The organism is Arthrobacter sp. NPDC090010 (genome assembly GCF_044748305.1).
In the GTDB taxonomy this organism is placed as follows: domain Bacteria; phylum Actinomycetota; class Actinomycetes; order Actinomycetales; family Micrococcaceae; genus Arthrobacter_E.
The window spans coordinates 276,876-334,546 of the sequence record NZ_JBIVFT010000003.1; the positions used below are offsets into that span (position 1 = coordinate 276,876).

The following is a 57,671-nucleotide window of genomic DNA, read 5'->3' on the forward strand; positions in this document are numbered from 1 at the left end:
CACGGGCCGTGCCCAGCAGGAAGTGCCGTCCCAGTCCTGGTTCCAGACCCAGCCAGCGGGCCGTGAGGATGCGGCAGAAGTGCCCATGAGCCACCACCAGCACGTCCCCGGGGCCGCCGTCGCGCACCCGCTGGACGATACGGTCGGCGCGCGCCGCCACCTGCTCGATCGTCTCGCCGTTCGGCACGCCGTCGTTCCAGATCAGGTAGGAGGGGTTCTGCGCCCGGACTTCGGCCGAGTTGACGCCTTCGTAGTCGCCGTAGTCCCACTCCATGGCGTCGGGTTCCGGTTCGGCGTGCGGGAACCCCGCAAGCTCCGCGGTCCGGCGCGCACGCTGCAGCGGTGAGGTGAGCACCTGGCGGAACTTCACGTCCTGGAGCACACTGCCGGCACGTACGGCCTGACGTTCGCCCTCCTCGGTCAGCGGAAGATCCGTACGGCCCGTGTACTGGCCGCTGCGGGACCACTCGGTCTCACCGTGCCGCAAGAGCCAGAGACGGGGAAGGTCGTGCTCCAGGGGGATCTCCATCACTGTCCTTCAGTTCTCAGAGCCGTCGACGCCGGCATCCGGTGAGGCGGGCTGTTGTGCTTCGGGCTGCTTCCCCCACCATAGGCGGAGCTCGTCCTCGGCCCGCTCAGTGCTGAGGGGGCCGTGCTCCATCCTCAGCTCGAGGAGGTGCTTGTACGCGCGGCCGACCACCGGGCCGGGGCCGAGCTGCAGCAGGGCCATGATCTGCTGGCCGTCCAGATCCGGACGCACGGCGTCCAGGGCCTCTTTTTCCTTCAACTCGGCGACGCGCCGTTCCAGATCGTCATAGGCGAATGCCAGACGCTCCGCCTTCCGGCGGTTCCTGGTGGTCACATCGGAACGGGTCAGCCGGTGCAGACGCTCCAGGAGCGGACCTGCGTCGGTCACGTAACGACGCACGGCGGAGTCCGTCCAGCCCGCCTCGCCGTAACCGTAGAACCTCATGTGGAGCTCCACCAGACGTGCCACGGCCTTGATGGTGTCGTTATCGAAGCGCAGCGCCTTCATCCGCTTGGTCACGAGCTTGGCGCCCACCACATCGTGATGCCGGAAAGACACCGAGCCACCGCTCTCGAAGCGCCGGGTCGCAGGCTTGCCGATGTCGTGCAGCAGCGCGGCGAAGCGCAGCACGAAGTCCGGCCCCGGGACGGGCCCGTCCTGATCGCTCTCCAGCGCTGCGGCCTGTTCGAGCACCTGCAAGGAGTGCTGGTAGACGTCTTTGTGCCGGTGGTGTTCGTCGGCTTCGAGCCGCAGGGCCGGAACTTCCGGCAGAACTCGGTCCGCGAGTCCGGTCTCTACGAGGAGGTCGACGCCGATCCTCGGCCGGGCACCGTTGATCAATTTGACCAGCTCATCCCGGACCCGCTCCGCGGAGATGATGTCGATCCGCTCGGCCATGTCCGTCATGGCGGCCTTGACGTCCAGGCTGACGCCCACGTCCAGCTGGGATGCGAAGCGTGCGGCCCGCATCATGCGCAGCGGGTCGTCGGAGAAGGAATCCTCGGCGCGCCCCGGAGTCGAAAGCACCCCGGCATGCAGATCCTTCAAGCCTCCGAACGGGTCCACGAGTTCCAGATCCGGGAGTTTCAACGCCATGGCGTTGATCGTGAAATCCCTGCGGAAGAGGTCGTCCTCCAGGGACGTCCCGAAAGCGACTGCAGGTTTGCGGGACTGCGGGTCATAGGACTCGGCCCGATAGGTGGTGATTTCGATCTGGAAACCGGACTTCCGCAGGCCGATCGTTCCGAACGCCTTGCCGATCTCCCAATGGGTGTCCGCCCACGGTTTGATGATCGCCAGGGTCTGTTCCGGGGTGGCGTCCGTGGTGAAGTCGAGGTCGAGGGACCGCCGGCCGAGGAACAGATCGCGGACAGGACCTCCGACCAAGGAGAGTTCGTGACCGGCTGCCACGTAGAGCCGTCCCAGTTCCAAGATCACGGGGTCGAGGTCGAAGCCGACGGAGGCGGCCGCACCACCCTGATTTTCGCGCACCATAGTGGCTCAAGTTTGTCACGTTTCAGGCTCCAGCCCCGAATGCCTCGGCCCGCCTCCGGCTGTCCCCGTGGCGCATGGCCCGTCCTCGGGTTCCAGGAAAGATCGTTAGAGTTATGCCCATGGCCAATCCAGTACCGAGCGCTCCGAACAGGAGGAACAACGCCCCCCTGCCTTCGGCGATCGGTGCCCACATTGCCCCCGCACACCAGAATCTTCCGGCCACTCTGCCGACCGTGGAAGAGGTCTCCGCAGGCGGCGTCGTCGTCGACACCTCCTCTCATGAACTGCTCGTGGCCATCATCGCCCGCATCAACCGCGGCGGACGTCTCGAGTGGTGCCTTCCCAAGGGCCACCCCGAGGGTGTGGAGAGCAATGAGGAGGCCGCGGTCCGGGAGATCGCGGAGGAGACGGGCATCGAAGGGGACATCCTGACCCCGCTCGGAAGCATCGACTACTGGTTCACGGTCAGCAGCCACCGGGTCCACAAGACCGTGCATCACTATCTGCTGCGTGCCACGGGCGGAGAGCTCACCATCGAGAATGATCCGGATCATGAGGCGGTCGACGTCGCCTGGGTCCCGCTCGGTGAGCTGGCCCGGAAACTTTCTTTCCCCAATGAGCGCCGCATCGCGGATCTGGCCCGGGAACTGCTGCCAGGCCACCTCCCCTCCTGATCGCCCAGGCTCGCTGGCGGAGTTCGCCGTGCCCGGCGGGGTTCAGCCGCTGCCTCGGCCGGGAATGAGACGATACTAGGGATGTCACAAGCCAAAAACGCCGTCGGCGCCCAGAATTCGACCCCGTCCGCGAGACCCGCTGCCATCCGGGCCAGCGATTCCCGGTCCAGCGCGCTCATGGCGGTCGGGACCCTCATCTCCAGGGTCCTGGGCTTCGTGAAGTCCTGGCTGCTCATCGCGGCCCTGGGACTCGGTTCCACCGTCACCGACACCTTCGTCAACGCCAACAACCTCCCGAACATGGTGTTCGTGCTGGTGGCCGGAGGTGTCTTCAACGCCGTCCTGGTGCCCCAGGTGATCAAGGCCAGTCGTGCCCCGGACGGGGGAGCGGACTACGTCAGCCGGCTCCTGACGCTCGGCGTGATCGTCATGTTCTCCCTCACGGCGCTCGTGACTCTCTGTGCGCCGGTCCTGATCCAATGGACCACCTCGGACTACGGCCCCGCGCAGATGAGCCTGGCCGTCACGTTCGCCGTCTACTGTCTGCCGCAGATCTTCTTCTACGGGCTCTATGCACTGCTGACCCAGGTACTCAACGCCCATGGAGCCTTCGCCCCGGCGATGTGGGCGCCCATCGTGAACAACGTCGTGGCCATCGCCGGCCTCGGCATGTTCGTGTTCATCTTCGGCAGCAACGCCGCCCATCCGCACACCATCGAAAACTGGGGCGTGGGCCAGACGGTCCTCGTGGCGGGTTTCTCCACGCTGGGCGTCGCCATTCAGACAGCCCTGCTGTTCATTCCCGTCCTGCGACTGAAGCTCGGGCTCCGGCCCCGCTTCGGCTGGCGTGGGGTGGGTCTCGGGCACGCCGCGAAGCTCGGCATCTGGGCCCTGCTCACCACCGTGGTCAGCCAGCTGGCGTTCCTCTACGTCATGAAGGTCGCAACGATCCCCGGTGCCGCACGCGCGGCCGCGCCGGAAGGATCAGCTCCGATCGCCGGTAACGCGGTGCTGGACCTGGCCAGCCAGCTCTACTTCCTGCCGCACTCGATCATCGCGCTCTCACTGGCCACAGTGCTGTTCAACCGGATGGCGCAAGCCGCCCTGGACAACAACCTCCAGGCCCTCCGCTCCGCCCTCTCCAACGGGCTCCGCACGGTTGCCGTCGCCATCGTCTTCACGGCCATCGCCTTGCTCGTGCTCGCGGGCCCCATCGGCATGTTCTTCTCCGCGGGCAAGCCGCAGGACGGCGCGCTTCTGGCGATCACCCTGTCGATCCTGGCCCTGACCAGTCCCTGTCTGAGCATCAACTTCATGATGACCCGGGTCTTCTACTCTCGTGAGGATGCCCGGACGCCCTTCTACGTCCAGGCGATGCTGGGCGTGGTCAATCTGGTGGGCGCTTTCATCATCCAGTTCCTGCCGCCCGACGTCATCATCTACGCCATCGCCGTGCTGTACTCGGTCGGAAACATCCTCTCCGTGGTGATCAGCGCTTTCTTCCTCCGCCGGTTCCTCGGCAACCTGGACGGTCCACGCATCGTCAATTCCTACATCCGCATGGGCTACGCCGGCGTCGGCTCAGCCATCGTCGGCGGCGTCGTGCTCTGGCTTTTCGGCGGGTACCGGTCCGACGGGTTCCTCTGGCACAACCAGCTGTCCGCCCTGCTCACGATCTGCGTGACCGCACCGATCATGCTGGCTGCCTACATCGTCCTGTTGCGGGTCTTCCGTGTCGAAGAACTGCGCGATCTGCTGAGGCCGCTGCTCGCACGCTTCATCCGCCCTGCAGCGCCTCAGCCGTCAGCGGCATCCCCTGCTGAGCCGACGACGGCGGCCGCGCCGGCGGTGTCGATGGACACCGGACTGCTCCCCAGGATCTCCGGGGGCTTCGATGCGGAGTCCTTCCGCGCGGCACCCAGCCCGGAAGACGTGGGGGAGACCGTCACCTCCGGTGGCACGCACCGCGCGGCCCCGTCTTACGACGACGGCCCGGTCCAGGAGGCACGCGGCGCCGGACGGATGTTCGCGGCCTTCCGCGACTGGCTCTGGACGGATCCGTCCCAGCCGCCCATCGGCCGGCACGCCTATCAGGGCAAGTCCGGAGAAAACCCGCATTTCCCCCCGGGGCTTCATTGACAGTCAGCCTTCGATAGGATCGGTGTTCGGAGCAGTCCCGCGTCGTCTCGGGGCTTGAGGAGGTACAGATGTCCCAGCAGATCGAGGTCGGTTCCGTATTGGGTGGCCGTTACAAGGTCACCGGTTCGGTGCTGATGTCCCACGACCAGGATCAGGTCCTGGACGGAGTGGACCAGGTCCTGAACCGCCCGGTCAGCATCCTGGTGGCCAGCGAGCAGAACGCCGAGCGGCTTTCACTCAGCGCGCGCGAAGTCGCCACCGGCGAACGGCCCGGCGCCATGCAGATACTGGACCTCGGCGTCACCGAAGGCCTGACCTACCTGATCACGAGCCACTCGAACGCACCGGATCTGCTGGATCTGCTGGTGGAGACGAATGCCCCCTATGTCGAACCGTTCTTCACGGAGACCCTGGGAAGCGAGATTTTCGGTGAGGCGCGGTCCTCGGAACCGGAGACCTATGGCGGACGCTACGAGGACGACGGCTCGGTCATCCACTACGATTCTCCAGAGCCTGAGGACGAATCCCCGGAGCCCGCAGAACCTCAGCAGGCGGAACCCGCCGCTCCACAACCCGCTCCTCCTGCCAGGCAAGCCGTTCCTCCTGCCGCCCCGGCGACAGAGCCGGTGCAGCGCACTCCGGACGTGACGCCGTCCCGCGAGCCTTCCGCTCCCGTCGTCGACCCTGAGCCGGCCGCCGCGACGGCGGCATTCGCCCAGGCTCCGAGCGAGGACGAGCAGCGCCGCGAGGCGAGCCATTTCCCTGCCGCGGCACGGGGCGAGATGCTGGGGTTCGACACCGAGCCCGAAGAAGAGACCGAACCCATCGCGGAGAACCGAAGCACTCGGTGGATCGTCGGGGGAGTGCTCGTGGTGGTCCTGATCGCCGCACTGATCTTCGCCGTGAACAGCCTCGGAAGCATCTTCAGTTCTGGTACACCGGCCGCGACATCGAGCAGCAGCGCCCCGCCGTCAACGGCTCCCTCCCCGAGTCAGCAACCTCAGACCTCGGCGCCGCCGGTTCTTCCGGCCCCCGCGATCGATTCCCTGACCCGGCTCGGAACGTTCGACTTCGCCGCCGAATACGACAAGGACCTTACAAAGGCGATCGACGGTAACAACGCCACGTACTGGTCCAATATGGAATTCGCCACGGAGAACTGGGGCGGTTTCGTCAAGAGTGTCCCCCTGGTGGTGAAGCTCAAGGAGGCCGCGCCGATCAAGTCGGTCACCCTCGCTCAACTGGGGGGTTCCGGCGGCTCGGTCACCGTGTACACGAATGACAAGCCCAGCCTGGACGGTGCCAAGCAGGTGGCCAGCAACTCGTTCACGGGCCCGAATCTGAGCATGACGGTCACCGGCAACGTCACAGCCCAGTATGTGATCGTGGACATCACCGCGCTGCCCCGCCTGGCGGCACCGAGAACGCAATATCCGTACGGTTTGAGATTGTCGGAAATCAAAATTCAGTAGCGCGACGGCCCCAGGTACTCTGAGAAGAGGCCTGGGGCCACTTCGTTGACGGAATAGTTCGATGCTCCGCGTCGTTGTGCCCTCTGCCGCATTCGTACGGCTCGAGCGAGGAAGAGGACTCCACCCACGTGAGCACGCAAGAAACCACCGCCCCTGAGGTCCACGACGTCATCATCATCGGCTCGGGCCCTGCCGGCTACACCGCGGCGATCTACACCGCCCGTGCCAAACTCAGCCCCATCGTGTTCGCCGGTTCCGTGACCGCCGGCGGCGAGCTGATGAACACCACGGAGGTCGAGAACTTCCCCGGTTTCCCGGAGGGCATCCAGGGCCCGGATCTGATGGACAACCTCGAGCAGCAGGCCAGCCGTTTCGGTGCACGCATCGAGTACGAAGATGTGGTCTCCGTCGATCTCGAGGGCGAGGTCAAGAGTGTCACCCTCGGCAACGGCGAGACTCACCGCTCCCGTACGGTCATCGTGTCCACCGGTTCGGCATACCGCGAGCTCGGTCTGGACAACGAGAAGCGTCTCTCCGGACATGGCGTTAGCTGGTGTGCAACCTGTGACGGTTTCTTTTTCAAGGATCAGAACATCGCGGTCATCGGTGGCGGCGACTCGGCCATGGAGGAGGCACTCTTCCTCACCAAGTTCGCTTCGCAGGTCACCGTGGTCCACCGCCGTAAGGAACTGCGTGCCTCGAAGATCATGGCCGACCGTGCACTGACCCACGAGAAGATCAACTTCATCTGGGACAGCGAGGTCGTCGACGTCCTCGGAGGTGACAAGGTCACCGGCATCCGGATCAAGAACCTCATCGACGAAGTCGAACAGGACGTCCCGCTGACCGGTCTCTTCGTGGCCATCGGCAACGACCCGCGTACGGATCTCTTCAAGGGGATCCTCGATCTCACCGCCGACGGCACCATCGCCGTCGACGGGCGCACGTCGAAGACCAGCCTTCCGGGTGTCTTCGCGGCCGGCGACGTGATCGACCCCAAGTATCGCCAAGCGATCACTGCCGCAGCCTCCGGGTGCGTTGCGGCGATCGACGTCGAGCATTACCTCCAGAACCACTGATTGATTCCAGGAAAGAAGGAAATCATGAGCAACGCCAAGGACGTTACCGACGCCAGCTTCGAGGCTGACGTCCTGCAGGCCGAAAAGCCGGTCATCGTCGACTTCTGGGCCGAATGGTGCGGCCCCTGCCGCCGTCTGAGCCCGATCCTCGACCAGATCGCCGAAGAGAATGCCGACAAGGTCCAGGTCGTCAAGGTGAACGTCGACGACAACCCGGCCGTCGCATCGAAGTACGGCATCACCTCGATTCCGGCTGTTTACCTCTTCCAGGGCGGCGAAGTGAAGAACACCGTGACGGGTGCCTACCCGAAGCAGTACTTCGAAAAGGAATTCTCCGACGTTCTCGGCTGATTCCCCCACATCCGGAACCCCCGGAAGTTGACTGAGGGCCACACACCTCCGGTGTGTGGCCCTCAGTGTTTCACGTGAAACATCAGAACAGGGGAATCCTTCCAATGAACGCCCCGGCCCGCGGTGCCTCGTCTCCGGCATCGGTCCCTCTGTACACCGCAACCAGACGTGGCGTGCCCGAGCCACACGAGGCCTGCTCCGTCCCCCACGACGACGTCACCGGTGCACCGTGGCAGAGTGTTCTTCTGCGCTGCCTCACCAGGTTCCCGCACGGGTTCACCACAGGCGATACCCGCCGAACACACTAGGAACCTCGGCTCCACTACGAGTCGTCTCCGCAGTCGGCCTTCTTCCTTGTCCTGGACCACTGCCCGTGCGGCATGTCTACGCCCGTATCCACCCAAAGCACTCTCCATGCATGAGATCGCCGTCCCAAAGCACCAGGTCCTTCTATCGGCGCAGCCCATGACAAGTCCTCGGCGATAGCTCGTGGGTTCGACAGGAGGACACGGAAGCAGCGGACACGTCCATACTCGCGACAACCCTTGAGTTCGTCGTTTTCAGACGCTCAACAACAAACAGCATGAGCACCAACCAGTTCCTCCTCGGGCAGTAGATCGCCGAACATCAAAGACGGCCCCGCGGACTTCACGGCACAGCACCGCTCACTGAACGTCCCGTGCCGGCTGCAGACAAACACCACACCAGTCGCCACACCAAGCGACTCCACAGCGCCTCTGCGGTTCAAGCACCACGGCTATCGCAACAAACCTCCTCTGCACGAAGGCGTCCCTTCACCCTGACGAATGCCGCAGAGCACGGCGTCATGGCGAGATCGACGGGCCCGAACGGACGGTGCCTCACGGGCACAATACAGACTTCATGAGTTGCCTTATTCCTATCCACGAGATGGGAGTATCAGCCCACCGGCAATGGCAAACCCAGACCGACCGTCCGGGAACCAGCGATCTCAGAAGGCCAGATCCTCCACCCCAGAAGAGCCGCAATCGACGCTGCTGGACGCGTAATAGGAGCGATCAATGGAGCATCCAGGACTAGCGGAACTGGTCTCTGCATTTCGCGAGATGCCCCGCAGCGCCTCGATGGAAGGATCCGCACGGGCGCGGCCGCTGAAGCCATGAGAACACTCCTGAAGCCCCCCGAGGCTCAGTGCTCCACGCAGGTGCTCAGAAGACCGCATACAAGCCTCAACACCCCCTCCACCACGAGTGCAGCATTCCACCTCTGGAACCACGTCTCCAAGGTTTCCAGAGCCGCCAAGGCTTACAGGACCACCAATCCAGGGCCTCACAGAGTCACCCACGGCGAGCGACGAGTCCCCGCGCTGTCCTAAGAGGTACGAAGTCCACCGCTGAGATCCGTCTTCTGACCTTCTGGATGACAGCAAGTGTCGATTCGCTCGCCCAAACTGGCGCTTACCCCACCCAGAAGACGCAGCGCTTGCCCTCATCCCTTCTCACTTCCAAGTAGGGATCGTTTCACGTGAAACGTCGAGGCCAAGGAAGGCCCTCTTCTGAGCACGGTTTCACGTGAAACATCACGGCCGGCCCGGAAGTGTCGTGTGCGCTCATCGGTCGACCGACGCACCCGCGTCAACGAAACGTCGTCACAGCAAGAGCGTCCTCGATCCATCAGGCATCCACGCTCGGCCCGGCTGCCGGTCTAACGCGCCCTATCGGCTGTCTTAGGCGCCATATCACCGACGGAGACAGCTCACAGAACTCGCTCGTACTGAGCGCCTGGCGGTCCAGCGCCTCCCGCCACGCCAAAAGACACCTTGTCGTGGTTCTCATGATGCCTCTAGCTCTCACGACAGTTCGCGCTCTCATGGTGGTGCCAGCTCGCATGACGGTTCTAGTTCGTACGATGCGCCGCGCTCTCATGGTGACTTCAACTCCCACATAGCAGCGAACCGTTCACGGACCTCAGAGTGACCGCACCCGTCCCTTTCCCGGCCTTGGACCCCCGTCCCAGAATTTCACAACGTCTTCGGCGGCCCCTCAATGGCATCCGAAATCCTGCGCGAGTCCAAGCTAAGTCACCCAACGGCCCGCCGATCAAGCGCGTTAGAAGGGGCGTCGGCGGCTCGGATCACTCTGAAGCGGCCCCACGGCTCCAGGTGTCGCAATCAGCACAAGACGTCCCTCAGATCCAGCCCGTCGTACACAACGCCCGTTCGGGTCTCACATGGTGAATTTCGGCCACTCCGTTCGACACCAAGACCGCATCGCCTCACTCCACGCCGGCGTCCACCGCTGAGAGGGACCTTCTGTGGGGGCAAGCCGGTAACAGCCTATACACCCCCACCGGCGACTGGCCGCTGCTCTCAAGCCTCCGTAGTCCGCCGTTGGATGCAGGAGTACCCACGGATCTGCGAGTCACCGAGCGACGATTCAGTACACTCCGATCTACACGGCCGTCCGAGCGACCATGCGAATCGGTGGAACTGACCTCGACCGTGACTCATACTGACCGCCTGCTTTCGGTCGTCTCACGTGAAACATCGACGCAGTCATTACATCTCGGACTCTCGCCCAAAGTCGGCACTACCGCCCTGTTGGTAAGTACCACTAGACGACTCTCGCCATCTCCAGCCATCAGGAGAACCCAGGCCTTCGTACGGGTGACGGTCGCTCTGTCCACAAAGTTATCCACAGATAGATCCCCAGAACTACGCGGGTTCAGCGTGCAGCTATCCACAGCCTATCGTTGTCCCTGAGTAAGGTCTGCGCGCTCTGGTTTCACGTGAAACATCGGACGCGATGGATGGGCTTGCAGCTTCGCTGACTATTGAGGCCTGAACCAAGAGTAGATCAGTGGGGATTTGCCCGTTTGAATTGCTGAAATTCGTACCTTCTTTGTCTCCAATCCGCAAAATTCGTCTGACGCATGCCCTGATCCAAAAGAACGAACTGTGATCCTTAGGGAAACCGGTTGGGACCTAGAGCCGAAGCACACGCGAAAGCGCATCAAGAACCGCCAGATCCGTATCACGTCAGGTACACCCTGGGGAGATCCTCACCTCGCACTAGTCCACAGACCTATCCACAGGCACGCGACTCTCGGTCCGCGGGAACATGGGCCTGTTCGACACAGCCCCCAGGAATATCCACAGCGTCACTCGCCTCGCCGACCAAGTCCGTTTAGAGACGGTCCCAATCCAAACAGAGCCCAGCTGCTGCTCCGACCTCATTCCGTCTCACGCGGCCAAAGGAGGCGGCCAGCACCAATGTCCGGTCGGTCCGCGCCCGCCATACACGACGTGGATCGCCAGGCCGGTTCGGGAGAGTGCTACGACTGACGTACTCTCTGCAGCCACTCATGACTCCACAGAGGGGACAATGTTTCACGTGAAACCCGAGGTGCGGGGGAGAAGCGGGCTCTCATGAGCAGCTGCCAACACTGCTCGTTCCTGTCCGGCCCGCGAGCTATGTGCGGTCGAACAGATACGAGGTCACGTTCCGTGCCGTTCCCTGAAGCGGATTCGAGCACCAAGGCCAGGGAGGTCTATCCCGCATCTGACAATCACAATGTTTCACGTGAAACAGAACTCGGCCTTATGGTTCCCGCCGCATTAGTCAGGATCGTGCGCCGGTCCTGATGCGAGCATTCAATTAGGTCCTTTCCGGGGCACCGTTACGGCGAGCAAGACGCTCTGCATCAGTCCCGACTCGCCGAGGGTCCCGTAATACCTCGACGAGAGCCTTCCGCGGCCCAGATCAGTGTCGAAACACTCCGATAGTTCATCGATGACCAATTCGTCGTCGCTGTGGAGCTCGTCCAAAGCAAGGGGTGATCGCCGGAGCTGGGGGTCGTATGCTCTCGACGAAGCCTTCCTTGTCCCGCCCCCAAATCCATATCGCCCCTGATTTGCGAAGATGGGATCCTTTTCGAACGCAATGCGCTCTCCCTCACAGCGACCAAGGCTGCGCGCCTGTTCTGACAGCCGGCAGTCCACCGTCGGAATCCCCGCACGGCTCGGACTGCCGCTGAGTCTGGTCAGCAGTTCCGCGACGTCCTTCACAGCCCCGTCGCAGCTGCTCCGTGGCCTTCTCCGGCCGCTTCGGCACAAGAGTGGAGCAGATATCCACCGAACTCTTACAGGAGCGGCTAGCGGCGCACGGCAGGTACCCTTCAGCTCGATGAGAATGTGGCTTCTCATCGACGAGCCGCTGGTCCACTAGTGCGCCCGCGCCCGCGCCGTCCCGCCGCCATCGCGCCTCTACGTCAACGCGCAGCCAGACGACCACTCGGAGTCGTCAGCGGCATGCTCAGCGGACAGCACTGAGGCGGTGGACTACGGGACTGTCAGCATGGCCGGCCGGAGGCATCGCGCCCAGGCGCGCCGCGATTCCCCTCGAGGGGGAGAAGGACGTCCCTTTCAGAGCAGAAAAGCGGCTACGTCGGTATCTTTGGCCAGCGGCAATCCGTTTGGGCAGTCCGAGTACGCGAGCCGCCGAATCCGACGTGCCCGCCTCCACCTGCTAAGAGTCCAATCCGATCCGCTGATCCCGGTACGTACAGCCGTCGTCGCCGTCTCAAGTTCCTGGATCAGGCGCTTCTCTCCACGAACTCTCGGGGCGCCCGCGGACGCATCCAACGAGGCCCTGAGAAGACGTCCTGCGTGCCCCGCAGAAGACCTAGAGCCCCGTCAGCAGCCCCGAGCAGAGGACTGAGTCCCGCAGGCCGTCAGAGGGCCGTCCAGCCGCTCCCACACGAACAACCCAGGACCTCCGGCGTCTGATCTCACCACCCATACCTCTATGACCAGTTTCCTCACAGGGGTATCCATAGGCAGAAGAGGGTGGTGTTTCACGTGAAACACCACCCTCGGTTACTGCTTGGACCGTTCGTCGCTAGGAAGGATTGATGACGTCCATGATGCGGTTCAAATCATCCACACTGGCGAATTCAATGCTCACACGTCCCTTACGGGCACCCAGCGAGATCTTCACATTGGTATCGAGTCGGTCTGCCAGGCTCGATGCCAGGTAATCCAGCCGCTCGTGCCGCGCCGTGTTCCGCGGTACAGCACTCTTCTTCTGATCAGCAGGCTCCTGGAACAGGACCACAGCCTCTTCGGTGGCCCGCACCGACAGACCTTCAGCGACAATCCGCTGCGCCAACCGCTCCATCGCCGGTGCATCCGGAAGCCCAAGCAGCGCACGAGCATGTCCGGCGGACAAGACGCCTGCAGCTACGCGGCGCTGCACCAGGGGAGGGAGGCGGAGAAGACGGATGGTGTTGGAGACCTGAGGACGCGAACGCCCGATACGATCTGCGAGCTCCTCATGAGTGGCGCCGAAGTCTTCAAGGAGCTGCTGGTAGGCCGCAGCCTCTTCAATCGGGTTCAGCTGGCTGCGGTGCAGGTTCTCCAGAAGCGCGTCGCGCAACAGGTCGTCGTCGGTCGTGGCACGAATGATCGCTGGGACGTTTTCAAGTCCGGCTTCCTGGGCGGCACGCCAGCGGCGTTCACCCATAACCAACTCATATCCATTGCCTTCGTCCTTCGTGCGAACCACGATCGGCTGAAGAATGCCGATTTCGCGCACCGAATGAACGAGCTCCGCCATGTCCTGTTCGTCGAACTCCTGGCGAGGCTGCCGAGGATTGGGTGAAATGGAACCGACAGGGATCTCCGCAAAGCGAGCCCCTGGAACGGGGAGAAGTCCGGATTCGGTGCCCGTCTCCACCACGGGCTCCGGGGCCGGAGGTGCCACCGCGGTCGGCGTCTCCTGGGCCGCTGCAGTCTTCTTCGCGACCGTGGCCGAACGCCGTACAGCAGCCTTCTTCACCGGCGCTGCACCGTCCTTCGAGCTCGTCGACCTCGAGGACTTCGTCTCCTTGTTTACAGACGGAGCCTTCTTCACGGGCTCGGCGGTCTTGGAGCTGCCGCTCGTGTCCTCGGACGGAACGGTTTCAGCCTCCGTCGCGGCAGCCCGTTCGCGCTGAGGGGCGGGGAAGAAGAGATCCACCGGGCGGGTGGCAGGCGTCGATCCGCCGGCATCCGCCGAGTTCGGGATCAGTGCACCCAGGCCACGTCCCAGACCACGTCGTTTCTCAGTCATGCGAGGTTCCTCCGTCCGGGGGTCGGCACGAAGTCAATCGTCACCGGGTTCAAATTCGTTTCCGTACGCGAGGTCATTTGCCACGCTCGGCAATCTCCGCGGCAGCTTCCTGATAGGACAGGGCACCGCTGGAATTCGGATCGTAAGTCAGCACGGTCTGCTGATAGCTCGGCGCCTCGGAAATGCGCACGGATCGAGGGATCACCGCGGACAGCACCTCTTGCGGGAAGTGTTCCCGGACCTCCGCAGCCACCTGAGCGGCCAGGTTGGTCCGGCCGTCGTACATGGTGAGCAGGATGGTGGACACCCGAAGATCACCGTTGAGGTGCTTCTGAATCATCTCGATGTTCTTCAGCAGCTGGCTGAGACCTTCCAGGGCGTAGTACTCGCACTGGATGGGGATCAGCACTTCCTGCGCCGCGCAGAAGGCATTGACCGTGAGCAGACCCAGACTCGGAGGGCAATCGATGAAGACGAAATCGAGCCGCTCCAAGCCCTGTTCCGCCCTCTGCTTCGCGTACACGTCGATGGCCCTGCGCAGCCGCTGCTCCCTGGCGACCAGGGAGACCAATTCGATTTCCGCTCCCGCCAGATGGATGGTGGCCGGAGCGCACTGAAGCCGCTCGATATCAGGGCAGTCGGCCACGACATCGCCCAGGGGAAGGTCGTTGATCAGGACGTCGTAGATCGAGTCGACCTCAGCGTGGTGTTCGATCCCAAGTGCCGTTGAAGCATTGCCCTGCGGATCGATGTCGATCACCAGCACGTTCTGGCCGGCCGAAGCCAAGGCTGCGGCGATGTTCACCGTCGTCGTGGTCTTGCCGACGCCGCCCTTCTGGTTGGAGACCGTGAAGACACGCGTCGATTCAGGTTTCGGGAGCGACCTCCCGGCCAGCTTCTCCCGCCGGCGGTTCTCGCTCGCCAACTGACGTGCAATGGGGCTGGACTCGTCAAGGGAATCGATCACAGTACTCGCCTTCTTGGCCGGGGTTTCACGTGAAACCCCCGGATTCGATGCTTTATCAACTGAAATAGCTTTATTTTGAGTCAGAGAAGTCGATGCTGAGGAGGAATCCGTGGAGCGCGCCGATCCCAGCTGCACGAAGGGAGGGATCCGGTGGACGGTGCTCTCACGCTCACTCACGGGACATAACTCTTTCTCCTGACAATCGCTGACCGACTTCTAGCCTAACCGCTACACCCTTGAGCCCTCAGGGTCACACACCAGACCGCCCCACACAGAGCGCCACAGACCCGTACAGGGTCGTGATGAGCAACGTCCAGCTCAACGACGCACGGTCACCCGTACCACCGTCGTCGGCTCCTCCAGCAGTTCATCGCCGCAACTCAGAATTTCCGTCTCTACGGCTCGCAGCTTCTTCAGAACCTTCTGTGCGTTCTCGATCTCGTCCTGCGCGCTGCGTCCCTTGATGGCCACGAGCTCGCCGTTCCCCTGAAGGAGAGGAAGAGTCAATCGGGCCAGCTTGTCCAGGGCACTCACGGCCCGTGCCGTCACCACGGAGAAATCGGTGAGCCCGACCGCGGCTTCGGCTCGGCCTCGCCACACGGTCACGTTATCCAGGCCGAGGTCGTCCACGACCTCCTGCAGCCAGATGCAACGCCGTTCCAGGGGCTCGATGAGCGTGAGAGAGAGATCGGGACGTGCGATCGCCAGGCAGAGCCCTGGAAGGCCCGCACCGGACCCGACATCGGCGACGGTCGCGGCCTGCGGAATGCAGGATTCGATCACCGCGCAGTTGAGCACGTGCCGGCTCCAGAGACGCGGGACCTCACGGGGGCCCAGAAGCCCACGCTCGATGCCGGAAGTGGCGAGATGCCCCACGTAGCGCTCCGCAAGCCCCAGCCGGGTACCGAAGATCTGCTCCGCGGCCTGCAGTTCCCTGCCGCTCAGCACAGGAGGCGTCTCCAAGCCTTCTGCCGTACCGGATCCGTCGTTCACCGTCTCGTCCTGGGTGGGGGACATGCCTTGCTCTCCTTCTTCCGGTCCCTGATGCGCGGAGACCTGTGAGCCTCCATCAAAAAGCGACCCGCCCGGTCCAACAGGATCCGGGCGGGTCATCGGTTCAGCTGGCGCTGACCACGACGTGGCGTCGCGGCCCTTCGCCTTCAGACTCACTGATGAGGCCCAGTTCGGCGACCGCGTCATGCACGATCTTGCGCTCGTACGCACCCATCGGAGCCAGGGCGACCGAACCGCCGTCGTTCTTCACCCGGTCCACCGCGTCCTGGGCGATGCCGGCCAACTCCACCGCGCGACGGCGGCGGTAGCCGTTGATGTCCAGTACGAGACGTGACCGGATGTCCGTGGCCGACAGCACGGCGAGACGAGCGAGTTCCTGCAGCGCCTCCAGGACCTCACCGTCCTGGCCCACCAGGCTTTCGAGGCCCTGATCGTCACCATCGGCCTCGATGGAGATGTAGGTGCGGCCGTTGCGGACCTCGATGTCGATGTCGCCGTCGATGTCAGCGATGTCGAGCAGTTCCTCCAGGTAGTCGGCCGCGACGTCGCCCTCCTCCTCGAGGCGGCTCGGGGCGGACGTCGTCTCGCTGGTCACGGTGCTCTCCTCCGCAGGCGTCTCTACGCTCACTTCTTGTTCTTCTTCCGGTTGTTCTTACGGCTCGGCTGGACACGCTGCTGCCCCTTGGGCTTTTCGGGCTCAGCGGCCTCGATCTGCTCTTCGGTCATCTTCTTGCCGGTCGTGACATCGATCGGTGCCAGGCCCTTGGCCTTGCGGCGATCGTTCAGCTCACGGGCAGCAGGGGAACCCGGGGTGGGCATGCGACGGATGACGTAGAACTGCTGGCCCATGGTCCACAGATTGGAGACGGTCCAGTAGATCAGGACGCCGATGGGGAAGTTGATGCCACCGACGCCGAACACCACCGGCAGGATGTACAGAAGCATCTTCTGCTGACGCATGAACGGGCTCGCCATGGCCTCGTCGGACATGTTCTTGGCCATGATCTGCTTCTGGGTGATGAACTGCGAGGCCGTCATCGCCAGGATCATGATGATCGAGAGAACCCAGACGGTGACCTGGCTGTCGCCGCCACCACCGTGCAGCAAGGACGCGGAGAGCGGGGCGCCGAAGATCGAGGACTGATCGAATTCCACCACCTGCTGGTGGCTCAGGGCGGCGATGCCCTCGCCCTTCTCCTTGGCCTGGGAGATGCCGGAGAGCACCTGGAAGAGGGAGAAGAAGAACGGCATCTGGATCAGCATCGGCAGACAGGCCGAGAACGGGTTGGTCCCGTGCTTCTTGTACAACGCCATCTGTTCCTGCGCCATGGCCTGGCGGGAAAGCTGATCGGTCTTGCCCTTGTACTTCGTCTGGAGCTTCTTCAGATCGGGCTGCAGGAGCTGCATGCCGCGCTGGGCACGGATCTGCTTGACGAACACCGGGATCAGCGCTCCACGGATCACGATCACCAGGCCGATGATGGACAGCGTCCACGTCCAGCCGGAACTGCTCGGCAGGCCGAGGAAGGTGAAGGCTTCGTGGAAGCCCAGCATGACAACGCTGACCAGCCATTTGAAAGGCGTCAGTATCGCCCCAAAGATGTCCATGATGTGTCCCTCAATCAGGCCGCTGAGCGGCGCTCTTCTTCAGTGGTCGTGGGGCCGGACGGCTGCTCGCCGTCCTCCGGTGGGAGATAGTCGTGCGGGTGGTTCAGCATGACGATTCGCGGGACCCGGTCCTCAGGCCAATGGCGCCCGCCACCCGGGACGGGGTCAAGACCGCCCTCGCTCCAAGGATGACAGTGCACAAGCCTCCGGGCCGCCAGGAAGCTGCCTTTCACTGCGCCGTGCACCGTGACGGACTCCAAGGCGTAAGCCGAGCAACTCGGGAAGTAACGACAGACCTGCCCGTACAGAGGAGAGACCGCAAGACGGTAGAGCTTGAGCAGCACGATCAGCGCATTCCGCGGAAGATCCCAGACGGCGCGGCCGACGGCGGTCAGAACGCTCATGCGGATGCCTCACCACTCCGACGGATCGTTTCCCCCGCAGTGGATGAAGGACGGCGCTCTGAAGAGCGGCTCGCCAAACGGCGACGAGCCACTGCGAACGCCTGTTCCGTTTCCGCCACCAGTTCCTCCCACTCCGCTTCCGCCGCAGCGGGCAGCGCGCGCACCACGACGTCGAATCCTGCCGGTTCCTCCTCGAAGAGGCGGGCACCGATCTCCCTCAACCTTCGCTTAACGAGGTTGCGGGCCACAGCGTTCCCCACGGCCTTGGAGACGATGAAACCCATGCGGCTCGGGCGGGCGGGATCCGAAAGGTGTGCAGATAGAACTAAGTTCCGGCGCCCAACGCGGACACCGGAACGAAGCGTGGTGGAGAAGTCGGCGGGGAGCCGCAGGCGGTTACGTGCAGGTAGCACCGTGCGCCAGACCTGGCCCGGTCGACTAGTCGGCTTTACGCCGAGAGCTCAGTGCGGCCCTTGCCACGGCGTGCTGCCAGGATGGCGCGGCCGGCACGGGTACGCATACGAAGACGGAAGCCGTGCTTCTTGGCACGACGGCGGTTATTCGGCTGAAAAGTCCGCTTGCTCACGGTAGTTGCTCCAGTTGTTCGACGGTTCGCGCCATACCTGGAATCGCGGGGAAGCAGAGGCCGACGCTAAGTGTGCAATGCCTACAGGAACGAACGGTGAACGGCTGATGCCATGTCCGCGCCAGGATGTAGGCGGCGTCCCTGTGAGGACACAGGGGACTAGTCAACGTTAGGGCAGATTCAACGCGAGCGTCAAATCCGCCATCCGGCCGCGCCCTTCCACAGGGCAGTGGACAAAGCCATGTGGAAACTGTGGATGAGTCCCATGCCACACGGCGCCTGGGAACAACATCCGTGTAATTATCCACAGGCCCGATGCTGGCTATCTTCTGGATTTTTGATCGTCTACAGTGTCCCAGTAGCCGTTTTCCACCGTCTGTGCATAACACTGTGGAAAAGTGCCGTTCACCACAGTGGGCGTGCGGCGTCGTCGAGGATCCCTAGATCAGGAAAGTCATGGTGAGTATGGACGAGAGCAATCTCGCAGACACGGTCGGCGGTCCTTGGCGGCAGGTGGTCCATCTGCTCGAACGGGATCCCCGGGTCTCCCCGCGTCAGCGCGCTTTCGTCTCCCTCGCCCAAGCACAGGGTCTGGTCGGGTCCACGCTTCTGGTGGCCGTCCCGAACGAGATGACCCGCGATGTGCTCATCAACCAGGTCAAGGAAGCCCTGGACATCGCCCTGCGTGAAGTCTTCTCCGACGAGATCCGCTGCGCCATCGACGTGGACACCAATCTCTCTCCCGTCCCGCAAGCGGCTTCCCCCATGCAGGCCCCGCTGGTCCTCGACGAGGACGAGGAACTGCCGTCCAACGAGGTGCGTCCGCAGCCGGCGCCGCCGAGCAATTCGCAGGAGTTCGGCCGGCTCAATCCGAAGTACCTCTTCGACACCTTCGTGATCGGCCAGTCGAACCGCTTCGCGCACGCCGCCGCCGTCGCGGTGGCCGAGGCGCCGGCCAAGGCGTACAACCCGCTGTTCATCTACGGCGACTCCGGTCTGGGCAAGACCCACCTGCTGCACGCGATCGGCCACTACGCGCGACGCCTGTACAGCGGAATCCGGGTCCGCTACGTGAATTCCGAGGAGTTCACCAACGACTTCATCAACTCGATCCGCGACGACGAGGGCACCAGCTTCAAGCAGATGTACCGGAACGTCGACGTCCTGCTGATCGACGACATCCAGTTCCTGGCCGGCAAGGACGCCACGATGGAGGAGTTCTTCCACACCTTCAACGCCCTGCACCAGAACAACAAGCAGGTGGTCATCACCAGTGATCAGCCTCCCAAGGCACTCGACGGCTTCGAAGACCGTCTGAAGTCCCGCTTCGAGTGGGGTCTACTCACCGACATCCAGCCGCCGGAACTCGAGACCCGGATCGCGATTCTCCGCAAGAAGGCTCTCAGCGAGGGACTCTCGGCTCCCGACGAGGCTCTCGAGTACATTGCATCCCGCATCTCGAGCAACATCCGCGAGCTCGAGGGTGCCCTGATCCGCGTCACCGCGTTCGCCAGCCTGAACCGTCAGCCCGTGGACGTCGCCTTGGCCGAGATGGTGCTCAAGGACCTGATCACGGATGAGGGCGCCCAGGAGATCACCGCGTCCCAGATCCTCGACGCCACCGCCGACTACTTCAAGCTCTCGCTCGAAGAACTCTGCAGCAAGTCCCGCACCCGCACCCTGGTGACCGCCCGTCAGATCGCGATGTACCTCTGCCGGGAGTTGACCGACATGTCGCTGCCGAAGATCGGCCAGGAGATCGGCGGACGGGACCACACCACGGTGATGCACGCCGATCGCAAGATCCGCGAACTCATGAGCGAACGCCGTCAGATCTTCAACCAGGTCACGGAGCTGACGAACAAGATCAAGCAGCAGCAACGCGAGGCCTGAAAAACCCACTCCTTACTTAACTTAAGAGAGCCCTGTGGATAAAGCTGGGGACAGTTAAGTGGAGAAACCCGCTGCATGCCCTTAAAACCCTCGGTGCTCCTGTGGAACAGCACCGGAGCCCGATTTCTTCACCCACAGGCCGTCCCAGCTTGTGAGCATTAACACCCACAACGCGTCAACAGCCCAAAAGACCGGAGCGACGCGGCCAGATCGGGTTATCCACAGAATCCACAGCAGTTATTAACACTACGAATCCCAAAAAATGGCTTTCGCCAGATAACAAGTTCCGTTCCGCCTCCGAGCACCCGGCACCCCAGACCGTCCAAGAGCGCTCCAGGAGGAGCGCATGACGTCCTAGGCCTCCGGGCCGGGTATTCTTGCAAGCTGAATCCGACTAAGCTGGGCGCATCGAGCTCCCGTACATGAAAGGCGGCACCCTTCCGTGAAGTTCAGAGTTGAACGGGACGTTCTCGCCGAGGCAGTGAGCTGGACTGCACGCTCACTCTCCCCCCGGCCTCCCGTACCGGTTCTCTCTGGCCTCCTCCTGAAGGCCGAGCACGGAACCTTGAGCCTTTCGAGTTTCGACTACGAGACCTCGGCACGTCTGGAGATCCCGGCTGAGATCCGCGAAGAAGGCACGATCCTCGTATCGGGCCGACTGCTCGCAGACATCTGCCGCAGCCTGCCCTCGGCTCCCGTGGACATCGAGACCGACGGGTCCAAAGTCACCCTCAGCTGCCGCAGAAGCTCGTTCCATCTGGCGACAATGCCCGAAAGCGAATACCCCGCGCTGCCGGTTCTGCCGGACAGCAGTGGGATCGTGGACGGTGCTTCGTTCGCTCAGGCTGTCAGCCAGGTCATCATCGCTGCGAGCAAGGACGACACACTCCCGATCCTCACCGGCGTCCGCCTCGAGTTCGAGGACGACCTCATCACCTTCCTCGCTACAGACCGCTACCGGCTGGCCATGAAGGAGATCCCGTGGGCTCCGTCGACCCCAGGACAATCGCTGTCCGCACTGGTCAAAGCAAAGACCCTCAACGAGGTGGCCAAGACACTGGCGGGCAGTGGCGAGCTGAAGCTGGCCATCACCCAGGATGATTCCCGTCTCATCGCTTTCGAAAGCGCCGGACGGGCCACCACCTCGCTCCTGGTCGACGGTGACTATCCCAAGATCCGCTCACTCTTCCCCGACACCACGGCCATCCATGCCGTGGTCAGCACCTCGGAACTGGTCGAAGCCGTTCGTCGTGTCTCGCTCGTCGCTGAGCGGAACACCCCGGTCCGACTCGCCTTCACCGACGGACAGGTCAGCCTCGACGCCGGTACCGGTGAAGATGCCCAGGCCTCCGAGGAACTGGAAGCCCGGCTGGAAGGCGAGGAGATCACCGTTGCCTTCAACCCGGGCTATCTGATCGAGGGCCTGAGCGTCATCGAAACAAAATTCGTGCGCTTCTCATTCACCTCCGCCCCGAAGCCGGCGATGCTGACGGCTCAGGCAGACCTCGATGGTGAGGATTCCGATGACTACCGCTACCTGGTGATGCCAGTCCGTCTCCCCAACTGAGACGGACCGGTCACCGCTGACCGACAAGCCGGAGGGTGATCCTCTCCGGCCCATCAGGCGGCGCTCAGCCCACAAGTGAACCAGTAGCCACAAGTGAGTGGAAGAGAGAAGTGGACACACCATGCACATCGGTCTGATCGGTCTCGGCAAAATGGGTTTCAACATGCGGCAGCGTCTGCGTGACGGCGGTCTGACCGTCACCGGCTTCGATCGCAACCCGGAGAAGACCGACGTCGCAAGCGTTGATGAGCTCCTGACGGCCCTCCCCACGCCACGCGTGGTCTGGGTCATGGTTCCTGCCGGGGATCCCACCGACGCTCTGGTCCGCGAACTCGGGGACAAGCTCAGCGAGGGTGATCTGGTGATCGATGGCGGAAATTCCCGCTTCACCGAAGACCAGAAGCACGCTGCACTGTTGGCCGAAAAGGGCATCCGCTTCGTCGACTGCGGCGTATCCGGTGGCGTCTGGGGCCTGCAGAACGGCTATGGACTGATGGTCGGCGGCGCGCCCGACGACGTCGAATCCGTCATGCCGGTCTTCGACGCCCTCCGTCCGGAAGGCCCGCGCGAAGACAGCTTCGTCCACGTCGGCGACGTCGGCTCCGGCCACTACGCCAAGATGGTTCACAACGGCATCGAGTACGGCCTCATGCAGGCTTACGCCGAAGGCTACGAACTGCTCGCGGCCAAGGACATCATCAAGGATGTGACCGGGACCTTCCGTGCCTGGCAGAAGGGCACCGTGGTGCGCTCCTGGCTGCTGGACCTCGCCGTCAACGCCCTCGAAGAGGATCCGGGCCTGGAGAAGATCGCCGGTTGGGCGGACGACTCCGGTGAAGGCCGCTGGACCGTGGAGGAGGCCATCGCCAACTCCGTTCCGGCGCCCGCCATCACGGCCGCGCTCTTCGCCCGTTTCGTATCCCGTCAGGAGGACTCGCCTGCCATGAAGATGGTGGCAGCGCTCCGCAACCAGTTCGGCGGCCACGCGGTCAAGCAATCCGGCGCCGACACGGCACAGTAGTCCTCCCGCGTGTACCTGGCGCACCTTTCCCTGACGGATTTCCGCAGCTATGCCCAGCTGGAACTCCCGCTGGAACCCGGGGTCACAGTTCTGGTGGGTTCCAACGGCGTCGGCAAGACCAACGTCATGGAGGCCATCGGCTACCTTTCGACCCTTGGGTCCCACCGGGTCTCCACGGACCAGCCGCTTCTGCGTTTCGGGACGGAACAGGCGTTCGTCCGGGCCAGGATGGTGCGCGGTGAGCAACAGGCCAGCATCGAGCTGGAGCTGAACGCCTCCCGGCCCAACCGGGCGCGCATCAACCGCGGTAACGCGGTACGGGCGCGGGAGATCCTCGGATTGCTCCGCTCGGTGCTGTTCGCACCGGAGGATCTGGCGCTGGTCAAAGGTGAACCGGCCGTGCGACGGCGCTTCCTGGACGAGCTGCTCGTCACCTTGGAACCTCGTCATGCCGGAACCCGGGCGGACTACGACAGGGTGCTGAAGCAGCGCAACGCTTTGCTGAAATCGGCCCGTGGGGGCAGGTTGTCCTCCGCGCAGGAAGCGACCCTGGACGTCTGGGATCATCATCTGGCGGGAACGGGAGCGGAACTGCTCCATGCCCGGCTGGGCCTGGTCCGCAGATTGCAACCCCACATCGACACCGCGTATGCCTCACTGACGGACGGTTCCAAGATCGCCCGGGCGCAGTATCGTTCCACCCTGCTCCGCCCCATCGTCGAGGGGGTGCCCGCGCCGGCCGAAAACGACGATGCGGAGCTTCTCGCCGGGCTGTCCGCGGGTGAGCTTTCCGAGCGTTACGTCGAGGCATTACGAGAGCTGCGCCAGCAGGAAGCCGACCGAGGGCTGACTCTCGTGGGCCCGCACCGCGAGGAACTCGACTTGTTTCTGGGGCAGGCACCAGCGAAGGGTTTCGCCTCGCACGGCGAAACCTGGTCCCTCGCCCTGGCACTCAGACTGGCGGCGTACTACGTGCTGCTGGATGACGACCTCAGCGGAACGCAGGCGCCGATCCTGATCCTCGACGACGTCTTCGCGGAGCTCGACGCCCAGCGCCGGGCGCGCTTGGCCACGATCGTCGCGGGGGCCGAACAGGTTCTGGTGACGGCGGCCGTCGACGGCGATGTCCCGCCAGAGCTGCACGGTGCACGTGTCCGTGTCCTGCCGGGGACAGTCCAGCTGGGAGAGGGCGATGGCGGCTGAGCGGAAGGACTCATCCCCCGGGGAACCGTCAGCCGAGGACGGGCCGGACGCCGCGCGCGATGCTCTGAGCCGTGTCCGCCGGGCCGCCGAGTTGCGCGGTGAGATCCGGAGCAAGGGCACGACGGGTTCCCTCGAAGGGGGCCGCCAGGCCCGCAAGCGGCCCCGGCCCGGCCGGGAACGCTTCGGTTCAGGCAGGGATCCTCAGGGCGTGGGCGCGATCATGGGCCGTTTCGTGGCGGACCGGGGCTGGTCCTCGCCCGTCGCCGTCGGTTCCGTGGTCAGCCAGTGGGCATCCTTCGTGGGTCCTGAAGTGGCAGCGCACTGCCAGGCCACCGGATTCTCGGGGACGACTCTGACCGTGCGCTGCGATTCCACCACGTGGGCTGCGAACCTGAGGCTCTTGCGCCCCATGTATCTGGAGAAGTTCCGGACCCAGCTGGGACCTGGCATCGTGACCGTGATCGAGATCCACGGCCCGAGCGCCCCGTCCTGGAAGAAGGGTCCGAGGAGCGTCCCCGGCCGCGGGCCACGTGACACTTACGGCTGAGGCCGCCACTGCCTCCAGGAGCTCTGGAAGGCCCGCAAACCGTATCCGGGTTCAGGTGGCGGTCTCTGGGAGGCGTGAGGAGGCCATTACTCGCCGGTCAGAGGTGTTTTTATTTCCTCTGAGGCCCTCAGAAACGCGAATCATGCGAGAAAAACGGGTAGAATGGCCGGGGAGCAGAGCGCCGCTTCGTGACGGATACGGCGCTCCTTCCATGTCATGACCCCTGTTCGGGACGTCCTGGATGCAGGGGTTGAACACCACACACGTCAGCGCTTCATGGCCTTGCCCCGGCAAACGCCGTGAAGACGGTACCGCGAGAGCACCGAAGGAAAGACACGCCTGTGGCCATTGAGAACGCCGAAAACGAAGCTGCTGAACCCCGTGAGTACGGGGCGAGTGACATCACAGTCCTCGAAGGCCTCGAGGCGGTCCGGAAACGGCCCGGCATGTACATCGGTTCCACGGGCCCCCGCGGTCTGCACCACCTGGTGTACGAGGTGGTGGACAACTCGGTCGACGAGGCCCTGGCGGGCTTCTGCAGCCACATCGAGGTGACGCTGCAGGCCGACGGCGGCGTGCGCGTCGTCGACGACGGCCGCGGCATCCCCGTGGACATCCACCCGACCGAAGGCAAACCGACGGTCGAAGTGGTCATGACCATCCTGCACGCCGGCGGTAAGTTCGGCGGAGGCGGTTACGCGGTCTCCGGCGGTCTGCACGGCGTCGGCATCTCCGTGGTGAACGCCCTTTCCACCCGGGTCAACACCGAGGTCCGCAGGCAGGGGCACGCTTGGCGGATGTCCTTCGCCGACGGAGGCAAGCCGACCGGCCCGCTCATCGAAGGCGAAGAGACCGAGGAGACGGGCACCACTCAGACCTTCTACCCGGACCCGGCGATCTTCGAAACGACCCACTTCGACTTCGAGACGCTCCGCGCACGATTCCAGCAGATGGCCTTCCTCAACAAGGGACTGCGGATCACCCTGACGGATGAACGCGAAGCAGTGGTGCCGGATGAAGACCTGGATCTGGACAATCTTCACGAGGACGAGGAATCCGAGACCGGGCCGCGTACGGTCGTCTACCAGTACGACAACGGTCTGCTCGACTACGTCGTCCATCTCAACAAGAGCAAGAAGATCGAGCTGGTCCACCCGGACGTGATCTCTTTCGAGACCGAGGACACCGAGAAGAACATCGCCCTCGAAATGGCGATGCAGTGGACCACCGCGTACTCGGAGAGCGTGCACACTTACGCGAACACGATCAACACGCACGAAGGCGGCACCCACGAGGAGGGCTTCCGTGCGGCGCTGACCACCTTGATGAACCGCTATGCGCGGGAAAACAAGATCATCAAGGAGAAGGATGACAACCTCACCGGTGACGACATCCGTGAGGGCCTGACCGCCGTCATCTCCGTCAAGCTCTCCGAACCGCAGTTCGAGGGCCAGACCAAGACGAAGCTGGGCAACTCCGAGGCCAAGGGCTTCGTTCAGCGTGCAGTCACTGATCAGCTCGGCGACTGGATGGAGCGCAACCCGGGTCCGGCCAGGGACATCATCCGCAAGGCCATCAACGCCGCTCAGGCCCGCATGGCCGCGCGTAAGGCCCGCGACAACGCCCGCCGCAAGAGCCCGCTGGAATCGTTCGGCATGCCGGGCAAGCTTTCCGACTGCTCTTCCAAGGACCCCTCGCGCTGCGAGGTGTACATCGTGGAGGGTGACTCCGCCGGTGGTTCCGCCAAGCGTGGCCGGAACCCGGAGACCCAGGCGATCCTGCCACTGCGCGGAAAGATCCTGAACGTCGAGCGTGCCCGCCTGGACAAGGCCCTGGGCAATGCCGAGGTGCAGTCCATGATCACCGCGTTCGGCACGGGCATCGGCGAGGACTTCGACATGTCCAAGCTCCGCTATCACAAGATCGTGCTCATGGCCGATGCCGATGTGGACGGTCAGCACATCACGACGCTGCTCATGACCCTGCTGTTCCGCTTCATGCGGCCGCTCATCGAGCACGGCCACGTGTATCTGGCCCAGCCGCCGTTGTACCGCATCAAGTGGTCCAACTCCGCGCATGACTACGTCTACAGCGATGCCGAGCGTGATGCCGCGCTGGTCCGTGGACAGGCGGAGAACAAGCGCCTGCCCAAGGACAACGGCATCCAGCGGTACAAGGGTCTGGGCGAGATGGACTACACCGAACTCTGGGACACCACCATGGACCCGGACCACCGGACCTTGCTGCAGGTCACCATGGATGACGCCCTCGCCGCGGACCAGATCTTCTCGGTCCTGATGGGCGAGGATGTCGAATCCCGCCGTAACTTCATCCAGCAGAACGCCAAGGACGTCAGGTTCCTGGACATCTAGCGCTCACGACGGCGGCCGAGAGCCGCCGTCGTACGCCTGATCCGGAACCGATCAACGTGAAACGAAAGACGGAACGATGAGTGACGAAACCCCTGAAGTCCCCGGCATGAACACCCTTGGCGAGGTGTTGGAAGGCACCTTGGTGGACCGCGTCGAGCAGGTCGATCTGCAGACCGAGATGCAGCGCTCCTACCTGGACTACGCGATGGCCGTGATCGTGGGCCGAGCGCTGCCGGACGTCCGTGACGGTCTCAAGCCCGTGCACCGCCGCGTCATCTACGCGATGTACGACGGCGGTTACCGCCCGGAGAAGTCGTTCAGCAAGTGCGCGCGCGTGGTGGGCGAGGTCATGGGCCAGTACCACCCGCACGGCGACACCGCGATCTACGACGCCCTGGTGCGCCTCATCCAGGACTGGACGATGCGGTACCCGCTCGCGCTCGGCCAGGGCAACTTCGGCTCCCCTGGCAACGACGGTGCGGCCGCCCCTCGTTACACCGAGACCAAGATGGCCCAGCTCGCCATGGAGATGGTCCGGGACATCGACGAGGAGACCGTCGACTTCCAGGACAACTACGACGGCAAGAGCCAGGAGCCGACGATCCTGCCGGCGCGTTTCCCGAACCTGCTGGTCAACGGCTCCTCCGGCATCGCCGTCGGCATGGCCACCAACATCCCGCCGCACAACCTTCGCGAGGTCGCGGACGGCGTGCAGTGGTACCTGCAGAATCCCGAGGCGACGCGCGAAGAGCTCCTGGAGGAGCTGCTCCTGCGCATCAAGGGCCCGGATTTCCCCACCGGGGCCACCATCCTCGGTCACAAGGGCATCGAAGACGCCTACCGTACCGGTCGCGGTTCCATCACCATGCGTGCCGTGGTCAACGTGGAGGAGATCCAGGGACGCACCTGCCTGGTGGTCACCGAGCTCCCCTACCAGGCCAACCCGGACAACCTGGCCGTGAAGATCGCCGAGCTGGTCAAGGACGGCAAGATCCAGGGCATCGCCGATCTGCGTGATGAGACCTCCGGCCGTACCGGCCAGCGCCTGGTGATCGTGCTCAAGCGTGATGCCGTGGCCAAGGTGGTCCTGAACAACCTGTACAAGCACACTCAGCTGCAGGAGAACTTCTCCGCCAACATGCTGGCGATCGTGGACGGCGTGCCGCGCACGCTGAGCCTCGATGCGTTCATCCGGCACTGGGTGACGCACCAGATGGATGTCATCGCCCGCCGGACCCGGTACCGTCTGCGCCGTGCAGAGGAGGAAGCGCACATCCTGCGTGCCCTGCTCAAGGCACTGGACATGTTGGATGAGGTCATCGCCCTCATCCGTGCGTCCAGCACCACGGAGGCCGCACGTGAAGGCCTCATGGAACTGCTCGAGATCGATGAGCTCCAGGCCCGTGCAATCCTCGACATGCAGCTGCGTCGCCTCGCTGCCCTGGAGCGTCAGAAGATCCAGGACCGTCATGCGGAACTCGAAGCACTGATCGCCGAATACAAGTCGATCATCGCCTCCGAGGACCGGCAGCGGGAGATCATCTCCGAGGAACTCGCGGGCATCGCCGAGAAATACGGTGACGACCGCCGTACCCAGATCGTGCGCGGTTTCGATGGCGACATGTCGATCGAGGACCTCATCCCCGAGGAAGAAGTGGTCATCACGATCACCCGGGGTGGCTACGTCAAGCGCACCCGCAGCGACAACTACCGCTCGCAGCAGCGCGGCGGCAAGGGCATCAAGGGTGCCCAGCTGCGGGGCGACGACGTCGTCGAGCACTTCTTCGTCACCACGACGCACCATTGGCTTCTGTTCTTCACCAACCTGGGTCGCGTCTACCGGGCCAAGGCGTATGAGCTCGCCGAGGCGGGCCGCGATGCGAAGGGCCAGCACGTGGCGAACCTGCTCGCCTTCCAGCCCGATGAGCACATCGCCCAGGTCCTGGATCTGCGCGATTACCAGCAGGCGCCGTACCTGGTGCTGGCCACCAAGGGCGGCCTGGTGAAGAAGACCCGCCTGGAGGACTACGACACCAACCGCAGTGCGGGCGTCATCGCCATCAACCTGCGCGACGGCGACGAGGTCGTCTCTGCGCAGCTCGTGAGCGAGACGGACGATCTGATCCTGGTCTCCCGCAAGGGACAGTCGATCCGCTTCACCGCCGACGACGAGGCACTGCGTCCCATGGGCCGCGCCACCTCGGGCGTCACGGGCATGAAGTTCCGTGAAGCGGACGAACTGCTCGCGGCCGACGTCGTCACCGAGGACTCCTTCGTCTTCATCGTCACCGAAGGCGGCTACGCGAAGCGGACCGCCGCCGAGGAGTACCGACTGCAGAACCGTGGCGGTCTGGGCATCAAGGTGGCCAAGCTCGCCGAAGAACGCGGTGACCTGGTCGGCGCCCTGATCGTCGGTGAAGGCGACGAGGTGCTCGTGGTGATGGAGGGCGGCAAGGTGGTTCGTTCCTCGGTGGAGGGCGTGCCCGCGAAGGGCCGCGACACCATGGGGGTCATCTTCGCCAAGCCGGACAAGAACGATCGCATCATCGGCGTCGCGCGCAATACCGAACGCGGCCTGGAGGCCGAGGAATCCGATGAGGATTCAGACGGCTCCGAGGGTGATGACGTAACGTTGAGTGAGAACGACGGCGGGGCCACCGGCTCCGCCACCGCCCAGGAGAACGTGACGGACGAGTCCGGCACGGATGCTCCGCACAGCATTGACACCAGTGGAGGTAACGCGTGAGCTCCTCGAACCCGAGCCCTTTTGAGAGCCGTCCCACCCCCGAGGGTGAGGGGTCCAGGAACCCATCCAACGGATCGTCGGGCAGCGACACCCCCGCCTCGCGTCCCGTAGCTTCGCCGTTCCCCGCGCCGCAGCAGCAGCCGCGTCCGCAGTCTGCGCCGACGAAGTCGGCTCCGTCCTCGGCTCAGCCCACTCCGGCCCAGCCCGCCGCGGCACCGGCATCGCGTCCCACCTCACCGAAGGTTTCAGCAGCCCCGCAGCCTCAGGCCCGTACGGCTCAGGCACCTGCCGGTCAGAAGCCTGCCGCTGCGGCCGGGCTGGTGAAGCCGGCGCCGAAGGCGAAGGTTCGCCGCGCGAAGCTCATGATCAGCAAGGTGGATCCGTGGTCCGTGCTGAAGATGTCCTTCCTGCTCTCCGTGGCCTTGGGCATCGTGACCGTGGTCGCGGCCCTGGTGCTCTGGACGGTGCTGGACCTCACGGGCATCTTCAACCAGGTGAACAAGCTGGTAGGCGACGTCGCGGGCAGCGAAAGCGGCGGCTTCGATCTGCGGAAGGTGGCCTCCCTCGGCCAGGTGGTCTCCTTCTCCACCATCATCGCGGTGGTCAACGTGGTCCTGCTGACCGCGATTTCGACTCTTTCAGCCGTTCTGTACAACCTCGCCGCGACCCTGGTCGGTGGCGTCGGAGTGACCCTCACGGACGACTGATCTCCGGCTCCTTTTCCCCTCAGGGTCCCGTTCTCACGGGGCCCTGAGTCGATTTGGAAACGCGTGAGAGGTGCTGGTACAGTTTTATCTCGGCCCGTTCGGGGATAACCCGTTACGGACGTGGGGGCGTATAGCTCAGGCGGTTAGAGCGCTTCGCTGATAACGAAGAGGTCCCAGGTTCAAGTCCTGGTACGCCCACGGAAAACCGTGTATCACTTCAACGAGGTTACGATGAAGAAAGTGCTGGTCATCGCGCTGGCGATTGCTTCTGTCGTGATCGTGAAGAAAGCACGGGAATCCGAAGCCCGGAAGGGCGCCTGGCAACAGGGAACCGACAGGGTATCCTGAACAGGAACTTTCTGGGGGCATGGCGCAATTGGTAGCGCACCTGCTTTGCAAGCAGGGGGTTAGGGGTTCGAGTCCCCTTGCCTCCACCGAACAGAAGGACCGTCTTATGGCGGTCCTTTTGTCATGTCCGGGTTTCTTCCTCCCGGAACAGCGACGGCGGACGGCGGGAACATGAACGCACTCATGGCGACTCTGGGCATCCTCGGGGTCTCGGCCTCAGGTCCGCTCGTCTCCGCGACTCTGGCGGGCACGACCGTCGGGGCACTGGCCATTGCCTTCTGGCGCAATGCGATCGCCGCCGTCGTCATGGGCGCACCGGAACTCGTGCGGAGGCCCGCCTCGTTCACCCGCATCGATCGCCGTGCCCTGATGTTCAGCGGGATCGCCGGAGTCTCCCTGGCGCTGCACTTCATCTGTTTCTTCTACTCGCTCGCGCTGACCAGCGTGGCCGCATCCACTGCCCTGGTCTGCCTTCAGTCGGCGTGGATCGCGATCATCCAGCTCTTCCGTGGCACCCGGCATTCCTGGCATGTCCTGGCGGGTCTGGGAGTCTCCTTCCTCGGTGTCGTGGCGATCACCGGGTTCGATCTGGGAAGTTCCCCTCAGGCCCTGTGGGGCGATGTCCTGGCGATCCTCGGCGGGGTGCTCGCCGGTGTCTACACTCTGGCGGGAAGCAAGGCCCGGGAGAGCATGACCACCGGGGCGTACACGGGGGTCTGTTACAGCTTCTGCGCTCTCGTGGTCCTGGTGCTGGCCTTGTTCGCGGGCCAGCCGTTGACGGGCTTCGAGTTCAACGGCTGGCTGGGGATCCTGGCGATCACGGTGGCTGCTCAGTTGCTGGGCCACACCTCGCTGAACTTCCTTGTGGGGCATATGAGCGCGCTGGTGGTGTCGATGCTGGTGCTCTTGGAGATTCCCGGAGCCGCCGTCCTCGCCGCGGTCTTCCTGCATGAGGTTCTGCCGGCCGGGACCTATGCCGGTCTGGCGCTCATCCTGGTGGGGCTGGCCATTGTGATCGTGGGACAACGCGGAACCCATAAGCCCTTGAGTGAGGCTCCACTGGATTAGAGCCCGCCACGCTCCGGTACGGACGCCGTGGCACTGTGGATGGCCCGTAGGAGTTTGGCCGGGAAGTAGACCGAGTAGAAGACCACCATGGGCGCCTTCAGCGCGATCTTGCGGATGTTGTGGGCTTTGTAGGTCCGGTCGAAACGCGTCACGTAATAGCTGTAGTCCCGTGGTGAGTCCTCCAGCCTTCGGGCGGACATGCCGGAGACCATGGTGGGCACGTACTGCACTCGCAGGCTGTGTTCGGCCAGGTGGAGTGAGAGGTCGATGTCCTCATGCATCTCATCCTTCTCGTCCAGGCAGGTCTCCGCACGGATGATCCTCCAGGCGCTTTTCCTCAGGGCCATATTGGAGCCGAACAGGAAGTGGTATTCGTGCCGTGCGAGGCGGAGCATGAGCTGACGCATGCGGTCATCCGCTTTCTGACCCCAGCGCCGCAAGGGCATGTCGTAGTAGAGCACGGGACCCGTGGCTGCCTGGACCTCGGGGTCGAGGAATGCGAGCTGCACTTGCTCCACCCATTCGGGCTCCAGGACGGAGTCTGCATCGATCCGCCCCACCACCTCACCTGTCGCGTGGTCCAGGCCGGCATTGCGAGTGGGGATCAGACCCTGGACCTTGTCCTGCCGGATGATCCGGAGGGGGGATTCCGGGTACTCGTTCTGCATGGCGGCGACGATCTCGGCGGTCCGGTCCGTGGACTTGTTGTCCACCACGATGATCTCGTGGGCCGGAGAGCTCTGGTAGATCGCTGCCGTGAGGCATTGGCGGATGACGCTTTCCTCGTTGTAGGCGGGGATCACGATCGACACTGTGGGCCGGTTCACTCAATCCTCGTTCTCCTGGGCGGGCTGATGCGCCCCGCAATGTCCTGGACTTCTCCCAACATAGCAAGACGCCCCGCCGGACGGGGTCCGGCGGGGCGTCAGAGCATCACGGTGATCAGTCGCCGTCGACGGCGTCCTTCGCCTTTTCAGCCTTCTCAGCGACCGCTTCCTTGGCCTCTCCGGCGGCATCCTTGGTGGTCTCAGCCGCCTTCTGGGCGGCCTCGTGGATGCGTGCAGCCGCGTGGCGGGCTGTGGTCTTGGCACGTTCCCCGGCTTCAGAGACGGCCTCAGTGACCTGCTCGGTGGTCTCCTGAGCCTCGTCCTTGGCCTCGGAGGCCTTCTCGGTGACGGTTTCCTTCACCTCAGCAGCGGTCTGCTTGACCGCCGCAGCGGCGGGGACGGGGCTCGGCGTCTCCGTGGCGGGCTTCTCTGCTGCGGGAGACGGAGCAGAAGGGGTCCCCTGGGGCCGGTCCGTGGGAACCTTCCAAGGGTCCTCGACAGGCTTGGAAGCCTTCCAGGCGGCGACGCCGGCGGCGACGGCCGCACCGATCACGGCGACGATGAGCAGGCCCTTCTTCTTGCGCTTCGCCGGCTTGGCCAGTTCTTCGCTCGCGGCGTCGGCGACAGCCCCTGCGATGTTGCGGCTCTGGTGACCGAGCTCGACCGCCTGCTCCTGGAGCTGGGTGACGACCGGGGAATCCGCGATCTTGCGGGCTACCGCGTCGATCTGTCCGGGAGCCTGTTCAAGACCCTGGTGCACGGCCACGGATGCTTTGCCGAGCTGTTCGGAGATCAGGGGAAGGTATTCCTCGACCACCTTGTCCTTGGCGGTGTTCAAAGCCGGAGTGGTCTTGTCCAGCGCTTCCTGGATTTTCGGGGTGGCCTCTTCGACGGCGTCGTGGATCTTCGGGCCGAGCTGTGCCAGGCCTTCCTGCAGCCGGGGGGTGACCGTGGCGACCCCGTCGGCCAGGTTGTGGGCCGCGCTCTTGAGGCCTTCCTGAATCTTCGGAGAGGCGGTCTCGATGCCCTGCTGGATGCGCGGCACAGCCCAGTTGACGGCTGCCTCGACGCGCGGGGAGGCCCAGTCCCGGGCCTGCTCGATGCCCTGGGTCACGCTCTGTTCCAGATCCCTCGGGGAGTTGGCGGTCTTCTTCATGGTGCCTCCTAGCAGCAACACTTCACGGTGACGGCGGAGTCTGTCGGTTTCCTGAGACGATCGGCAGATGCCTGCAGTCCTTGGTGTCCATCCCCAGCCTATTACGCGCGGGGTCCCCACGCGAGGAACGAGCATGGGGAGCGTAATGGGCGCAGGCACCCGGGCGCCGGTGCTGAGGGATGCGAACGATTTCACCCCTCGCGGAACCCAGCCGTCACTCATGACCCGCTCAGGCGTGCATGGAAGAATTAGAGCCATGACTAACGCAACGGCCAAGGCCACCATTCACACCAACCACGGCGACATCGTCGTCGACCTCTTCGGCAACCATGCTCCGAAGACGGTCAAGAACTTCGTCGGTCTCGCCACGGGTGAGCAGGCGTGGACCCACCCCGAGACGGGCGAGGACAAGACCGGTACGCCGCTCTACAACGGCACCATCTTCCACCGGATCATCAAGGAATTCATGATCCAGGGCGGCGATCCGCTGGGCCGTGGCGTTGGTGGCCCGGGCTACCGTTTCGACGATGAGATCCACCCCGAGCTGAACTTCAACGAGCCTTACAAGCTGGCCATGGCCAATGCGGGTATCCAGATGGGCCAGGGCACCAACGGTTCCCAGTTCTTCATCACCACGATCCCGACCACCTGGCTGCAGGGCAAGCACACCATCTTCGGTGAGGTCGTCGACGACGAGTCCAAGAAGGTCGTGGACGCGATCGAGGGCGTGCGCACCGGCATGGGCGACCGTCCGGTCGAGGACGTCGTGATCAGCAGCATCGAGATCGAGCAGCTCTGACGCGCAGATGAGTTACGGAACCCCGGCGGCCGGCGCGGTGCCGGTCTGCCCTCGCCATCCTGACCGCGTCTCCTATGTGAGGTGTCAGCGGTGTGAGCGCCCGGCCTGCGCGGAGTGCCAGCGGCCCGCGGCCGTCGGGGTTCAATGCGTCGACTGCGTCCGGGAGGCGCAGGCCAGCGCTCCCCGCGTCCGTGGGACCTTCGGCGGAGCCGTGGCGGCAGGCCGCCCAGTGATCACCTGGGGCATCATCGCGGTGTGCACCGTGGTCTACGCCCTGCAATGGCTGATCCCGGGCGATTACATCTTCCAGCAGTTCGCCTTCGCGAACGTCTACGCGGTCTCCGAGCCCTGGCGGATGATCACCTCCGCATTCCTTCACTCGCAGGGCAACGTCCTCCACCTGCTGCTGAACATGTACACGCTGTGGATCTTCGGCCAGGCGCTGGAACCCCTTCTGGGTCGCGCCCGTTTCCTCGCCCTCTATTTGATCTCGGCGGTCGGTGGCTCGGTCGGCTACCTTCTGCTCACACCATGGCTTCCCATCGTCGGCGTTGTCGGTGCCTCGGGTGCCATCTTCGGTTTGTTCGGAGCCATGCTGCTGGTCCAGCGTCGCCGCGGCGGCCCCATGACGCAGCTCTGGGTCCTCCTGGCGATCAACCTGGCCTTCGGGTTCATGGTGTCCGGCATCGCCTGGCAGGCACATCTCGGAGGCCTGGTGACCGGTGCCGCGTGCGCCGCGGTTCTGGTCGGAACGGGCCGCGTCCGCAATGCCGGCTTGTGGCAATGGGGCGGTCTTGCCCTGGTCACGGCGGCGCTGGTTCTGATCACCGTCTGGAAGGACAGCATGGCGCCCTTCTAATCCACAGGGCTTATCCACAGTGTTAATAAGTTACAGGCCTGTAGTTCGTGGTGATCCAGTCCGCCACGAGGCCTTCCACTGAGAAATCCCCATAAGTTATCCACTCCTGTGGATAACTTATGGGGATTCTCTTGTGGGCAGTGTGGACAGAATGCGTGGAACGACGACGGCGGGACGCGAGGAGCTTTACCGGTTCACCAGAGATTCGCGGACACTCCGTCAGGGCTGCCACTCCCGGAAACCGGTCACGACGCTGTGTCCACAGAAGTTATCCACATTCGAACCCGTCTGGGGATGAATTCCGTGGAATACATGAAGGCTACTTCCGCGTAACCACGGGAATGCAGGGGGTTTCCCACAGAATGTGTCCACAGCTGTGGATAACTTGGTCATGTTCTATGCAGAGGGTGTGTGTAAACCAGAGCGGTCAATCACTTAGCGCACGAAGGATCGCCCCTCCGGGTGGATCAGAGGGAGGCGGCCAGCTCGGTGCCCTCGCGGATGGCCCGCTTGGCATCGACTTCGGCCGCCAAGGACGCTCCGCCGATCACATGCACCGCACGCCCGGCCTGCTGCAGATCCTCCAGGAGATCGGTGACCGACTCCTGGCCGGCGCAGACCACCACGGTGTCCACGGCCAGGACGCGGGACTCCCGGCGCTCCGGGCCGAAGCTGAGGTGGACGCCGTCGTCGTCGATGCGTTCGTAGTGCACCCCGCTCAGCTGCACGATGCCTTTCGCTTTGAGGGAGGCCCGGTGCACCCAGCCGCTGGTCTTGCCCAGACCGGCGCCGATCTTCCCTTCCCGGCGCTGCAGGAGATAGACCGTGCGCGGGCTCGGTTCGTGGACCGGCTTGGCCAGTGAACCGGGGGCCGCAGGGTCGAGGCTGACGCCCCACTCGCGACGCCAGAGATCCAGGTCGAGGCTGGGCGACTCCGCATGGCTGAGGAACTCGGCCACGTCGACGCCGATGCCGCCCGCGCCGATCACGGCGACCCGTGCGCCGGCCGGCCGGTTCCCACGGACCAGATCCGCGTAGCTCATGACGCTGGGATGATCGATGCCCGGGATCGCCGGGATGCGGGGCCTGACCCCGCTGGCCAGTACGACGTCGTCGAAGGACAGCAGCTCCTCCGTGGTCGCGCGCGTGCTCAACCGGACGTCGACGCCGAGCAGCTCAAGCTGACGGCGGTAGTACCGGAGGGTTTCGCTGAACTCCTCCTTGCCGGGGATGCGTTGCGCGATGCCGAACTGCCCGCCGACCCGCTCATCTGCCTCGAACAGTGTGACGGAGTGGCCGCGGCGTGCGGCCGTGACGGAGGCGGCGAGTCCCGCCGGCCCCGCTCCGACGACGGCGATCCTCTTCTTGGAGACCGCGGGCCGGAGGGTGAGGGTCAGTTCGCGTCCGGCGTGAGGGTTCACGAGGCAGCTGACCTTGCGCCCGGAGAAGGCGTGGTCCAGGCAGGCCTGGTTGCATCCGATGCAGGTGTTGATCTCGTCCTCCCGGCCGTCTGCCGCCTTGACGGACCAGCTGGGGTCGGCCAGCATCGGCCGGGCCAGGGAGACGGCCTGGATGGGGGTTCCGGAAAGGATGTCCTCCGCGATCCGGGGCATGTTGATCCGGTTGGACGCCGCCACCGGGATATTCACTGCTTTCGCAACCGATGTTGTGAATTCTGTGAATGCTGCACGGGGAACGGAGGTGACGATGGTGGGAACCCGGGACTCGTGCCAGCCGATGTCCGTGGTGAGCATCCCGGCCCCGGCTGACTCCAGCTCGCGCGCCAGATCGAGGATCTCCTCCTGTGTCTGAGCGCCGGGGACGAGATCGGCCATGGAGAGCCGGAAGATGACCATGAAGTCTTTTCCGACCTCCCGCCGGATGCCGGAGACGATTTCCACCGCCAGCTTTCGTCGCCGCTCGGGACTGCCGCCCCACTCGTCCTGACGCTGATTGCTTGACGCGCTCAGGAACTGATTGATGAAGTAGCCCTCCCCACCCATGATCTCGACGCCGTCGTAGCCCGCTTCCCGCGCCAGACGGGCGCAACGGATGAAGCTCCGGATCTGCCGCCGGACGGCCCGCGTGCTCAGGGCCTGCGGCGTGAACGGCGTGATGGGTGCCTTGAGGCGCGACGGTGCCACGATGAGCGGGTGATGACCGTACCGGCCCGCGTGCAGGATCTGAAGGGCGATCCGCCCGCCCTGCCGGTGCACGGCCTCTGTGACGGCGCGATGCGATGGGAGCTGTCGCCGGGAGCGGAGACTGGAGCCGAGCGGGGACAGCCAGCCGCGGACGTTCGGGGCGTATCCGCCGGTCACGATGAGCCCGACGCCTCCGCGGGCGCGTTCCTCATAGAAGGCCGCGAGCTCGGGGGCGTCCTTGGCCCGGTCCTCGAGGCCGGTGTGCATGGAACCCATGATGATGCGGTTCTTCAGCACGACGCCATCGACCGTGAGGGGGCTGAAAAGCAGGGGGTACGGAGAGTCCGCTGTCATGTGGTCCACGGCACTATGTTACTCGCCAGTAACTTATTGGGCCAGGGGGCGTGAAGGTTCTCCTCTGGATTTTGCCGAAGCGGGGTCGTGCGGTTTTCCACAGCTTGTCCCCACTGTGGGTAACTTACACGCGTGTAAGTCAGTTCGGGTCCACGACCCGCAACTGGGGCCCGTTCCTATTCTGAGGGTTCATTGCCCACAGATTTGTCCCCACTGTGGATAACTCTGCTGTGATCTTGTGGACGGCCGGGTTCCCGGCATTAACGCAAGGAACCCGCCACCACGAGGGTGACGGGTTCACGGCGTCGACACAGCTCAGGAACGCCAGCGTGTGGTCATCAGGAAGCCGAGCAGCAACAGGCCGAAGCCCGCGCCGATGTTCCAGCCGCCCAGGGGCGGTACCGGCCACTGGCCGCTGGTGATGTAGAAGACCATGATCCACAGCAGCCCGAGGATCATCAGCCCGAACATCACCACCTTGTACCAGGTGGGAGTGGGGCGGTATGCCTTCTCCTTCTTCGCCGTGTCGGGCCGGGACGAGCGGCGACGCTGCTTTGACTCAGGCATTGGTCTCCTCACATTACGGATGGGCGGGCGATGCGGCGGTCTTGATATCCTGCAAGGACACGGAAAACCGGCCACAGGCGCCGGGGCGCGAGCGGTTCTGATGTCCAATGGTAGCCGCTGTAGCCCGCACCATCCTGAGCCAGGGCCTCGTGCGGTTCTATCGGCAGACGGAGGAGGAGGCGAGGGGTGCGTAAAGTCATCCAGGTGCTCGGCGAACTCCTCATGACGGCCGGGCTGATCCTCCTGCTGTTCGTGGGCTGGGATCTCTGGTGGACCAACGTCACCGCCGACAACCACCAGGACCAGGTGGTCAAGAGCTTCACCCAGCAGATCAAGCCGCCCGTGACGGCCCCGAAGGCCGGGACGGGAAAGCCGAAGGACTACGGCACGCCGCCCGTCGAAGCGGCTCCGGCCCACGGCGAGATGATCGGCGTCGTCTATATTCCCCGCTTCGGAGCCGACTACTCGAGGCCGCTCATCGAAGGGACCAGCCAGGACGTGCTGGACACCCTCGGTCTCGGGCACTACAGCCAGTCGGCCATGCCCGGTGCGGTCGGCAATCTGGCGATGGCCGGCCACCGCCAGACCCATGGAGCCGTGTTGGACAACATCCACCTCCTGCAGCCTGGAGACCGGATCTACGTTCAGACGCGGCAGGGCTACTACACCTATGTGTACCGCAACACGGAGATCGTTCTGCCCAATCGCGTGGACGTGCTGCTCCCGGTGCCCACGCAGCCCCAGGCCCTACCCAAGGAGCGCCTGCTGACCATGACCAGCTGCAACCCCCGTTTCGGATCCCAGGAGAGGATCATCGCCTACTCCGTCATGGAGAGCTGGCAGCCTCTCAGCGCCGGCCCACCCGCGGAGATCGAGGCGCGCGTCGCCCGGAACGCCGGGAACGGATAGCCCATGTACGCGTGGATCTTCAGGCATCTGCCCGGGCCCCTCTGGCTCAAGATCGTCCAGTCACTGCTCGTGGTGGCCGTGGCTCTCTTCCTCATGGTCCAATTCCTGTTCCCTTGGATGGTCCAGTTCACCACCTTCACTGACTCGACGATTGGTTCTTCACAACGCCCATGAGCACTTCAATCCTGGTCATCGACAACTACGACAGCTTCGTCTACACCCTGGTGGGCTATCTCCAGGAACTCGGAGCCGAGACCACCGTGGTCCGCAATGACGACGTCTCCCTCCAGGAGGCCATCGAACTGGCCGCAGGCCGGGACGGCGTCCTCGTCTCGCCCGGGCCGGGCAATCCTGCCGGGGCAGGGGTGTGCATCGACATGATCACCTGGTGTGGGGAGAACGCCAAGCCCATGCTGGGCGTCTGCCTGGGCCATCAGGCCCTCGCGGAGGCATACGGTGGCACCGTCTCGCATGCTCCGGAACTGATGCACGGGAAGACCTCACAGGTGGAGCACGGCAACGACCCGCTTTTCGCCGGGGTCCCGTCGCCCTTCACCGCCACCCGCTACCACTCGCTGGCCGCGGAAACGGATTCCATCCCGGAGGAGCTCGAGGTCACCGCGCGCACGGCCAGCGGGGTCATCATGGGCCTGCGGCACCGCACGGCGCCGCTGTCCGGCGTCCAGTTCCATCCGGAATCCGTTCTCACCGAAGGCGGCTATCAGATGCTCGGGAACTGGCTTGAATCGCTCGGTCTCAAGGGGGCGGCCGAACGCGCCGCAGGCCTCTCCCCGCTCATCCGGAAGTAGCGATCGCCCCACGTCGGAGAGTGTCCCGCAACAGCGACGCGTGCGGCCCTAGTTGACGGAATCCGCCGACTTGCTCGGCTGGTCGCTCGACGTCGGGGTCGGGGTGGTCGGAGTCGGTGTCGGTGTGGGCGTGGGTTTCCTGGCGATGGTCAGGATGACCGTGCCGCCCTGGTCGATCAGCCCGTCTGCGGCGACACTCTGCCCGGTCACCTGGCCCACCGGCTTGTCGCTGTCCTGAGGATCGAGGCTGACCTTCAGCCCGAGCCCGGCGAGCAGGGCGCTCGCCTCCTCAGCGTTCTTGCCGACCAGATCCGGGACGGCGACCTTGCCGGTGGAGACCACGATCTCGACCTTGCTGCCCACCGGAACGGTCTGTCCCGGTGCGGGTTTCGTCGTGATGACCAGCCCGGCACCGACGGTGCTGCTATTGGCGAAGGTGGTGGTCTCCGCCCCGACGAGATTGAGCTGCCGAAGGAGATCGCGGACCGCAGCCTCGGTCTTGCCCTGCACGCTGGAGGGGATCTGGACCGAGGAGGGCCCGTTGGAGATGATCAGCTTGATGGTGTGATTGACCTCGACCATCTCGCCTTCGGCCGGGTCGGTGCTGATCGCTTCACCCTTCGGGACGGTCGCGTTGGCCACCCGGAGCGTGTCCGGTTGCAGGCGGGCGTCGTAGATCTTCTTCAGCGCATCCACCTCGCTGAGCTTCGCGACGGCGGGAACCGCCACGAGTTCGGGCGGAATAGGCCGGGTCAGCCAGGCGTAGAGCCCGTAGCCGCCGCCTCCGAGCGCCATGATGATGAAGATCCAGAGAGCCACCAGAAGCCCGCGACGGTGCTTGCGTTTCCGCTGGGCCCGCTGGACCTCCGGAAGATTGCGGATCTCCGGCAGGAGGACCCGCAGCTGATCGTGAGTGAGGGTCAGGGAGCCGTCGTCGGACGCCTGCACCGGCAAGGCCGTCGTCGACGTCGATTCGGCTGCCGGGGTGCCCGCCAGCACCGTGGTGGCGGGATCCGCAGTGAGGGCTACCGCCGGCGAGCCTTTCGCACTGTCACCGGGTACGACGGCGGGCTGAGCCGCGGTCTCGTCGGGTTCGTTGTCGTGCACCGAAACGCCGCCTCGGGCGGCGCGCAGAGCGCGGCGGAAGGACGCGGCATCCTGGAAGCGATCCTCCCGGTTCTTGCGCAGCGCCTTGATGACGACGGAGTCGAGAGCCGAGCTGACGTCGGGATTGACCTTGCTCGGAGGAGTGGCGATCCCCTGCACGTGCTGATATGCCACCGAGACCGGGCTGTCGCCCTGGAAGGGGGGCCGTCCGGTGAGCAATTCGTACAGCAGACAGCCTGCGGAATAGAGATCGCTGCGCGCATCGACCGTCTCACCGAGTGCCTGCTCAGGGGAAAGATACTGGGCCGTGCCCACGACGGCCTGCGTCTGCGTCATCGTGGCCGAGGAATCCGTCAGCGCCCGGGCGATCCCGAAGTCCATGACCTTGACGTTCCCGGTGTCAGCCACCACCATGGCGTTGCCCGGCTTGATGTCGCGATGCACGATCCCGGCCTTGTGGCTGTATTCCAGCGCGGCCAGGACACCCAGGGTGTAGTCGATGGCGAGGTCCACTGAGACCTGCCCGTCCTTCAGGAGCTCCTTGAGGGAATGTCCCACCACGATCTCCATGACGATGTACGGAGCCCGCACACTGTCCACCCCGTCACCCTGGGACTCCTCGCCCGAGTCGTAGACGGAGACGATCGAGACGTGATTCAGAGACGCCACAGACTGTGCCTCGCGGCGGAACCGGGCGAGGAACTGAGGATCGCGTGCCAGGTCCGCGCGCAGGATCTTCACCGCGACGGACCGGCCCAGGCGCAGATCTGTACCCCGGTACACGTCGGCCATGCCGCCGCGACCGATCAGATCGCCGAGTTCGTAGCGTCCATTGAGGACGCGGGTGCCGGTGGCCAGGTGAATCTCCTTGCGTTCGAATCCGTGACCTCCCCGTGGGAGGTTACTTGGTGGTGCTCGGGGTCGGAGTCTGCTGCGGCTGAGTGGGCTCCTGGGTGGCCGGAGGTGTGGTCGGTTCCACGGGGGCGGTGATGGTGTAGGTCACCTTAGAACCTGCCGGAACTTCGGTGTCAGGAAGCGGGCTTATGAACGTCAGGCTGCCAGCCTGCGCAGACCCTTGAGTGGGGACGGGAACCAGGCCTGCTCCGCTGAGTGCTGCTTGGACCTGATCGTCCGTCACCGTGCCGTCAGCGCCGGGCACGATCTTAGGTACCTTGATCGGGGCAGGACCGTTGGAGGCGGTCACCGTTACGAGGCTCCCCTTGTCCACGACCCCGGTGGGGCTGACGCCGGTCACCTCACCGGCGGGCTTGTCCGAGGAGACCTCCTGGACCGTGACCTGCAGGCCGAGGCGCTCCAACGCGGCCTGTACTTCAGTCACCGGCCGGCCGACGTAGTCCGCGGCGTTGATCGTCACGGTGGTGGGTGTAGGCGTGGGGGTCTGCGACGGCGTCTGGCTGGGCGAGCTGGACGTCGACATCGGTGGGCTCGTCGGCGTCTCCTTGGGACTGAAGAGACCCACGGAGTTCAGCCAGAAACCCAGCAGTGCCAGGACCACGAGCACGATCAGTGCCAGGACGGGCCAGAGCCACGGGCTGCGGTTCTTGGGGCGGGGTTCCGGGGTGGGTTCCTCGTACTCCTCCTCGTCCTGCGTCAGCCAGCCGCGCTCGGCGGAGAGCTGATCGGCCGGCACGACGGGCAGGGCGGAAGTCGCCGGCGTCGTACGCACCGACGGCGCGACAGTGGTGGCAGCCGTCTGCTGGACGTCCACGGGAGCCGTGATCGGGCCCGTCGTGGATTCGAAGAGCAGCATTCCCGGAACGGCGCGGTGCGCCGCAGCGATGTCACCGCGGCGGATCGCCTCCGCGGCCTCCGAGAGCTTCAGCGCGTCCGCGGGACGGTTCGCAGGATCCTTGGCGAGCATCGACATGAGCAACGCGCGGACCGGGGTGGCAAGGGAGTCCGGCAACGGCGGCGGAGCGTCGTTGACCTGTGCCAAGGCGATGGCGATCTGGGATTCGCCGGAGAACGGGCGATGGCCGGTGAGGCACTCGTAGCCGATGATGCCCAGGGAGTAGATGTCGCTTGAACCCGTGGCGGTCTGTCCGGTCGCCTGTTCCGGTGCCAGGTACTGGGCGGTGCCCATGACCTGGCCGGTCTGGGTCAGCGGGACCTGGTCGGCCAGGCGGGCGATGCCGAAGTCGGTGATCTTGACGTGACGATCCGGCGTGATGAGCAGATTGCCCGGCTTCACATCGCGGTGGACCAGGCCCTTCTCATGAGCGACGGCGAGGGCCCGGGCGGTCTGGCCGATGATGTTCAGCGTCAGATCGGGCGTGAGCACATGCTCACGCTCGATGATCGTGGACAGCGGTTCACCGGGTACGAGCTCCATGACGAGGTAGGCGGAACCGCCCTCCTCGCCGTAGTCGAAGACATTGGCGATGCCCTCGTGATTGAGCAGGGCGGTGTGCCGCGCCTCGTTGCGGAAGCGCTCAAGGAAACCGGGATCCCCGGTGTACTCCTCTTTCAGGATCTTGATGGCGACGGTCCGCCCCAGGACCTGGTCCTGGGCGCTCCACACCTCGCCCATGCCACCGATGGCAATGCGCGTGGTCAGGCGGTACCTTCCGCCGAGCGTGATTCCCGAAGTAGGCCTCACTTGTTCAACACCGCCTCAAAGAGTTTCTTCGCGTTGGGACTGGTCAATTGTGCACCGGTGGCGGTATCGACACCGTGGATGGCGATGGTCACCGCCACCTGGGGGTTGTCCGCCGGTGCGAAGCCGGTGAACCAGGAATTGTTGAGCCCGTCGCCGCCGAGCTCGGCGGTGCCGGTCTTGGCGGCCACCTTCACGCCCGGGATGGCAGCGGCGGACGCCAGACCGTTGTCCACCACACCCTCCATCCAGGTGGTGATCTGCTTGGCGACGTCGGCGCTCGTGGCCGTGCGCAGGGCTTCCGGCTTGTAGTCGTTCAGAACCCGCAGATCAGGAGCACGGAGCGTCTTGACCAGCTGAGGCTTCATCTGGACACCGCCGTTGGCGATGGCGCTGGTGATCATGGAGATCTGGAGCGGGGTCACCTTGACGTCGTACTGGCCGATCGCGGACTGGGCCAGCTGGGTACGGTCGAGTCCGGTGGGGAAGCTGCTCAGCGCGGACTGCAGGTGGAGCTGATCGCCGAAGTCCTGGCCGATGCCGAAGTCCTTGGCGGTGTCGGCGATCTTCTTCTCACCGAGGTCCAGGGCGATGCTGGCGAAAGGCGTGTTGCACGAGTTGGCCAGGGCGAAATCGAAGCTCGCCTTGTCCTTCTGATAGCACTGGCCGCCGCGGTAGTTCGGCAGGGTGTAGCTCGTACCGGGGAAGGTCATCTCGGCAGGGTTGGGCAGAACCGAGTCCTTGTTGTACTTCCCGGATTCCAGCGCCGCCGCGGTGTCGACCAGCTTGAACACCGAACCGGGAGCGAGGAGGGCACCGGTGGGACCGGAGACGTTCTGATACAGGTTGATGCCCGGAGTGTTGTCGAGCTTCTCCTTGGCCGCGGTCGCGGCGGCCTTGTCGAGGGTCGCCACCGTGTTGGGGTCATAGGACGGTTTGGAGGCCATCGCAAGAATCGCACCGGTCTTCGGGTTCTGCACCACGATGTAGCCTTCGACGTCATCCGGGAGCAGGCTGTAGGCCAGCTTCTGGATCTTCGGGTCGATGGTGGTCTCGATGTTGGCCCCCTGCGGCTGCTTGCCGAGGAAGAGCTGGCGGACCCGCTCAAGGAACTGCTGGTCCGAGTTGCCGGTGAGAGCGCCGTTCATCTCGCGTTCCAGGCCGGTCGAACCTGCCGTCCCGTTCGTGGAGAAGTAGCCGGTGATGCCGGCGTACAGGGCGCCGCCGGGGTAGCTGCGCTTGGACTTGCAGCTTTCATTGCCGGGTACCGACTCGGCGATGGGCTGCCCACCGGCGAGGATGGTGCCCCGGTCATTGCAGAGGTCCCGCAGGAGGGCCCGGCTGTTCAGCGCGTTGGTGTTCAGATCCTGGGCGCCGATCACCTGGATGTAGCTGAGGGCGGCGAAGAGCAGTGCGAAGAGCACCACGGTGGCGATCCAGGCATGACGGATGGACTGGTTCACGGGCGCACCTCCTGGGTCAGGGTCGTCTCGACGTCGGTTCCGGCATCTGCGGTGGCCGATACGGAGGGGACTTCATCGAGGGGGCCTTCGCCATCGCGGAGCGGGCTCGTGTCCACGGGGCCGCGGGCGGCGTTGGAGATCATGAGCAGCAGTCCGACCACGATCCAGTTGGCCAGCAGCGAGGAGCCACCGGCGGCGAGGAACGGGGTGGTCAGACCCGTCAGAGGGATCAGGCGGGTCACGCCGCCGATCACCACGAAGCACTGCACGGCCATGACGAAGGAGAGGCCCACCCCGAGCAGCTTCCCGAAGGAGTCCCGGGCCCCGAGGGCCGCACGGAAACCACGGGTGATGAGGATGAGGTACAGGAGGATCATCGCGGCGAGACCGATCAGGCCGAGCTCCTCGCCGAAGGAGGCGATGATCATGTCGCTGTTCGCGTAGGGAACCAGCTGCGGAAGCCCTTGACCGAGGCCAGTGCCGAAGATGCCGCCGTCGGCCATGCCGAAAAGGCCTTGCACGATCTGTCCGCTGCCGCCGAATTCGCGGCCGTAGACCTCGGGATCGAAGGCGTTGGACCAGCTCTCCATGCGGTATTTCACGTGGGAGAACAGCTGGGAGGCGACGATGCCGGCGACGGCGATGAGTACGACGCCGATCAGGACCCAGCTGACCCGGCCCGTGGCCACGTAGATCATGACCATGAAGAGGCTGAAGAACATGAAGGAGGTGCCCATGTCCCGCTGGAGGACCAGGATGCCGATGCTCACGGCCCAGGCGGCGAGCATCGGGCCGAGGTCGCGGAAGCGCGGGAACTGCAGGGGTCCGACCTTGCGGCCGGCCAGCAGAATCAGGTCACGGTTCACCGAAAGATACCCGGCGAAGAATATGGCCAGGGTCAGCTTGGCGATCTCGCCGGGCTGGAAGGTGAAGGGGCCGATCTTGATCCACAGCTGAGCGCCGTTGATGTCGCCGGCCGTAAGGCCGGGGATCATGGGCATGATGAGGAGCACGGCACTGGCTGCCAGCGAGATATAGGTGAAACGACGCAGGATCCGGTGGTCCTTGAGGAACCAGATGAGCGCGATCGTGCATGCCACGGCGATCAAGGTCCACCGCAACTGAGTGTTTCCGACATCGCTCTTCGGGCCGTCAAGGCGATGGATCATCGCCAGGCCGAGTCCGTTGAGAGCCACTACCACCGGAAGTATGAACGGATCGGCATATGGCGCCTTGATGCGCAAGGTTATATGAATGGCCAGGGATGCAACGGCGAGAAGGCTCGACTGGAACCAGAAGTCACCGTTGATGGTCTGAGGATTGTTGATGCCGGCGAGGAGGCTGGCACCGATGCTGATCATCAGGGCCAGCACCAGCAATACGAGTTCGATGTTCCGGCGGGGCTTGACCACGGCCGGAGCGGCAAGGGCTGCGCTCATCCGGCACCTCCGCAGGTGATGGTGGGGGTCGGGCTGGGGCTCCCGCTGGTCCTGGCCGACGGCGAGGCGCTGGAGCTCGGGCTCGGTTTCGGGCTGGCACTGGGCTTCGAGGTCGGGGAGACGCTGGGGCTGGGGCAGGGAATGCTGCTCGGTCCCTGGTCCAGGGGCAGGTTCTGGACGATCTGCTCCGCATCGGGGAGGTCCCTGGCCGGGATGGTCTGCTTCACCCGCTGCTGCGAGAACTCAGGGAGGCTGCCGACGTCGACACTCGTGACCGAGTGCAGCTTGGAGAGCTTGATCGGGCCGAGTTCCTGGGATACGCCGTTGAAGATCGCCACGCGGCCGTCGAGTTCGCCCACGTAGTACCTGGTCTGAGTCCAGGCGTAGCCGAACCAGAGGCCGACGGCGAGGACCACCACGGCGAAGGCCGCGACGAACCAGCGGAACCAGTGCCGACGGGGCTTGGCGGGAGGTGCGGGCTCCTCCACGGCGTCGTCGTTTTCCACGTCGACGCGGTGCGTCAGCAGAGCGGCGGCCCGGCGTGCGACGGCGCGGCCCGCGATGTTCGGGATCTTGCCCGTCTCCAGGGCCAGCGCTGCCGCGCCGACCAGCTCGTGGGGCCGTGCCTCGAGTTCGAGGCGGAGTACTTCCGCGGTCAGATGGGCGCCGAGGTTCGGATCGGTGCGAGTGTCCTCGCCGGCCGAGAGCAGCACGGTGTTGGGGGCGGGCAGCTCGGCGTCGTCGCTGCTCGCAGAGGAGTCCGTCTCAACCTCGGCGCTGGATCCTCGCCCAGGAGCCGCGGCGTCCACGGCAGCCGGGGCGCCGGCTCCGGCGGAGGTCCGGCCGTCTTCCTCGTCCGGGACGAGATCCAGCACCACGACCGTGACGTTGTCCGGTGATCCGGCGGCCAGAGTGAGTTCGATGAGCTGATCTGCTGCCCGCGACACCGAGGCGGTTCCGCGGATGACCGCCTCGACCATGTGGGCGGGGACGTAGTTCAAGCCGTCCGAGCACAGCAGCCAACGGTCGCCTTCACGGATGTCGATGGCGCTCAGATCCAGTTCCGGGCTGGCGTCGACGTCCCCGAGCACGCGCATCAGCACGTTCTTGTGGGGGTGCGTCTCGGCCTCGTCCGGGCTGAGACGGCCTTCGTCGACGAGCCGCTGAACGAAGGTGTGGTCCACGCTGATCTGTTCGAAGCGGTCGTCACGGAGGCGGTAGGCGCGGGAATCGCCGATATGGGCGAAGTGAAGTTCCCCCTCGGACAGCAGGAGCGCCGTGACCGTGGTGCCCATGCCTGCGAGCAGCGGATCCACGTGGACCAATTGGGACAGAATCGAGTTGGCCGTCTGGATCTCGTCGGCCAGCACGGTGCCCGCATCACCATCGTACTCGTCGTGATCGAGGTGAATCAGATCGAGCACGGTGGAGGCGGATGCGACGTTGCCTCCCGCGTGGCCACCCATGCCGTCCGCGACGACGGCGAGATGCCGGCCCACGTAGGCGGAGTCGTCGTTCTTGGCGCGCACGAGCCCGACGTCGGACCGTGCGGCATAGCGCATGACCAGCGGCGGGGTGGGCTGAGCGGAGCCCTGCTCCGGGGTGTTCTCCTCGGCTGACAAGGTCACGGCCTCAATTCGATGACCGTCTTGCCGATCCGGATCGGGACGCCGAGGTCAACGGGGAGAGCCCGGGTGAGCTGCTGGTCCCCGAGATAGGTTCCGTTGGTGGAGCCGAGGTCCTCGATGAACCAACGGCTGCCCTGCGGGAAGAGCCGCGCGTGGCGACCCGACGCGTAGTCGTCCTCCAGCACCAGAGTGGCTTCCTGGGCGCGTCCCAGCAGGATCGGGCTCGCGGCGAGCTCGACTTCGGTGCCGGACAACGGCCCCTCCGTGACGACGAGCCGCCGTGCGTGCTGCCGGGGCGCCGGCGCCTGGACCTGGGCCAATTCGGGGTGTTTGCGCAATTGACGGGCGGACGGGGTGCCGGTCTTGGCGGTCCCGCCGATCATGAGGTCGCGCCGCATCGCCGTGACGATGCTGAAGATCAGAATCCAGATCAGCAGCAGGAAGCCCAGCCGGAGGGCTGTGACGGTCAGGTCGCTCAGATCGCTCATGCGTCCCTCCCCGGGGTTGCCGGGATGAGGCGGAAGGTCAGTCGCGCCCGTCCCATGGTGATGACCGAGCCGTCGGTCAGCTCGATGCTGCCGTCCAGCTTCTGGCCGTTGATGTAGGTGCCGTTGGTGGATCCGAGGTCCACGGCCCAGCTGGCGTTGCCCTGAGTCCGGATCTCCAGGTGACGGCGGGACACTCCGGTGTCGTCCACGGGAATGTCGGCGTCGGAGGCGCGTCCCAGGATGATGCTGGGGGCGTTCAGCGAGTAGCGCTGCTCGTTGTAGTCGAGCACGGGCTGGACCCGGGGCGGGGCGGAGCGTGCCGGTGCCGGCGGCCGGGGGGCGCCGCCGGAGGCGGTGCCCTGGGAACGGTCTGCCCGGGACTGGATCTGCACCTCGCCGGGTTTGATCTCACTTTCCCGGACGAAGGCGACCCGGACCGGACCGGGCAGCGTATAGCCCTGGCTCTTGGCATGCTGAATGACGACGTCGCACAGCTCCTCGGCAAGCGCGGTGCCCCATTCCTCGGCGCGGGCGTAGTCGGCCTCGCCGAGCAGCACGTCGAAACTGTTGGGGGCGATGCTGCGGCTCGTCGACACGGTCAGGACCTTGTTGTCGATCTCGCGGCGCAGTCTGCTGGCGATCTCCACCGGCTGAAGCTGGGCTTTCGCCCCGCCGGAGAACACGCTGCGGACAGCCTTCTCCAATCCGCGTTCAACGCGATCCAGCAATCCCATGGCGTTCTCCTTTCCGGGCTCGGTCGAGGGGCGGAACCCCTGTCAGGCAGGCGGCATTGCACCGCCCATTGAATCCGATACTACTGGCCTGCCTCCTTCTGGCCCTACCCCGGAGCGTCGTGAATGGCCTTGTCGGTGACAACTCTCAGCAACTTCCCACCTGGTCTCCTACCCCGGGTGGACGGCTGGGAACCTGCGTGGAACAGTGCCACAGCGGCGATCCGGGCGGGCTTTCAGGCCGGGGTTCCAGGACCGGCCGCGCGCTACGTGGACTGAGGGTCCGGCGGGTCCGGCGCGCCTATCCGTGTCGCGGTGGTCGTGTATGGGCCCCGGGACTGCCGAACTCGCTTGTTCTATGCGAACTCGCGTTTATATGGAGCGGGTTCGCAATCACCTAGCGAGCTCGCGAAGTGGGGCTGATCCCGGGCTCTGCTGCCGATTTCGCATTCGGCCCGGAACATGGTTATGATTGTTCCCGTTGCTTTCGCCGATCAGGTGAAAGTGAAGTGCGCGCGAGTGGCGGAACGGCAGACGCGCTGGCTTCAGGTGCCAGTGTCCGAAAGGGCGTGGGGGTTCAAATCCCCCCTCGCGCACAAAGGGAAAACTCCCGGTTCTCAGGAACCGGGAGTTTTTTGTTTTCCGGCCCCGGATGACCCGTTGACACGGGGTGGTGGCGGGGTCACGATTGAGCTACTTGCAAAAAGCAAGTTCAGCACCGCATCGGAGATCCAGACATGAGCACCATGATTTTCGTGAACCTGCCCACCAGCGACCTGGAACGGGCCAAGACCTTCTACACCTCTCTCGGATTCAGCATCAACCCGCTCTTCACCGATGAGAACGCCGCGTGCGTGGTGGTCGATGAGAACGTCTTCTTCATGGTCCTGCGCCGTGAATTCTTCAGCACCTTCACCAGCAGGGAACTTGTGGACCCCGCCACCCAGGTCCAGGCGCTCACCGCCCTCAGCCGTGATTCCCGTGAACACGTCGATGGCACTCTGGATGCCGGTCTTGCCAACGGCGGCAAGGAACACCGGGATCCCCAGGACCTCGGCTTCATGTACTCGCGCTCGGTGGAGGACCCGGATGGCAACATCCTGGAGTTCGTCTACATGGAGCCGCAGGCTGCCGAGCAGGGCCCCGGGGAGTTCATGGCGGACCAGTCCGCGGAGTGACGACGACACACATGTCATAAGGAGGAACGCATGGCCGCGCGGAACTACGGCCAGTACTGCGGCGTGGTGCGGGCCCTTGAGCTCGTCGGCGAACGATGGGCGCTGCTCATCGTGCGGGATCTGCTGGTGGGCCCGCGCCGCTACTCCGACCTCAAGAACGGCCTCAGCCGTATCCCGACCAACATCCTCAGTGACCGGCTCAAGGAACTGCAGGGCGCGGGAGTCGTTCGGAGGGTCCCGCTGGCGCGGTGCGGCCTGGTCTATGAACTGACGCCCTACGGACGGGAACTGGAGGACGTCATCCTGGCGATGGGCCGCTGGGGGTTCAAGGCCATGGGCGAACCGAGGGACGGCGAGGAGATCACGGCCGACTCGCTGACCATGGCCCTGCGGACCGCTTTCGACGCCGACGCCTCGCGGAGGCTCCCCGCCACTGCTTTCACGGTTCATCTGGGGGACATCACCTTGGTGGTGCGCAGCGCGCGGGGGACGCTCGACGTCGTCGCCCCTGGAAGGGGCCCCTTGAGCACGGTTCTTCCCGCAGGGGACGCGGAGAACGTGGAGTTCGCCGCCGGGCCCGGGCTGCGGGCGCTGATCGCCGGAACGATCGGCCCGGAACAGGCGCTGCGCGACGGCGTTCTGCAGGTCTTGGACGGCGATCCACTGCTCGTGGAACGCTTCTCCGCGCTCTTCCATCTGGAGGCCTCGGTGGCCGCCTGAGGCACGGCCGGAAAACTTTTTTGCTCCGCCGCGTAACCCCGGGGACTCCGGCGTCGGTTGAGGGGGTACAGGCTGCTACGGCGGCCTGGTGCATGTCTCATCCCCCCAAGGAGTACATCAATGTCACTGTTCACCGCTCTCGCCACCAGCAAGGTGACGGTCAGCGCAGCCGCTCTCGGCGTCATCACCCTCGGTGGTGTCGGTACCGCCGCCTACGCCGGGTCTCTCCCCACCCCGGTGCAGGATGTGGCCCATCAGGCCATCGGCGCACCGGCCCCGATCGTGAAGGATGCCAAGAGCACCGCCACGGACGCGGTCGCCACTGCGAAGAAGACCGTCACCGAGAAGACCGGTGTCGCCAAGGATGCCGTGAAGGACGCCGTCGCCAAGGCGCAGGAGAAGGCCGCTTCGCTTCCCGCGAAGGCCGATCAGCTGAGCGGCAAGGTCCTTCCCGGAACCGGGTGGCCGATCTCCTGGCTCTTTGCCAGGCCGATGCCCAGAAGACCCTTGATGTCTCCTCGGCCGGTCTTCAGACCCTTGTGACGGCGGCGCACGGCGCTGCCAATGTCGATTCCTTCTGCGCCGGCCTCGCCGGTCAGCAGGTCTCCGTCAGCGGCTCCGCCAATGGTGACACCAGCGTCAAGGTGACGGTGCCTTCGGCTCCGAAGCTCCCGGCGCTTCCTGCACTCCCGGGCACGGCAGACCTCCCCAAGCTGCCGTCCGTGCCCTCGCAGCTGAAGGTCCCCGAGATTTCCCAGCTCGCGGGCCAGCTGTAACTTCGGGTAGCCTGTCTGCCCACATGCCACCGGGGTTCCCCCGGACCCCGGTGGCACTGCCAGGACGCATCGCCGGCCCTTCAGCCGATGCCGTCGCCGACGAACAGGATCCACTGCTTGCAGACGTCAGAGGACCATGGGGTCGTTCCCGGTGCCGCCGAGGACATGAACCCGGAAGCTCTCTTCACGAACGCGTATCGCGAATACTCCGGCCCCGTCCGGGGATATCTTGCTGCCCGCGGAGTGGACGATCCCGATGCGGTGACCCACGACGTCTTCCTCGCCCTGTATTCCCGGATGGTCCCGGACTCCCGGATGACCTCAGGGGCCGCCCGGCCCGGCGCCGGCCCGGGTTCAGCCCAGGGATTCCGCGGAGGGCTGCCGGGTGCGAAGGCACTGGCCTTCACCATCGCCCACGGGAGGGTGGTGGACCATCACCGGCATCGCGCGAGGACTCCGAGGCTGGTTCCGCACGAGCAGGAACTCGATCTGCGCAGGAGTCCCGGAACCCCTGAAGACACCGTGCTGTCCGGGCAGGGTGCCACGGCACTGCTCCGTGATCTCAGCGAGGATCACCAGGAGGTCCTCCTTCTGCGGGTCGTCGCAGACCTTTCGCTCGAACAGACCGCCGGCATCATGGGCCGGAGCACGGGAGCCGTGAAGCAGCTCCAGCGCCGGGCCCTCAATGAACTCAGAAGCCACGTGCCCTCCCCGAGGAGCAGAACATGACCCCCGCCTTCCGCCCGGACGAGCACGATGTCGTCGATGAACTCCTCCAGGATCTCGATGCCGGCGACGCCGAGGCGCTGCGACCGGCATTGAACGGTCTCCGGGAGCTGTCGTCCGCGGCCCCCGTGGAGCCCAGTCCTGAACTGGCGGCCCTGCTCGGCGGTTCTGCCGGGGCGACGGTCGTCGACCTCGACGCCGCGCGCCGCACCAGGCCGGGTCGCCGGCGTCGTGCCGTGGTGCTGGCCGCTGTGGCTGCCGTCGCTGCGACGGCAGCCACAGCCGGGGTCGCTGCCGCATCCCAGGACGGCGGCATTCCGCGGATCGTGCGGATCATCACGGGTCAGCCCGTGGAACAGCCGCCCGTACCCACGGAGACCCACGTCAGCACTCCTGAGCCCGTTCAGCCGAGCCCGTCCTCTCCGACGAGCAGCCCGGCGCCCTCGCCGTCGTTCGTCCCGAGCCCGGCACCCGTGCCGCGCACCGTGAAACCGGTGGTGCCCAAGGTGAGCTCAAGCAAGCCGTCCGTTCCTGCGCAGGCGAAGCCGAAAGTGCCTCAGCTCCCGCTCAGACCCAGGAACCTTCCGACGCTGCCACATCTGCTGCCGGCGCCGTTGCCGGCCATCACCGTGCCGGGTGGGCTGCTGCTTCCGCCTCTGGGCTGAGCGGAAGGAAGACGCCGAAACCGCCGATCAGGGCATCCAGGCCCATGCCGAAGGCGCGGTCGGGATTGCTGCCGCCCTCAGTCGCTTCGAAGCTGCTGACGGCCGAGGTGAAATTCGGCGTGCTCGGCGCCGAGGCACCTGTGTTGAAGATATCGGCGGGTGCCGTCGCGTCGTAGGCCGAGCCGAAGATGAACGATTCCAGCGCCACGATCGCGGGGACGATCCGCTCCTGGGGGAAGCCTGCGCGCCGGAACCCGGCACTCACCGCCTCATACATGGCCAGGGTGCGCGGGGCATCCGTCACCGGGAGCACGGCGACGATGGGGATCAAGGGCGTGTGCTGCGCGAACACCTGCCGATAGCTCCAGGCCCAGTCGCTGACCGCTTCCTTCCAGGGCTTGGTGTCGAACGCGCTGACATCGACCTGAGCGGCGAGGTGGTCCTCGATGAGGATCAGCACTTCATGCTTGTTGGTGACGTGGTTGTACAGTGCGGACGGAGAGACTCCGAGCTTCTTGGCCATGGCGGACATGGTGAGACCGTCGTACCCCTTGCCGGAGACGAGTTCCAGGGCCGCTTTGACGATCGACTCGTGCGTCAGGACCGCCTTGATGGGGCGGCCCACGCGGCGGCGGGGAGTTTCGCCGGCGGTGCTCGAAGTGGTCATGAGGGTCCTTGGTCTTGGCGTCCGGGGTGTGAACCAGCCTAGCCCGCACGGGATGCGAGGTGCGGTTCCGACAGGCGGTAGAACTGCGGAATTCCGGGCCGTCCGGGCCAATATGACGTGCTCGAGTGAATGTTCTTCATTTTTGCCCTTTCGCGCGGTGCGTTCGATGCGTTATAGTCATTTATAAATGAATGGTGTTCATTTAGTGACCATGGTCACGGCACCGACAGTCACCCCGTACATGGAGGAAAAATGCTCAACATTGATCGCGACGTCGTGATCGTGGGCGCCGGCCCCTCTGGCCTGACCGCAGCCCGCCGTCTGAAGAAGGCCGGCCTCAGCGTGGCCGTACTGGAGGCGCGTGACCGCGTCGGCGGCCGTACCTGGACCGACACCATCGACGGCGCCATGCTGGAGATCGGCGGCCAGTGGGTCTCGCCGGACCAGACCGTCCTCATGGACCTGCTCAAGGAACTCGGACTGGAGATGTACTCCCGCTATCGCGACGGCGAGTCCATCTACCTGGGCGCCGACGGCAAGCTCAGCCGCTACACCGGCGCATCCTTCCCGGTGAACCCCGAGACCGCCGCCGAAATGGACCGCCTGACGGCCATCATGGACGAGCTGGCCGCCGAGATCGGCGCCGAAGAGCCCTGGGCCCACGCCAAGTCCCGCGAACTGGACACCATCTCCTTCCACCACTGGCTGCGCCAGAACTCCAGTGATGAAGAGGCCTGCAACAACATCGGCCTGTTCATCGCCGGTGGCATGCTGACCAAGCCGGCACACGCCTTCTCCGCACTGCAGGCCATCCTGATGGCGGCGTCCGCAGGTTCCTTCACCAACCTGACCGACGAGGACTTCATCCTCGACAAGCGCGTCATCGGCGGCATGCAGCAGGTCTCTCTCCTGCAGGCGGCCGAACTCGGCGAAGACGTCATCCTCGACTCCCCGGTCCGCACCATCAACTACACCGAGGACGGCCAGGGCGGTTACAAGGTGGTGGCCGAATCGGACCGCGCCACCGTCAACGCCCGCTTCGTCATCATGGCCGTGCCGCCGAACCTCTACAGCCGTGTGTCCTTCAACCCGCCGCTGCCCCGCCGCCAGCACCAGATGCACCAGCACCAGTCGCTGGGCCTGGTCATCAAGGTCCACGCCGTCTACGAGACCCCGTTCTGGCGGGACAAGGGCCTGTCCGGCACCTGCTTCGGCGCCGACTCCATCGTTCAGGAGGTCTACGACAACACCAACCACGGCGACAGCCGCGGCACCCTGGTGGGCTTCGTCTCCGACGAGAAGGCCGACGCCATGTTCGAGCTGAGCGAAGAAGAGCGCAAGGCCACCATCCTGGACGCCATCGCGGCATACCTGGGTGAGGAAGCCAAGAACCCCTCCGTCTTCTACCTCTCCGACTGGGGCTCCGAGGAATGGACCCGTGGCGCCTACGCCGCGAGCTACGATCTGGGCGGTCTGCACCGCTACGGCAAGGATCAGCACGCCGCCGTCGGCCCGATCTACTGGTCCTCCTCCGATCTGGCGGCCGAGGGCTACCAGCACGTCGACGGCGCGGTCCGCATGGGCCAGAAGACCGCCGATCGCATCATCGCCGCCGCTCAGGCCTGAGACATCAGATAGACGTCCCGGCCCTTCCAACCCTTGAGGGCCGGGATCCGCCTCGCAACAGGCCGACCGCACCGCACCGGAGCTGACCCCCGGTGCGGTGCGGTCGTTTAAGGGTCACGGTCCGTGGGTGGACGGTGGCGACTCAGCGAGCGGTGATCGATTCACGCACGGCGGCGACCACGGCGGAGGCGCGTTCCGCGTCCGGTTCCATCCAGTTGCTCAGGTACCCGAAGCCGACGTCGTACGCGGGATCCGCGAAGCCGAGCTGGCCGCCGGCGCCGTAGTGCCCGAAACCCTCCGGGCTGAGGAGATCCTGCCCCTCGCCGGGGCGCTGGAAGCCCGCAGTGAAACGGTCGACCCAGGGGCCGGGGATCTCCAGAGCCTGCGGACCCTCGCTGACGACTCTGAGGCCGTCCACCAGGGTCTCGGCCCGCAGGAGAGGACCTTCCTCGCCTTCGTGGACCACGGCCGACCAGATCGCAGCGAGGCCGCGCGCCGTCGTGATGCCGCCGGCCGCAGGGAACTCCGCGGCGTGGAAGAGCGGGTCATTGGCCCCGGTGTGTTCGCCGACGAGCTCGGGCGGCAGTGCGCCGCCCATCTCCGGACCACGCGCGGCGAATTGATTGGGCAGCCTCAGCCGGTCCCGCGAAGACTGTTCATACGCCTCCGAGAGGGCGATCTGAGCCACCCGTCCCGTCTCGGCCTCGGGCAGCCCCAGCCAGGCCTCGGAGGTGACAGGGCCGAAGACCTCGGCGAAATGGCGCCCCGGCGTCTGACCTGTCACTCGCCGGATGAGCTCACCGCTGAGCCAGCCATGGGTGATCGAGTGGTACGCGTAGGCCGAACCCGGTTCCCAGAGAGGCTCCTGCTCCGCGAGCAGCGAGGTCATGAAATCCCAGTCCAGCATCTGTTCCTTGCTCAGCGGCACCCGCACGGCGGAGAGCCCCGCGCGATGCCCCAGGGCCTCGCGCACCGTGAGCCGTCCCTTGCCGTTCGCGGCGAACTCCGGCCAGTACTCGGCGAGGGGCGCGTCGTAGTCGATCAGTCCCTGGTCCACGAGCCGGGCCACCAGAACGGAGGCGAGGCCCTTGGTGACGGAGAAGATCACCGTGGCGGTGTCCTCCTCCCACGCCGAGCCGCTGCGGGCGTCCTTGACCCCCGCCCAGAGATCGACCACCGGCCGCCCCTGGTGATGGACGGCGACGGCGGCACCCATGCCGGGGCGGCCCTGGAAGCCGTCGGCGAAGGCCTCCCTGACCTTCTCGAAGCCGGGGGCGACGCTGCCGTGCACCTCAGGCGATGAGGCTGTGTTCATGGATGTCCCTCCAAAGGATCCTGTGCGGTGTCGGAACTGAGGCTACACGTCCGCGCCCGCCCTCTTCCGTGGGTTTACCCGCGCACTAAGCTGGGGACATGCGAGTGAAGATGTGCAGTATCCACGTGACCGAGCCGGCCAAGGCCCATGCGGTGTACACGGAGAAGTTCGGTTTCGACTCCCTCATGGCCATTCCCGAGGCGAACCTCTTCATCGTGCAGAA

General features: G+C 64.9%; 51 protein-coding genes and 3 tRNA genes (2 of these 54 cut by a window edge). 31 read left to right on the forward strand and 23 right to left on the reverse strand.

The genetic code is table 11. The annotated features are described in order from the left end of the window. Both ACIPXZ_RS06720 and ACIPXZ_RS06725 read right to left on the reverse strand, forming a co-directional pair. Positions 1-529, reverse strand: partial view of a histidine phosphatase family protein gene (locus ACIPXZ_RS06720; protein ID WP_400591579.1) — the 5' portion only. It extends 56 nt beyond the left edge of the window; 529 of the gene's 585 nt are visible here — the first part of the coding sequence; it begins with the start codon at positions 527-529; its stop codon lies beyond the left edge, outside the window. Positions 530-538: 9 nt separating this feature from the next. Next, entirely contained in the window at positions 539-2,023 is a 1,485-nt protein-coding gene (locus ACIPXZ_RS06725) for a CCA tRNA nucleotidyltransferase (protein WP_400591581.1), read from the reverse strand. A gap of 167 nt (positions 2,024-2,190) precedes the next feature. Between ACIPXZ_RS06725 and ACIPXZ_RS06730 the strand changes: the two genes are divergently transcribed. From ACIPXZ_RS06730 to trxA, 5 genes are all read left to right on the forward strand, one after another. Next, positions 2,191-2,697 (forward strand): NUDIX hydrolase, encoded by a 507-nt coding sequence (locus ACIPXZ_RS06730; RefSeq protein ID WP_400591950.1) that lies wholly within the window; start codon positions 2,191-2,193, stop codon positions 2,695-2,697. Positions 2,698-2,778: 81 nt separating this feature from the next. Then, entirely contained in the window at positions 2,779-4,836 is a 2,058-nt protein-coding gene (murJ, locus tag ACIPXZ_RS06735; protein ID WP_400591583.1) for a murein biosynthesis integral membrane protein MurJ, read from the forward strand. 68 nt (positions 4,837-4,904) lie between these two features. Next, positions 4,905-6,308: a discoidin domain-containing protein gene (locus ACIPXZ_RS06740; protein ID WP_400591585.1), complete on the forward strand. Its 1,404-nt coding sequence runs from the start codon at positions 4,905-4,907 to the stop codon at positions 6,306-6,308. A 128-nt stretch (positions 6,309-6,436) separates the two neighbouring features. After that, the gene (gene trxB / locus ACIPXZ_RS06745) at positions 6,437-7,387 is read left to right on the forward strand and encodes a thioredoxin-disulfide reductase (protein WP_400591587.1); all 951 of its coding nucleotides are present in this window, start codon (positions 6,437-6,439) and stop codon (positions 7,385-7,387) included. A gap of 24 nt (positions 7,388-7,411) precedes the next feature. Further along, the gene (gene trxA / locus ACIPXZ_RS06750) at positions 7,412-7,738 is read left to right on the forward strand and encodes a thioredoxin (protein ID WP_400591589.1); all 327 of its coding nucleotides are present in this window, start codon (positions 7,412-7,414) and stop codon (positions 7,736-7,738) included. Positions 7,739-12,615: 4,877 nt separating this feature from the next. Here the strand turns inward: trxA and ACIPXZ_RS06755 are convergent. From ACIPXZ_RS06755 to rpmH, 8 genes are all read right to left on the reverse strand, one after another. Further along, entirely contained in the window at positions 12,616-13,827 is a 1,212-nt protein-coding gene (locus ACIPXZ_RS06755) for a ParB/RepB/Spo0J family partition protein (RefSeq protein ID WP_400591591.1), read from the reverse strand. Between the two features lie 73 nt (positions 13,828-13,900). Beyond that, positions 13,901-14,791 carry a ParA family protein gene (locus tag ACIPXZ_RS06760; protein WP_400591952.1) on the reverse strand — a complete coding sequence of 297 codons (891 nt, stop codon included), beginning with the start codon at positions 14,789-14,791 and terminating at the stop codon, positions 13,901-13,903. 321 nt (positions 14,792-15,112) lie between these two features. After that, positions 15,113-15,757 carry a 16S rRNA (guanine(527)-N(7))-methyltransferase RsmG gene (gene rsmG / locus ACIPXZ_RS06765; protein ID WP_400591955.1) on the reverse strand — a complete coding sequence of 215 codons (645 nt, stop codon included), beginning with the start codon at positions 15,755-15,757 and terminating at the stop codon, positions 15,113-15,115. Positions 15,758-15,911: 154 nt separating this feature from the next. Next, the gene (locus tag ACIPXZ_RS06770; RefSeq protein WP_400591593.1) at positions 15,912-16,436 is read right to left on the reverse strand and encodes a protein jag; all 525 of its coding nucleotides are present in this window, start codon (positions 16,434-16,436) and stop codon (positions 15,912-15,914) included. After that, positions 16,433-17,416, reverse strand: coding sequence for a membrane protein insertase YidC (yidC, locus tag ACIPXZ_RS06775; protein ID WP_400591595.1), 984 nt, complete (start codon positions 17,414-17,416; stop codon positions 16,433-16,435). The genes ACIPXZ_RS06770 and yidC overlap by 4 nt, the downstream gene beginning before the upstream one ends. A gap of 14 nt (positions 17,417-17,430) precedes the next feature. Beyond that, complete coding sequence (gene yidD / locus ACIPXZ_RS06780) at positions 17,431-17,820, reverse strand: membrane protein insertion efficiency factor YidD (RefSeq protein ID WP_400591597.1); 390 nt, start codon at positions 17,818-17,820, stop codon at positions 17,431-17,433. Further along, entirely contained in the window at positions 17,817-18,233 is a 417-nt protein-coding gene (gene rnpA / locus ACIPXZ_RS06785) for a ribonuclease P protein component (protein ID WP_400591598.1), read from the reverse strand. Before rnpA ends, yidD begins: the two co-directional genes overlap by 4 nt. Before the next feature lie 35 nt (positions 18,234-18,268). After that, positions 18,269-18,406 carry a 50S ribosomal protein L34 gene (gene rpmH / locus ACIPXZ_RS06790; RefSeq protein ID WP_003800212.1) on the reverse strand — a complete coding sequence of 46 codons (138 nt, stop codon included), beginning with the start codon at positions 18,404-18,406 and terminating at the stop codon, positions 18,269-18,271. Between the two features lie 459 nt (positions 18,407-18,865). Between rpmH and dnaA the strand changes: the two genes are divergently transcribed. The 12 genes from dnaA to ACIPXZ_RS06850 all read left to right on the forward strand — a co-directional run bounded on the left by dnaA (position 18,866) and on the right by ACIPXZ_RS06850 (position 31,878). Continuing rightward, positions 18,866-20,299 carry a chromosomal replication initiator protein DnaA gene (dnaA, locus tag ACIPXZ_RS06795; RefSeq protein WP_400591957.1) on the forward strand — a complete coding sequence of 478 codons (1,434 nt, stop codon included), beginning with the start codon at positions 18,866-18,868 and terminating at the stop codon, positions 20,297-20,299. A gap of 442 nt (positions 20,300-20,741) precedes the next feature. Continuing rightward, a complete protein-coding gene (dnaN, locus tag ACIPXZ_RS06800; RefSeq protein ID WP_400591600.1) occupies positions 20,742-21,866 on the forward strand; it encodes a DNA polymerase III subunit beta in 1,125 nt (374 codons plus the stop codon). A gap of 121 nt (positions 21,867-21,987) precedes the next feature. Next, a complete protein-coding gene (gene gnd, locus ACIPXZ_RS06805) occupies positions 21,988-22,887 on the forward strand; it encodes a phosphogluconate dehydrogenase (NAD(+)-dependent, decarboxylating) (protein ID WP_400591602.1) in 900 nt (299 codons plus the stop codon). Between the two features lie 9 nt (positions 22,888-22,896). Further along, the gene (gene recF / locus ACIPXZ_RS06810) at positions 22,897-24,090 is read left to right on the forward strand and encodes a DNA replication/repair protein RecF (protein WP_400591604.1); all 1,194 of its coding nucleotides are present in this window, start codon (positions 22,897-22,899) and stop codon (positions 24,088-24,090) included. Further along, the gene (locus ACIPXZ_RS06815; protein WP_400591606.1) at positions 24,080-24,637 is read left to right on the forward strand and encodes a DUF721 domain-containing protein; all 558 of its coding nucleotides are present in this window, start codon (positions 24,080-24,082) and stop codon (positions 24,635-24,637) included. The genes recF and ACIPXZ_RS06815 overlap by 11 nt, the downstream gene beginning before the upstream one ends. A gap of 347 nt (positions 24,638-24,984) precedes the next feature. Continuing rightward, positions 24,985-27,009 (forward strand): DNA topoisomerase (ATP-hydrolyzing) subunit B, encoded by a 2,025-nt coding sequence (gene gyrB, locus ACIPXZ_RS06820; RefSeq protein ID WP_400591959.1) that lies wholly within the window; start codon positions 24,985-24,987, stop codon positions 27,007-27,009. Between the two features lie 76 nt (positions 27,010-27,085). Then, a complete protein-coding gene (gyrA, locus tag ACIPXZ_RS06825) occupies positions 27,086-29,755 on the forward strand; it encodes a DNA gyrase subunit A (protein WP_400591608.1) in 2,670 nt (889 codons plus the stop codon). Next, entirely contained in the window at positions 29,752-30,462 is a 711-nt protein-coding gene (locus tag ACIPXZ_RS06830; protein WP_400591610.1) for a DUF3566 domain-containing protein, read from the forward strand. The genes gyrA and ACIPXZ_RS06830 overlap by 4 nt, the downstream gene beginning before the upstream one ends. A 124-nt stretch (positions 30,463-30,586) precedes the next feature. Next, a tRNA-Ile gene (locus ACIPXZ_RS06835) sits at positions 30,587-30,660 on the forward strand. A gap of 33 nt (positions 30,661-30,693) precedes the next feature. Continuing rightward, positions 30,694-30,810 (forward strand): DLW-39 family protein, encoded by a 117-nt coding sequence (locus ACIPXZ_RS06840; RefSeq protein ID WP_400591611.1) that lies wholly within the window; start codon positions 30,694-30,696, stop codon positions 30,808-30,810. Between the two features lie 13 nt (positions 30,811-30,823). Continuing rightward, a tRNA-Ala gene (locus tag ACIPXZ_RS06845) sits at positions 30,824-30,896 on the forward strand. An 85-nt stretch (positions 30,897-30,981) separates the two neighbouring features. After that, positions 30,982-31,878: a DMT family transporter gene (locus ACIPXZ_RS06850; RefSeq protein ID WP_400591613.1), complete on the forward strand. Its 897-nt coding sequence runs from the start codon at positions 30,982-30,984 to the stop codon at positions 31,876-31,878. On the opposite strand, the gene ACIPXZ_RS06855 is transcribed toward ACIPXZ_RS06850, so the two are convergent. Then, a complete protein-coding gene (locus ACIPXZ_RS06855) occupies positions 31,875-32,705 on the reverse strand; it encodes a glycosyltransferase (protein ID WP_400591614.1) in 831 nt (276 codons plus the stop codon). The genes ACIPXZ_RS06850 and ACIPXZ_RS06855 overlap by 4 nt on opposite strands. A gap of 115 nt (positions 32,706-32,820) precedes the next feature. Further along, on the reverse strand, positions 32,821-33,861 hold the full coding sequence (locus tag ACIPXZ_RS06860; protein ID WP_400591615.1) for a hypothetical protein: 1,041 nt from the start codon (positions 33,859-33,861) through the stop codon (positions 32,821-32,823). Between the two features lie 256 nt (positions 33,862-34,117). Between ACIPXZ_RS06860 and ACIPXZ_RS06865 the strand changes: the two genes are divergently transcribed. Continuing rightward, entirely contained in the window at positions 34,118-34,660 is a 543-nt protein-coding gene (locus ACIPXZ_RS06865) for a peptidylprolyl isomerase (RefSeq protein WP_400591616.1), read from the forward strand. Positions 34,661-34,667: 7 nt separating this feature from the next. Continuing rightward, positions 34,668-35,519: a rhomboid family intramembrane serine protease gene (locus tag ACIPXZ_RS06870; protein WP_400591618.1), complete on the forward strand. Its 852-nt coding sequence runs from the start codon at positions 34,668-34,670 to the stop codon at positions 35,517-35,519. 467 nt (positions 35,520-35,986) lie between these two features. On the opposite strand, the gene ACIPXZ_RS06875 is transcribed toward ACIPXZ_RS06870, so the two are convergent. Further along, the gene (locus tag ACIPXZ_RS06875) at positions 35,987-38,017 is read right to left on the reverse strand and encodes an FAD-dependent oxidoreductase (protein WP_400591962.1); all 2,031 of its coding nucleotides are present in this window, start codon (positions 38,015-38,017) and stop codon (positions 35,987-35,989) included. A 315-nt stretch (positions 38,018-38,332) separates the two neighbouring features. Continuing rightward, positions 38,333-38,584: a cell division protein CrgA gene (locus ACIPXZ_RS06880; RefSeq protein WP_400591620.1), complete on the reverse strand. Its 252-nt coding sequence runs from the start codon at positions 38,582-38,584 to the stop codon at positions 38,333-38,335. Positions 38,585-38,743: 159 nt separating this feature from the next. Between ACIPXZ_RS06880 and ACIPXZ_RS06885 the strand changes: the two genes are divergently transcribed. From ACIPXZ_RS06885 to ACIPXZ_RS06895, 3 genes are read left to right on the forward strand one after another with little or no spacing between them, the layout of a single operon-like run. Then, complete coding sequence (locus tag ACIPXZ_RS06885) at positions 38,744-39,493, forward strand: class E sortase (protein ID WP_400591965.1); 750 nt, start codon at positions 38,744-38,746, stop codon at positions 39,491-39,493. A gap of 3 nt (positions 39,494-39,496) precedes the next feature. Further along, positions 39,497-39,667 carry a hypothetical protein gene (locus tag ACIPXZ_RS06890; RefSeq protein ID WP_400591621.1) on the forward strand — a complete coding sequence of 57 codons (171 nt, stop codon included), beginning with the start codon at positions 39,497-39,499 and terminating at the stop codon, positions 39,665-39,667. Then, the gene (locus ACIPXZ_RS06895) at positions 39,664-40,302 is read left to right on the forward strand and encodes an aminodeoxychorismate/anthranilate synthase component II (RefSeq protein ID WP_400591623.1); all 639 of its coding nucleotides are present in this window, start codon (positions 39,664-39,666) and stop codon (positions 40,300-40,302) included. The genes ACIPXZ_RS06890 and ACIPXZ_RS06895 overlap by 4 nt, the downstream gene beginning before the upstream one ends. A gap of 48 nt (positions 40,303-40,350) precedes the next feature. On the opposite strand, the gene pknB is transcribed toward ACIPXZ_RS06895, so the two are convergent. From pknB to ACIPXZ_RS06930, 7 genes are all read right to left on the reverse strand, one after another. Next, positions 40,351-42,273, reverse strand: coding sequence for a Stk1 family PASTA domain-containing Ser/Thr kinase (pknB, locus tag ACIPXZ_RS06900; RefSeq protein WP_400591967.1), 1,923 nt, complete (start codon positions 42,271-42,273; stop codon positions 40,351-40,353). A 37-nt stretch (positions 42,274-42,310) separates the two neighbouring features. Further along, positions 42,311-44,029 (reverse strand): protein kinase, encoded by a 1,719-nt coding sequence (locus ACIPXZ_RS06905; RefSeq protein ID WP_400591625.1) that lies wholly within the window; start codon positions 44,027-44,029, stop codon positions 42,311-42,313. Next, positions 44,026-45,489: a peptidoglycan D,D-transpeptidase FtsI family protein gene (locus ACIPXZ_RS06910; protein ID WP_400591627.1), complete on the reverse strand. Its 1,464-nt coding sequence runs from the start codon at positions 45,487-45,489 to the stop codon at positions 44,026-44,028. Before ACIPXZ_RS06910 ends, ACIPXZ_RS06905 begins: the two co-directional genes overlap by 4 nt. After that, complete coding sequence (locus ACIPXZ_RS06915) at positions 45,486-46,928, reverse strand: FtsW/RodA/SpoVE family cell cycle protein (RefSeq protein WP_400591629.1); 1,443 nt, start codon at positions 46,926-46,928, stop codon at positions 45,486-45,488. The genes ACIPXZ_RS06910 and ACIPXZ_RS06915 overlap by 4 nt, the downstream gene beginning before the upstream one ends. After that, complete coding sequence (locus ACIPXZ_RS06920) at positions 46,925-48,490, reverse strand: protein phosphatase 2C domain-containing protein (protein WP_400591969.1); 1,566 nt, start codon at positions 48,488-48,490, stop codon at positions 46,925-46,927. The genes ACIPXZ_RS06915 and ACIPXZ_RS06920 overlap by 4 nt, the downstream gene beginning before the upstream one ends. Positions 48,491-48,552: 62 nt before the next feature. Continuing rightward, entirely contained in the window at positions 48,553-49,044 is a 492-nt protein-coding gene (locus ACIPXZ_RS06925) for an FHA domain-containing protein (protein ID WP_400591631.1), read from the reverse strand. Next, positions 49,041-49,778 (reverse strand): FhaA domain-containing protein, encoded by a 738-nt coding sequence (locus ACIPXZ_RS06930; RefSeq protein WP_400591633.1) that lies wholly within the window; start codon positions 49,776-49,778, stop codon positions 49,041-49,043. The genes ACIPXZ_RS06925 and ACIPXZ_RS06930 overlap by 4 nt, the downstream gene beginning before the upstream one ends. A gap of 510 nt (positions 49,779-50,288) precedes the next feature. On the opposite strand from ACIPXZ_RS06930, the gene ACIPXZ_RS06935 reads away from it, so the two are divergent. The 7 genes from ACIPXZ_RS06935 (at position 50,289) to ACIPXZ_RS06965 (ending at position 53,840) form a co-directional block, all read left to right on the forward strand. Beyond that, positions 50,289-50,371, forward strand: a tRNA-Leu gene (locus tag ACIPXZ_RS06935). Between the two features lie 141 nt (positions 50,372-50,512). Then, positions 50,513-50,953: a VOC family protein gene (locus ACIPXZ_RS06940; RefSeq protein WP_400591635.1), complete on the forward strand. Its 441-nt coding sequence runs from the start codon at positions 50,513-50,515 to the stop codon at positions 50,951-50,953. A gap of 30 nt (positions 50,954-50,983) precedes the next feature. Further along, the gene (locus ACIPXZ_RS06945) at positions 50,984-51,673 is read left to right on the forward strand and encodes a winged helix-turn-helix transcriptional regulator (RefSeq protein ID WP_400591637.1); all 690 of its coding nucleotides are present in this window, start codon (positions 50,984-50,986) and stop codon (positions 51,671-51,673) included. Positions 51,674-51,793: 120 nt separating this feature from the next. Beyond that, a complete protein-coding gene (locus tag ACIPXZ_RS06950; RefSeq protein WP_400591639.1) occupies positions 51,794-52,216 on the forward strand; it encodes a hypothetical protein in 423 nt (140 codons plus the stop codon). Next, positions 52,213-52,449, forward strand: coding sequence for a hypothetical protein (locus ACIPXZ_RS06955; protein ID WP_400591640.1), 237 nt, complete (start codon positions 52,213-52,215; stop codon positions 52,447-52,449). Before ACIPXZ_RS06950 ends, ACIPXZ_RS06955 begins: the two co-directional genes overlap by 4 nt. Before the next feature lie 165 nt (positions 52,450-52,614). After that, the gene (locus tag ACIPXZ_RS06960) at positions 52,615-53,178 is read left to right on the forward strand and encodes an RNA polymerase sigma factor (protein WP_400591971.1); all 564 of its coding nucleotides are present in this window, start codon (positions 52,615-52,617) and stop codon (positions 53,176-53,178) included. Further along, positions 53,175-53,840, forward strand: coding sequence for a hypothetical protein (locus ACIPXZ_RS06965; protein ID WP_400591642.1), 666 nt, complete (start codon positions 53,175-53,177; stop codon positions 53,838-53,840). Before ACIPXZ_RS06960 ends, ACIPXZ_RS06965 begins: the two co-directional genes overlap by 4 nt. Here ACIPXZ_RS06965 and ACIPXZ_RS06970 read toward each other — a convergent pair. Continuing rightward, positions 53,800-54,507 carry a TetR/AcrR family transcriptional regulator gene (locus ACIPXZ_RS06970; RefSeq protein ID WP_400591644.1) on the reverse strand — a complete coding sequence of 236 codons (708 nt, stop codon included), beginning with the start codon at positions 54,505-54,507 and terminating at the stop codon, positions 53,800-53,802. The two genes, ACIPXZ_RS06965 and ACIPXZ_RS06970, sit on opposite strands and share 41 nt — an antisense overlap. Positions 54,508-54,759: 252 nt before the next feature. Between ACIPXZ_RS06970 and ACIPXZ_RS06975 the strand changes: the two genes are divergently transcribed. Next, positions 54,760-56,133 carry a flavin monoamine oxidase family protein gene (locus ACIPXZ_RS06975; protein WP_400591646.1) on the forward strand — a complete coding sequence of 458 codons (1,374 nt, stop codon included), beginning with the start codon at positions 54,760-54,762 and terminating at the stop codon, positions 56,131-56,133. A gap of 142 nt (positions 56,134-56,275) precedes the next feature. Here the strand turns inward: ACIPXZ_RS06975 and ACIPXZ_RS06980 are convergent, their stop codons facing one another. Next, the gene (locus tag ACIPXZ_RS06980; RefSeq protein ID WP_400591648.1) at positions 56,276-57,448 is read right to left on the reverse strand and encodes a serine hydrolase domain-containing protein; all 1,173 of its coding nucleotides are present in this window, start codon (positions 57,446-57,448) and stop codon (positions 56,276-56,278) included. Between the two features lie 98 nt (positions 57,449-57,546). On the opposite strand from ACIPXZ_RS06980, the gene ACIPXZ_RS06985 reads away from it, so the two are divergent. Next, positions 57,547-57,671 carry the start of a VOC family protein gene (locus ACIPXZ_RS06985; RefSeq protein WP_400591650.1) on the forward strand. It continues 253 nt past the right edge of the window, so the window shows 125 of its 378 coding nt (coding positions 1-125); its start codon is at positions 57,547-57,549; its stop codon lies beyond the right edge, outside the window.

What these genes read in the sequence shown, in the direction of transcription:
- ACIPXZ_RS06860 (WP_400591615.1), bottom strand. Translation starts at nt 33,861, where the DNA reads ATGAAGAAGACCGCCAACTCCCCGAGGGATCTGGAACAGAGCGTGACC.
- yidC (WP_400591595.1), bottom strand. Translation starts at nt 17,416, where the DNA reads ATGGACATCTTTGGGGCGATACTGACGCCTTTCAAATGGCTGGTCAGC.
- ACIPXZ_RS06880 (WP_400591620.1), bottom strand. Translation starts at nt 38,584, where the DNA reads ATGCCTGAGTCAAAGCAGCGTCGCCGCTCGTCCCGGCCCGACACGGCG.
- ACIPXZ_RS06850 (WP_400591613.1), top strand. Translation starts at nt 30,982, where the DNA reads ATGAACGCACTCATGGCGACTCTGGGCATCCTCGGGGTCTCGGCCTCA.
- ACIPXZ_RS06865 (WP_400591616.1), top strand. Translation starts at nt 34,118, where the DNA reads ATGACTAACGCAACGGCCAAGGCCACCATTCACACCAACCACGGCGAC.
- ACIPXZ_RS06815 (WP_400591606.1), top strand. Translation starts at nt 24,080, where the DNA reads ATGGCGGCTGAGCGGAAGGACTCATCCCCCGGGGAACCGTCAGCCGAG.
- ACIPXZ_RS06740 (WP_400591585.1), top strand. Translation starts at nt 4,905, where the DNA reads ATGTCCCAGCAGATCGAGGTCGGTTCCGTATTGGGTGGCCGTTACAAG.
- yidD (WP_400591597.1), bottom strand. Translation starts at nt 17,820, where the DNA reads ATGAGCGTTCTGACCGCCGTCGGCCGCGCCGTCTGGGATCTTCCGCGG.
- ACIPXZ_RS06970 (WP_400591644.1), bottom strand. Translation starts at nt 54,507, where the DNA reads ATGACCACTTCGAGCACCGCCGGCGAAACTCCCCGCCGCCGCGTGGGC.
- ACIPXZ_RS06875 (WP_400591962.1), bottom strand. Translation starts at nt 38,017, where the DNA reads ATGACAGCGGACTCTCCGTACCCCCTGCTTTTCAGCCCCCTCACGGTC.
- ACIPXZ_RS06960 (WP_400591971.1), top strand. Translation starts at nt 52,615, where the DNA reads ATGAACCCGGAAGCTCTCTTCACGAACGCGTATCGCGAATACTCCGGC.
- ACIPXZ_RS06755 (WP_400591591.1), bottom strand. Translation starts at nt 13,827, where the DNA reads ATGACTGAGAAACGACGTGGTCTGGGACGTGGCCTGGGTGCACTGATC.
- gnd (WP_400591602.1), top strand. Translation starts at nt 21,988, where the DNA reads ATGCACATCGGTCTGATCGGTCTCGGCAAAATGGGTTTCAACATGCGG.
- ACIPXZ_RS06895 (WP_400591623.1), top strand. Translation starts at nt 39,664, where the DNA reads ATGAGCACTTCAATCCTGGTCATCGACAACTACGACAGCTTCGTCTAC.
- ACIPXZ_RS06940 (WP_400591635.1), top strand. Translation starts at nt 50,513, where the DNA reads ATGAGCACCATGATTTTCGTGAACCTGCCCACCAGCGACCTGGAACGG.
- ACIPXZ_RS06965 (WP_400591642.1), top strand. Translation starts at nt 53,175, where the DNA reads ATGACCCCCGCCTTCCGCCCGGACGAGCACGATGTCGTCGATGAACTC.
- ACIPXZ_RS06950 (WP_400591639.1), top strand. Translation starts at nt 51,794, where the DNA reads ATGTCACTGTTCACCGCTCTCGCCACCAGCAAGGTGACGGTCAGCGCA.
- ACIPXZ_RS06890 (WP_400591621.1), top strand. Translation starts at nt 39,497, where the DNA reads ATGTACGCGTGGATCTTCAGGCATCTGCCCGGGCCCCTCTGGCTCAAG.
- ACIPXZ_RS06930 (WP_400591633.1), bottom strand. Translation starts at nt 49,778, where the DNA reads ATGGGATTGCTGGATCGCGTTGAACGCGGATTGGAGAAGGCTGTCCGC.
- ACIPXZ_RS06915 (WP_400591629.1), bottom strand. Translation starts at nt 46,928, where the DNA reads ATGAGCGCAGCCCTTGCCGCTCCGGCCGTGGTCAAGCCCCGCCGGAAC.
- ACIPXZ_RS06725 (WP_400591581.1), bottom strand. Translation starts at nt 2,023, where the DNA reads ATGGTGCGCGAAAATCAGGGTGGTGCGGCCGCCTCCGTCGGCTTCGAC.
- gyrA (WP_400591608.1), top strand. Translation starts at nt 27,086, where the DNA reads ATGAGTGACGAAACCCCTGAAGTCCCCGGCATGAACACCCTTGGCGAG.
- ACIPXZ_RS06840 (WP_400591611.1), top strand. Translation starts at nt 30,694, where the DNA reads ATGAAGAAAGTGCTGGTCATCGCGCTGGCGATTGCTTCTGTCGTGATC.
- ACIPXZ_RS06925 (WP_400591631.1), bottom strand. Translation starts at nt 49,044, where the DNA reads ATGAGCGATCTGAGCGACCTGACCGTCACAGCCCTCCGGCTGGGCTTC.
- murJ (WP_400591583.1), top strand. Translation starts at nt 2,779, where the DNA reads ATGTCACAAGCCAAAAACGCCGTCGGCGCCCAGAATTCGACCCCGTCC.
- ACIPXZ_RS06870 (WP_400591618.1), top strand. Translation starts at nt 34,668, where the DNA reads ATGAGTTACGGAACCCCGGCGGCCGGCGCGGTGCCGGTCTGCCCTCGC.
- ACIPXZ_RS06920 (WP_400591969.1), bottom strand. Translation starts at nt 48,490, where the DNA reads ATGCGCTATGCCGCACGGTCCGACGTCGGGCTCGTGCGCGCCAAGAAC.
- ACIPXZ_RS06975 (WP_400591646.1), top strand. Translation starts at nt 54,760, where the DNA reads ATGCTCAACATTGATCGCGACGTCGTGATCGTGGGCGCCGGCCCCTCT.
- ACIPXZ_RS06980 (WP_400591648.1), bottom strand. Translation starts at nt 57,448, where the DNA reads ATGAACACAGCCTCATCGCCTGAGGTGCACGGCAGCGTCGCCCCCGGC.
- trxA (WP_400591589.1), top strand. Translation starts at nt 7,412, where the DNA reads ATGAGCAACGCCAAGGACGTTACCGACGCCAGCTTCGAGGCTGACGTC.
- ACIPXZ_RS06945 (WP_400591637.1), top strand. Translation starts at nt 50,984, where the DNA reads ATGGCCGCGCGGAACTACGGCCAGTACTGCGGCGTGGTGCGGGCCCTT.